Annotated in this window: 50 protein-coding genes, 2 tRNA genes and 2 pseudogenes (1 of these 54 cut by a window edge); 33 read left to right on the top strand and 21 right to left on the bottom strand. The window is 65.0% G+C overall.

Going from position 1 to position 57671, the window contains the following annotated elements; genetic code table 11:
* Positions 1-603 (top strand): hypothetical protein (locus CAP13_RS07480; RefSeq protein ID WP_218775330.1); only part of this gene is annotated, 603 nt, incomplete at its 5' end.
* 25 nt (positions 604-628) lie between these two features.
* Here the strand turns inward: CAP13_RS07480 and CAP13_RS07485 are convergent.
* Both CAP13_RS07485 and CAP13_RS07490 read right to left on the bottom strand, forming a co-directional pair.
* Entirely contained in the window at positions 629-1642 is a 1014-nt protein-coding gene (locus CAP13_RS07485) for a LacI family DNA-binding transcriptional regulator (RefSeq protein WP_085830982.1), read from the bottom strand.
* A gap of 110 nt (positions 1643-1752) precedes the next feature.
* Positions 1753-2394, bottom strand: coding sequence for an RpiB/LacA/LacB family sugar-phosphate isomerase (locus tag CAP13_RS07490; protein ID WP_085830983.1), 642 nt, complete (start codon positions 2392-2394; stop codon positions 1753-1755).
* Between the two features lie 147 nt (positions 2395-2541).
* Here CAP13_RS07490 and CAP13_RS10530 point away from each other — a divergent pair, with 147 nt between their 5' ends.
* From CAP13_RS10530 to CAP13_RS07525, 8 genes are all read left to right on the top strand, one after another.
* On the top strand, positions 2542-2814 hold the full coding sequence (locus CAP13_RS10530) for an HAD family hydrolase (RefSeq protein ID WP_179184998.1): 273 nt from the start codon (positions 2542-2544) through the stop codon (positions 2812-2814).
* Positions 2784-3374 carry an HAD family hydrolase gene (locus CAP13_RS10315; protein ID WP_281249007.1) on the top strand — a complete coding sequence of 197 codons (591 nt, stop codon included), beginning with the start codon at positions 2784-2786 and terminating at the stop codon, positions 3372-3374. The genes CAP13_RS10530 and CAP13_RS10315 overlap by 31 nt, the downstream gene beginning before the upstream one ends.
* Before the next feature lie 222 nt (positions 3375-3596).
* Entirely contained in the window at positions 3597-5372 is a 1776-nt protein-coding gene (locus tag CAP13_RS07500) for a DUF2264 domain-containing protein (protein WP_085830985.1), read from the top strand.
* Positions 5373-5411: 39 nt separating this feature from the next.
* The gene (locus CAP13_RS07505) at positions 5412-6545 is read left to right on the top strand and encodes a glycoside hydrolase family 88 protein (RefSeq protein WP_085830986.1); all 1134 of its coding nucleotides are present in this window, start codon (positions 5412-5414) and stop codon (positions 6543-6545) included.
* A 160-nt stretch (positions 6546-6705) separates the two neighbouring features.
* Positions 6706-7515 carry a PTS mannose/fructose/sorbose/N-acetylgalactosamine transporter subunit IIC gene (locus CAP13_RS07510; protein ID WP_085830987.1) on the top strand — a complete coding sequence of 270 codons (810 nt, stop codon included), beginning with the start codon at positions 6706-6708 and terminating at the stop codon, positions 7513-7515.
* Positions 7505-8341: a PTS system mannose/fructose/sorbose family transporter subunit IID gene (locus CAP13_RS07515; RefSeq protein ID WP_085830988.1), complete on the top strand. Its 837-nt coding sequence runs from the start codon at positions 7505-7507 to the stop codon at positions 8339-8341. Before CAP13_RS07510 ends, CAP13_RS07515 begins: the two co-directional genes overlap by 11 nt.
* Before the next feature lie 55 nt (positions 8342-8396).
* Positions 8397-8888 carry a PTS sugar transporter subunit IIB gene (locus CAP13_RS07520; protein WP_085831164.1) on the top strand — a complete coding sequence of 164 codons (492 nt, stop codon included), beginning with the start codon at positions 8397-8399 and terminating at the stop codon, positions 8886-8888.
* An 86-nt stretch (positions 8889-8974) separates the two neighbouring features.
* Positions 8975-10771: an ulvan lysase-like protein gene (locus tag CAP13_RS07525; RefSeq protein ID WP_085830989.1), complete on the top strand. Its 1797-nt coding sequence runs from the start codon at positions 8975-8977 to the stop codon at positions 10769-10771.
* Between the two features lie 44 nt (positions 10772-10815).
* On the opposite strand, the gene CAP13_RS07530 is transcribed toward CAP13_RS07525, so the two are convergent.
* Together CAP13_RS07530 and CAP13_RS07535 are read right to left on the bottom strand one after the other, a co-directional pair.
* A complete protein-coding gene (locus CAP13_RS07530; RefSeq protein ID WP_085830990.1) occupies positions 10816-11601 on the bottom strand; it encodes a hypothetical protein in 786 nt (261 codons plus the stop codon).
* A 93-nt stretch (positions 11602-11694) separates the two neighbouring features.
* The gene (locus tag CAP13_RS07535; protein WP_179185000.1) at positions 11695-12492 is read right to left on the bottom strand and encodes a gluconate 5-dehydrogenase; all 798 of its coding nucleotides are present in this window, start codon (positions 12490-12492) and stop codon (positions 11695-11697) included.
* Positions 12493-13154: 662 nt separating this feature from the next.
* Between CAP13_RS07535 and CAP13_RS07540 the strand changes: the two genes are divergently transcribed.
* The 7 genes from CAP13_RS07540 to CAP13_RS07570 all read left to right on the top strand — a co-directional run bounded on the left by CAP13_RS07540 (position 13155) and on the right by CAP13_RS07570 (position 19913).
* Positions 13155-14015 carry a MurR/RpiR family transcriptional regulator gene (locus CAP13_RS07540; protein WP_085830992.1) on the top strand — a complete coding sequence of 287 codons (861 nt, stop codon included), beginning with the start codon at positions 13155-13157 and terminating at the stop codon, positions 14013-14015.
* On the top strand, positions 14012-14920 hold the full coding sequence (murQ, locus tag CAP13_RS07545) for an N-acetylmuramic acid 6-phosphate etherase (RefSeq protein ID WP_085830993.1): 909 nt from the start codon (positions 14012-14014) through the stop codon (positions 14918-14920). Before CAP13_RS07540 ends, murQ begins: the two co-directional genes overlap by 4 nt.
* Before the next feature lie 68 nt (positions 14921-14988).
* A complete protein-coding gene (locus CAP13_RS07550; RefSeq protein WP_085830994.1) occupies positions 14989-16422 on the top strand; it encodes a PTS transporter subunit EIIC in 1434 nt (477 codons plus the stop codon).
* 81 nt (positions 16423-16503) lie between these two features.
* Positions 16504-17559, top strand: coding sequence for a MupG family TIM beta-alpha barrel fold protein (locus tag CAP13_RS07555; RefSeq protein ID WP_085830995.1), 1056 nt, complete (start codon positions 16504-16506; stop codon positions 17557-17559).
* A 101-nt stretch (positions 17560-17660) separates the two neighbouring features.
* Positions 17661-18008: a hypothetical protein gene (locus tag CAP13_RS07560; protein WP_085830996.1), complete on the top strand. Its 348-nt coding sequence runs from the start codon at positions 17661-17663 to the stop codon at positions 18006-18008.
* Positions 18009-18089: 81 nt separating this feature from the next.
* Entirely contained in the window at positions 18090-19244 is a 1155-nt protein-coding gene (locus tag CAP13_RS07565; protein WP_085830997.1) for an FAD-dependent monooxygenase, read from the top strand.
* Between the two features lie 306 nt (positions 19245-19550).
* A complete protein-coding gene (locus CAP13_RS07570) occupies positions 19551-19913 on the top strand; it encodes an NINE protein (RefSeq protein WP_085830998.1) in 363 nt (120 codons plus the stop codon).
* Between the two features lie 225 nt (positions 19914-20138).
* On the opposite strand, the gene CAP13_RS07575 is transcribed toward CAP13_RS07570, so the two are convergent.
* Positions 20139-20229: transfer RNA gene (locus tag CAP13_RS07575), tRNA-Ser, on the bottom strand.
* A 77-nt stretch (positions 20230-20306) separates the two neighbouring features.
* Positions 20307-22712, bottom strand: a complete 2406-nt coding sequence (locus tag CAP13_RS07580; RefSeq protein WP_085830999.1) for a hypothetical protein — start codon at positions 22710-22712, stop codon at positions 20307-20309.
* 164 nt (positions 22713-22876) lie between these two features.
* Here CAP13_RS07580 and CAP13_RS07585 point away from each other — a divergent pair.
* The 8 genes from CAP13_RS07585 (at position 22877) to CAP13_RS07625 (ending at position 32618) form a co-directional block, all read left to right on the top strand.
* Positions 22877-22953: transfer RNA gene (locus CAP13_RS07585), tRNA-Arg, on the top strand.
* 737 nt (positions 22954-23690) lie between these two features.
* Complete coding sequence (locus CAP13_RS07595) at positions 23691-24209, top strand: ferritin (protein ID WP_085831001.1); 519 nt, start codon at positions 23691-23693, stop codon at positions 24207-24209.
* Positions 24210-24387: 178 nt separating this feature from the next.
* A complete protein-coding gene (gluQRS, locus tag CAP13_RS07600) occupies positions 24388-25398 on the top strand; it encodes a tRNA glutamyl-Q(34) synthetase GluQRS (RefSeq protein ID WP_085831002.1) in 1011 nt (336 codons plus the stop codon).
* Positions 25399-25570: 172 nt separating this feature from the next.
* Positions 25571-27457: a DUF2207 domain-containing protein gene (locus tag CAP13_RS07605; protein ID WP_085831003.1), complete on the top strand. Its 1887-nt coding sequence runs from the start codon at positions 25571-25573 to the stop codon at positions 27455-27457.
* A gap of 399 nt (positions 27458-27856) precedes the next feature.
* Positions 27857-29575 carry a bifunctional phosphoribosylaminoimidazolecarboxamide formyltransferase/IMP cyclohydrolase gene (gene purH, locus CAP13_RS07610; RefSeq protein ID WP_085831004.1) on the top strand — a complete coding sequence of 573 codons (1719 nt, stop codon included), beginning with the start codon at positions 27857-27859 and terminating at the stop codon, positions 29573-29575.
* A 215-nt stretch (positions 29576-29790) separates the two neighbouring features.
* The gene (locus CAP13_RS07615; RefSeq protein WP_097677694.1) at positions 29791-30555 is read left to right on the top strand and encodes a hypothetical protein; all 765 of its coding nucleotides are present in this window, start codon (positions 29791-29793) and stop codon (positions 30553-30555) included.
* Positions 30556-30858: 303 nt separating this feature from the next.
* On the top strand, positions 30859-31536 hold the full coding sequence (locus CAP13_RS07620) for a response regulator transcription factor (protein ID WP_085831005.1): 678 nt from the start codon (positions 30859-30861) through the stop codon (positions 31534-31536).
* Complete coding sequence (locus CAP13_RS07625) at positions 31533-32618, top strand: sensor histidine kinase (protein ID WP_245798957.1); 1086 nt, start codon at positions 31533-31535, stop codon at positions 32616-32618. Before CAP13_RS07620 ends, CAP13_RS07625 begins: the two co-directional genes overlap by 4 nt.
* 150 nt (positions 32619-32768) lie before the next feature.
* Here the strand turns inward: CAP13_RS07625 and CAP13_RS10320 are convergent, their stop codons facing one another.
* Positions 32769-33362, bottom strand: a complete 594-nt coding sequence (locus tag CAP13_RS10320) for a DeoR/GlpR family DNA-binding transcription regulator (RefSeq protein WP_342743220.1) — start codon at positions 33360-33362, stop codon at positions 32769-32771.
* On the opposite strand from CAP13_RS10320, the gene CAP13_RS10325 reads away from it, so the two are divergent.
* On the top strand, positions 33312-33692 hold the full coding sequence (locus CAP13_RS10325; protein WP_245798958.1) for an ATP-binding protein: 381 nt from the start codon (positions 33312-33314) through the stop codon (positions 33690-33692). The two genes, CAP13_RS10320 and CAP13_RS10325, sit on opposite strands and share 51 nt — an antisense overlap.
* 150 nt (positions 33693-33842) lie before the next feature.
* Here CAP13_RS10325 and CAP13_RS07640 read toward each other — a convergent pair whose 3' ends face one another.
* Positions 33843-34634 carry a DeoR/GlpR family DNA-binding transcription regulator gene (locus CAP13_RS07640; RefSeq protein ID WP_085831009.1) on the bottom strand — a complete coding sequence of 264 codons (792 nt, stop codon included), beginning with the start codon at positions 34632-34634 and terminating at the stop codon, positions 33843-33845.
* A 286-nt stretch (positions 34635-34920) separates the two neighbouring features.
* On the opposite strand from CAP13_RS07640, the gene CAP13_RS07645 reads away from it, so the two are divergent.
* Positions 34921-35625, top strand: a complete 705-nt coding sequence (locus CAP13_RS07645; RefSeq protein ID WP_085831010.1) for a transaldolase — start codon at positions 34921-34923, stop codon at positions 35623-35625.
* A 12-nt stretch (positions 35626-35637) separates the two neighbouring features.
* Positions 35638-35778, top strand: a complete 141-nt coding sequence (locus tag CAP13_RS09740) for a PTS sugar transporter subunit IIA (protein ID WP_143764929.1) — start codon at positions 35638-35640, stop codon at positions 35776-35778.
* Between the two features lie 187 nt (positions 35779-35965).
* On the opposite strand, the gene CAP13_RS07650 is transcribed toward CAP13_RS09740, so the two are convergent.
* Positions 35966-36403, bottom strand: a complete 438-nt coding sequence (locus CAP13_RS07650) for a universal stress protein (protein ID WP_085831011.1) — start codon at positions 36401-36403, stop codon at positions 35966-35968.
* Between the two features lie 201 nt (positions 36404-36604).
* Here CAP13_RS07650 and CAP13_RS07655 point away from each other — a divergent pair, with 201 nt between their 5' ends.
* From CAP13_RS07655 to CAP13_RS07665, 3 genes are all read left to right on the top strand, one after another.
* Positions 36605-37501 carry an undecaprenyl-diphosphate phosphatase gene (locus tag CAP13_RS07655; protein ID WP_085831012.1) on the top strand — a complete coding sequence of 299 codons (897 nt, stop codon included), beginning with the start codon at positions 36605-36607 and terminating at the stop codon, positions 37499-37501.
* A 530-nt stretch (positions 37502-38031) separates the two neighbouring features.
* Entirely contained in the window at positions 38032-39363 is a 1332-nt protein-coding gene (locus tag CAP13_RS07660; RefSeq protein WP_085831013.1) for an NCS2 family permease, read from the top strand.
* A 209-nt stretch (positions 39364-39572) separates the two neighbouring features.
* Positions 39573-40517, top strand: coding sequence for a nucleoside hydrolase (locus tag CAP13_RS07665; protein ID WP_085831014.1), 945 nt, complete (start codon positions 39573-39575; stop codon positions 40515-40517).
* Here the strand turns inward: CAP13_RS07665 and CAP13_RS07670 are convergent.
* From CAP13_RS07670 to deoD, 12 genes and pseudogenes are all read right to left on the bottom strand, one after another.
* Positions 40514-41719, bottom strand: a complete 1206-nt coding sequence (locus CAP13_RS07670; protein WP_085831015.1) for a phosphopentomutase — start codon at positions 41717-41719, stop codon at positions 40514-40516. The two genes, CAP13_RS07665 and CAP13_RS07670, sit on opposite strands and share 4 nt — an antisense overlap.
* 10 nt (positions 41720-41729) lie before the next feature.
* A pseudogene (gene deoC / locus CAP13_RS07675) lies at positions 41730-42035 on the bottom strand (deoxyribose-phosphate aldolase); the annotation flags it as partial.
* 6 nt (positions 42036-42041) lie between these two features.
* Positions 42042-43247, bottom strand: coding sequence for a phosphopentomutase (locus CAP13_RS07680; protein ID WP_085831015.1), 1206 nt, complete (start codon positions 43245-43247; stop codon positions 42042-42044).
* A 10-nt stretch (positions 43248-43257) separates the two neighbouring features.
* Complete coding sequence (gene deoC / locus CAP13_RS07685; RefSeq protein WP_085831016.1) at positions 43258-43932, bottom strand: deoxyribose-phosphate aldolase; 675 nt, start codon at positions 43930-43932, stop codon at positions 43258-43260.
* Positions 43929-45317: a thymidine phosphorylase gene (locus CAP13_RS07690; RefSeq protein ID WP_097677695.1), complete on the bottom strand. Its 1389-nt coding sequence runs from the start codon at positions 45315-45317 to the stop codon at positions 43929-43931. The genes deoC (CAP13_RS07685) and CAP13_RS07690 overlap by 4 nt, the downstream gene beginning before the upstream one ends.
* Positions 45314-45775 carry a cytidine deaminase gene (locus CAP13_RS07695; RefSeq protein WP_085831018.1) on the bottom strand — a complete coding sequence of 154 codons (462 nt, stop codon included), beginning with the start codon at positions 45773-45775 and terminating at the stop codon, positions 45314-45316. Before CAP13_RS07695 ends, CAP13_RS07690 begins: the two co-directional genes overlap by 4 nt.
* Positions 45775-46695, bottom strand: coding sequence for an ABC transporter permease (locus CAP13_RS07700; protein ID WP_085831019.1), 921 nt, complete (start codon positions 46693-46695; stop codon positions 45775-45777). The genes CAP13_RS07695 and CAP13_RS07700 overlap by 1 nt, the downstream gene beginning before the upstream one ends.
* Entirely contained in the window at positions 46688-47818 is a 1131-nt protein-coding gene (locus CAP13_RS07705) for an ABC transporter permease (RefSeq protein ID WP_085831020.1), read from the bottom strand. Before CAP13_RS07705 ends, CAP13_RS07700 begins: the two co-directional genes overlap by 8 nt.
* Before the next feature lie 38 nt (positions 47819-47856).
* A pseudogene (locus tag CAP13_RS07710) lies at positions 47857-49384 on the bottom strand (ABC transporter ATP-binding protein).
* A 144-nt stretch (positions 49385-49528) separates the two neighbouring features.
* Positions 49529-50020 carry a BMP family lipoprotein gene (locus CAP13_RS07715; protein WP_085831021.1) on the bottom strand — a complete coding sequence of 164 codons (492 nt, stop codon included), beginning with the start codon at positions 50018-50020 and terminating at the stop codon, positions 49529-49531.
* Between the two features lie 43 nt (positions 50021-50063).
* A complete protein-coding gene (locus CAP13_RS07720; protein WP_085831166.1) occupies positions 50064-51143 on the bottom strand; it encodes a BMP family lipoprotein in 1080 nt (359 codons plus the stop codon).
* A 173-nt stretch (positions 51144-51316) separates the two neighbouring features.
* On the bottom strand, positions 51317-52036 hold the full coding sequence (gene deoD, locus CAP13_RS07725; RefSeq protein ID WP_085831022.1) for a purine-nucleoside phosphorylase: 720 nt from the start codon (positions 52034-52036) through the stop codon (positions 51317-51319).
* Between the two features lie 493 nt (positions 52037-52529).
* Between deoD and CAP13_RS07730 the strand changes: the two genes are divergently transcribed.
* The 3 genes from CAP13_RS07730 to brnQ form a co-directional block, all read left to right on the top strand.
* Positions 52530-53798, top strand: a complete 1269-nt coding sequence (locus tag CAP13_RS07730; RefSeq protein WP_085831023.1) for a uracil-xanthine permease family protein — start codon at positions 52530-52532, stop codon at positions 53796-53798.
* A gap of 684 nt (positions 53799-54482) precedes the next feature.
* Positions 54483-56996: an ATP-dependent helicase gene (locus CAP13_RS07735; protein WP_085831024.1), complete on the top strand. Its 2514-nt coding sequence runs from the start codon at positions 54483-54485 to the stop codon at positions 56994-56996.
* 452 nt (positions 56997-57448) lie between these two features.
* Positions 57449-57671, top strand: partial view of a branched-chain amino acid transport system II carrier protein gene (brnQ, locus tag CAP13_RS07740; RefSeq protein ID WP_245798959.1) — the 5' portion only. It continues 1106 nt past the right edge of the window; the window shows 223 of its 1329 coding nt (coding positions 1-223); it begins with the start codon at positions 57449-57451; its stop codon lies off the right edge, out of view.

Raw genomic sequence — 57671 nt, forward strand, 5'->3', positions numbered from 1 at the left:
ATCCCGCTCGGCGCCGGCGCCGGCACGCTCGTGCGCCGCGCCCTCCAGTCCCATCTGCGCCAGCCCATGAGCATCATCCATCTCGTGTATCTGGGCGTCGTGCTCATCCCTGCGGGATCCCTGCTGATCGCGGTCCAGCCGCAGCCGCCCGCGCTGATCGCCTGGGGCTTGCTCCTGGTCATGTCGCGCTCGGCGGTGGGCGGGCTCTCGCTCGTCTTTCGCGAGGACGTGCGCGTGCGCCTGGTGCGGGACATGCTGCCGTTCGGCACGCGCACGTTGGCGCTCGTGGACGGCCTGCTGCCGGCGGTGCTCACGTGCGCGCTCTCCCTTGCGGTGATAGCGGGGATCGGGGTGCTGGCCCCGTGGGGCCCCTCGATCCTCGCACCCCTCATCGGTCTCGGGTTCACCGCCTGCCTCGCCCTCGCCTCCGCGCTCGACGGGATCGAGATCCCCCGTGCCCGGCACCGCCCCACGGCGCTCGTCGGCATCTTGGGCACGGTGCTCCCCGCCGGATTGTTCGCGCTCGTCGCCCCGGAGGTCGTTCCCGGGGTGCTTGCGATCGTCGCCGTGATCTACGTGACGGTGCTCGATCGAGCGCGCTGAATGTGGGCTACCGCCGAGAGGGATCCTACAGCGTGGTTTCGCCCCACTGGACCTCGCAGTCAAGTACATGATGCGGGTCGACCTCACCTTTCTCGGAAATGAGGTCAAGCAGGATGTTCGCGGCAGTTTGGCCTTCTCGGAAAGCGGGCTGCTGGACCGCGCTCACAGATGGGCTCGCCACTCCCACCCACTCAGGGTTGTCGAAACCCAGGAGACCCACACGGTCAGGCATGAGCGGGTAGAACTCGCGCATGGCAGGGTAGATGTCGGGCAGGGCCCAGCAGTTGGGAGCAAACACAAGGGTGGGCGTCTCGCCATCGATGTTCTCTCGAAGGAAGTCCTGGAGCTCCTCAGTGTCAACCCGGTCATTCGCGAGCAGGAACTGCGTGGAGCCGATACCGTTGGCCTCGAGGGCATCGACAAAGCCGGAGAAACGCTCGATGCGGCTACTCACTAGACCAGGCTGCGCAAGAACCACCAAAAAACGCTTGTATCCTTTGTCGACGCATTCTTGGATCGCACGGTAGGAGGCCTCGTAGTTATCGGTTTTCACCCAGTTGGAAGCGAAGTCATAGAGTTTCGAGTCAATGAAGACGAGCTGCTTGCCGGCGTCGGTAATGGATTTGGTGATTTCTTTGAACTGCGCGGTGGGCTGCACGATGAACCCATCCACGCCGATGGAGAGCAGACGATCGATGTAGGCGAGCTCGTTCTGCTTGTCGTAGTTGGAGCTGCATACGAGCATGCGGTACCCGTTGGCACCCGTGACCGAGTCGATCCCCTTCACGATCTGGTTGGAGAACGTGTTGGTGACATCGCCGATGACCACGCCTATGAGCGAGCTGTTTTTGGCGTTCATGCCGCGGGCGAGCGGGCTTGGCTCGTAGCCGGTGTCTTGGATCGCCTTGCGGATACGCTCTTGGGTGTCCTCACCCATGCGATCGGTTTTGCCGTTGATGTAAAAGGAGACAGTCGTCTTGGATGTATCCGCCATCTGAGCGATGTCGTTGATGGTGATGCGCTTTTTCGTTTTTGCCATGGCGGGATCTCCTTGTAGGCGGCGTCACGTATCAGTATAGCCTGGTTTAGTAAACAGCAACGGCCTCAAGGCAGAGGCCGTTGCGAGTGCCTGACGGTCGCCGGGGCGGGCTACAGGCCCAGGATCCCCCTAACCTTGGCGATGATGAGCGCGTCAGTGGCGTTGGCGAAGAAATACTCCTGGAAGTGCTCGCCGGCGAGGGCGCCTTTCACCAGGTCCTGGTCGAGCTCACCGAGGATGTTGATGAGCGGACGCATGGTCACGGCGCGGACGCCGTCGAGGATCTTCTTATTGCGCTGTTCGGGCACGACGCGGTCTGCGGGGTAGCCGTTGCCGGAACCGAACCCGAAGAGCTTCTCAAAGGTGTACTCGAGATTGAGCTCCTGCCCCCAACCGTTTTTGAGGGCGAAAGGCATGGCGACTGCGTTACCGTCGTTCACCTGGGCAAACGTATAGGCGTCAAGAGGGTCGGCCACATGTCCGCACAGCACTCCGGGAAAGGAGTTGCAGGCGAGCATGGCTCCCTCGCCGGTGCCGCAGCCGGTGACCACATAGTCGACCGCACCGGAGTTGAGCAGGACGGCGGCAAGAATGCCGTTCTGCACGTAGGTGAGCGGTTTGGAGTCCGCGTCGGCGTACATGCCGTAATTGAACACGGTGTGGCCCATGGGCTCGACGACCTTCTTGAGGGCGGCCTCGATCATGGGGTTCTTCGAGTTCTGGCTGTTCTCATTGATAAGGGCGATCTTCATGAGTGGCTTCCTTTCCTGGAACGATTCGGCACGTCTGCTTGAATAATAAGGTAAACTAGTTTTATAGCGATGTCATCACAAAAAGACAACAGGTGCGGTTGGGCGATACCGTTCCTGCACTCCGTAACAGAATTGAGGGTCGGTCCTATGAGGTATGAATCAAATAAAGCTCTGCTGTTCTTTGATGTAGATGGAACGTTGGTGTGGCGCGATGTCGAGGCGGCGAAGCGAGGTGAACAAGTTCCAGGATACGATGAGGTGAGGCCATCCCCTGCTGTAGAGAATGCCCTCGCGCGCCTTCGCGAGCAAGGGCACAAGGTGTTTATCTGCACAGGACGTGCCTGTGCGAGATCCCGCAGACGCTCCGTGACCTCGACCCGCATGGCTGGATTCTACAAGCCGGGTCGTACGTTTCGATAGGGGACGAGGTTATAAGAGACGCCCGTATAGGCCCGGATCTGCTGTCCTATGTGGTCGCGAAGCTTGAGGAGCTGGGCATAGACGCCGAGTTCGAGAGTAATACAAGCCTGCTTGGCTTCTATCCGACGGCGGCCAAGCCGCGGCATCCCAATTTCCCCGCCGCCCGCGATGCAGAGGGGTTCTTGGCCGCTGCACAGCAGCTGCCGCTTGCGAAGTTCTGCGTGCATGACTTTTCGAAGGTGCGAATCACCGAACTGCTTGAGGCCTTGAACTCGCACTTCGAGAGCTGCGATCTCACCCATGACGTGTTGGAATTCTCTCTGCCGGGATGCACAAAGGGGAGTGCAATCAGGGCGGTCTTGGCGCACCTTGGGTACGACGGTGTTGGAACCTATGCCTTTGGAGATTCGGAGAACGACCTGTCGATGGCAGAGGCGGTCGATTGTTTTATCGCACTTGGGAATGCGCTCGAACAAGTCAAGGAAAGAGCCGATTATGTTGCCTTGCCCGTATGGCAGGATGGAGTACCTGCGGCTCTCAGGTACTTCGGGTTGATTTAGCCTATGCTGATGGATTATAAATCGGTTTATCAACATCCATCTCATAACATGCCGTTCACCGATAAATTACTACCGTTCATAGCGACATTTATATTTTGAAAAGATATCTTATCGCAGATAACAAGCATATTACGGACATGTTAACCGGTTTGTGTCACAGAGGGCGATAGGTTAAGGTGGGCAATCGAAAGCTAAACCGGTTTCTTAGATGGGGGGGCTGCGATGTCCGGCATGAAATCAAAGGACGATCGTGTTCGTGACGTAAAGCGCCGCGCCACCTCCGTCCTTGACCGGTTCGCGAGCGACGCCAGTGGGCTCGATCACATGTCGCGCGAGGAGATGGCGGCTATCGCCGAGGGATACATCAACCCTTTGCGACCGTTCTTCTCAGATGCCTGTGCGCGCGTGAGCCTGCCTGGCGCCGGCGTGTCTTATGAGTTGGACACAGCTTCGTTCGAGGCGTTTGCACGCCCACTTTGGGCCTTTGCCCCCATGTGGGCTGGCGGCGACGAACTTGCTGCCTATGCGGAGGTTTACCGATCCGGGCTGATCGCCGGCACGGACCCCGCCCATGCTGAGTACTGGGGGGAATGCCGCGACTACGACCAGAAGTTCGTCGAGATGGCTGCCATCGCATACGCACTCCTGCTCGCACCCGACATTCTTTGGGAGCCGCTTCCGGCAGATGCGCAAGAGCGTGTCGCGACATGGCTCGGTCAGGTCAATCGCTATGAGGTCTGGGATAACAACTGGCTCTTCTTTCCGACCTTGGTGAATCTCGCTCTCCGCAGCCTAGGTATGCCTTGGAGCCCTGCGGTTCTCAAGCGCTGCCTCGACGGGATCGACGCCTGCTATCGCGGAGACGGCTGGTACACGGACGGCCCGGTCGGCGGTCCCAATGCCAACACGGATTATTACAACCCGTTCGCCTTTCATTTTTACGGGCTTGTCTACGCGGTGTTTGCCCGCGATGTCGATCTCGAACGCTCTGAGGAGTTCGCGCGCCGCGCCTCTGCCTTTGAGCCTGATTTCCGTCGCTGGTTCTCCTCCAGGGGGGAGTCTATCGCGTATGGTCGTTCGCTGACCTACCGTTTCGCGCAGTCTGCGTTCTACTCGATGGCGCTGCTCGCGCGGGCCGAGGGCGTTCCGGTGGATGTCGATCCGGTCATCGCGAAGGGCATCGTCGCCCGCAACATTGTCGCGTGGGCATCTCTTCCTTGTACCGATTCCTCCGGTGCGCTCCAGGTTGGGTACCACTACCCAAACCTCCATATGGCTGAGGGATACAATGCGCCCGGGTCCCCGCTGTGGGCGTGCAAGGCGTTCGCCATGCTCGCGATCCAGTCGTGCGACCCGATCTGGGAGACCCCTGTCTCGCCGCTCGAGTTGGCAGACGGCGTGTTTCCCGTTGTGGGTGGCAGCATGCTTGTCCGCCGCGATCGGGGCGAGGCGACCCTCTACACCGGCGGTCGTACCCGCCGGCGCCGCTTCACCCACTGCGAGGAGAAGTACTGCAAGTTTGCGTACTCAACACGATGGGGCTTCTCAGTATCGGTTTCGTCGTACTCGCTCAAGGAGGCAGCGCCCGATTCGATGCTCGCCTTTGAGGTCGATGGGATGATCCGCGTCCGCTCAGAGAGCGAGTTCGTGCGCTTGCTCGACGGCGAGCTTGAGAGCGTCTGGTCGCCGTGCTCCGGCGTCCACGTCACAACGCGGATCCGTCCGGACGCCGAAGGGCATGTTCGCACTCATGTGGTCGAGAGCTCGCTCGTTTGCCGTGCGTTCGACTGCGGGTTTGCCGTTCCCGCCGAATCCTTGGAAGAGGCTGAGGGCGTCTGCGAGGTGCTCCCGGCCGAGGACGGTATCCAGGGCGAGCCGTTCTCTTTCAAGGCAGAGCCCAACACCAATCTTATGGCTCCTAAGACAGCGATACATGCCGTCGTGTACGACATCCCCGTGGGGATTTCGCGGATAGTGACGAAGGTTCGAGAACGCTGACCTCCCGCAAACCGCAGATCACCTTCGAAGGAGAGAAATATGAACAAGTACGTGGAAGAAGGCAAAGTGTGGGTCGAGTCCCTCTATGGGAGGCTCGATGAGAAGATCTCAGCCGAGGTAGAGCGCAACGGCGACAGCATTCCGTATGTCTCGCGCGATGGCCGCTATGACGACAAGTCCTCCCACGATGATATCCACTGGTGGACCAATGGTTTTTGGCCAGGGATCTGCTGGCAGATGTACCGCCTTACGGGCGGTGAGCGTTATGCGGACACGGCCCGTGGTGTCGAGGCTAAGCTTGATGAGGCCTTCGACGAGTTCGTGCGGATCCATCACGACGTGGGCTTCATGTGGCTGCCCTCCGCAGTTGCCAACTGGCGAACCACAGGTAACCAGAAATCCTACGATCGCGGCATGCACGCCGCCACCATCCTCGCGGGCCGATACAACCCTGCCGGCCGTTTCATTCGCGCGTGGAACAAGGGAAAGACCGGTTGGGTGATTATCGACAGCATGATGAACATCCCGCTGCTGTACTGGGCAAGCGAGCAGATTGACGACCCGCGCTTCGCCTATATCGCGCAGCAGCATGCCGACACGGTCGCGCGCACGCTCGTGCGTGCGGACGGCTCCTGCGGCCACATCGCCATCTTCGATCCCGCGAACGGCGAGCTGCTCGATATGCCCGCCGGTCAGGGTTATGAAGCTGGTTCCTCCTGGTCTCGTGGCGCCGCCTGGGCGATTTACGGTTTCGCTCTCAGCTACCGCTACACCGGGCGCAAGGAGTACCTGGACACCGCCAAGAAGGTCGCCCACTACTTCATGTCTGAGATCGCGCGCACGGGCGATGTCGCCCTACTCGACTTCCGCGCCCCCGCCGATCCTGTGATCTGGGACTCGAGCGCCGGGTGCTGTGCGGCCTGCGGGTTCATCGAAATCGCCCGGCACATCGGGGGGTTCGAGCGCGACCACTATCTTGAGTGGGCGATCCGCATCCTGCGTGCGACCGAGGAGAGGTTTTGCGATTGGAGCCCGGCGGTGGATGGTTTGGTGCGGATGGGGACGGTCGCCTACGACGACCTCACCTGTCAGCACACGCCCCTGATCTTCAGCGACTACTACTTCATTGAGGCGCTCCTTAAGCTCAACGACAGGGAGCTTCATCTTTGGTGATCGATCGGTTGGTGCTTTGGGCACGCCGGTTGCACGTGATATTGGGCCAACAGCGGGGAACCGGAATCGGGAGGTGTGATTGGAAGGGCCGGTTCGTGTTCGTATTGCAATATGCGGCGGGTCGCCGCGATAGGAATCAAATGAGAGAAGGGGATTCGTAATGGAGGCTTGGCAAATTCTGCTGCTGACCCTGTACGCGGCCGTGTCCTGTTGGGACCACCTCTGTCCGATGTGGTACACCTGGCAGCCAGCGATCGCGGGTCTGTTCGCAGGCGTCGTCATGGGTGATATGACCACTGGTCTGTACATCGGTGGCACGCTGCAGCTCATGGTCCTCGGCCTGGGCACGTTTGGCGGCTCTTCACTTCCGGACTACACCTCCGGTGCCCTGATCGGCACCGCCTTTGCCGTCACGAGTGGCAGCAAGGAGATCGGCCTTGCGATCGCCGTCCCGACCGGCGTCTTGCTGGTCCAGCTTGACGTGCTCGCCCGCTTCGCCAACACCTACTTTCAGCATCTGTGCGAGAAGGCATGCGAGAGGCATGACTGGCGTATGGTCCAGGCCGGTGTCGTTATGGGCATCATCCCGTGGTCACTCTCACGCATCATCCCTATGCTGGCCTGCCTGCTGCTCGGCCAGGAGGTTATCGCAACCGCCGCTGCCGTCGCCCCCGAGTGGCTCATCAACGGCTTCAAGTTCGTGGGCAGCCTGCTTCCCTCTGTGGGGCTCGCAATCCTTCTGCGCTATCTGCCCCTCTCTCGCTACTGGATGTTCGCGCTGCTGGGCTTCTTTCTGGCCGCGTACCTCAAGGTCCCGGTGCTCGGCGTCGCCATCGTCGGCCTGATCGCCGCTGGCCTCAAATATGCGGAGCTGATCAAGGCGCCAGCTCAGCCTGTGCTCGCAGCCGCTGCTCCTGTTGCTGTTTCCGCCGATTCCACCATTGAGGGGACGATTGACGATGACGAATAACGAAACCCTGCAGCCCGCCGACGGCCGCGGCAACGTTGAGCTCGATAAGGCCACGCTCCGCAAGGTGTTCTTCCGCTGGTACTTCTTCAGCCAGGCGAACTGGAACTACGAGAAGATGCAGGGTGCCGGCTACTGCTTCTCCATGTTCCCCGTCCTCAAGAAGGTCTACGGCGACGACGATGAGGCAATGCACGCCGCCGTTGCCAACCATCTGCAGTTCTTTAACTCCAGCCCACAGGCCACCCCGGGCATCCTCGGCATCAACAGTGCTGTCGAGTCTCGTCTTGGCAGCAAGGGTACCGAAGCCATCGCCGGCCTTAAGACTGGTCTCATGGGCCCCTTCGCAGGTGTCGGAGACTCGCTGTTCGGCGTGGTGCTCCAGACGGTGTGCGGCTCGCTCGCGGCATACCAGGCACTTGAAGGCTCTCCTGTCGGATGCCTTATCTACTTGGCGGTTGGTTTCGCGATGATGGCTGTCCGCTGGACGCTGTTCAAGATCGGCTACACCCAGGGTGAGCGCGCGGTCGATACCATCACCGAGCACCTCAAGCCCATCACGGAGTGCGCCTCGGTTCTCGGTCTCACGGTTGTCGGTGCGATGATCACCACGGTCATCTCGATCTCCCTGAGCGGCACGTACGTCATGGGGGACCTCGAGAAGCCGATTCAGGGAATGCTCGACGGCATTCTCCCCGGAATGCTGCCCCTGATCGCCGTTGCCCTGGTTTACATGCTGCTTTCTCGTAAGGGCATGACGTCCAACAAGGTCATCGCCATCGTCTGTGCCCTCGGCCTCATACTCGGCTGCACCGGCTTCTTCGCTTAACCTGTACCTGCAACCTGTTTCAACCGCATTTGAAGGGATTATCGCCATGAACCCGATGGACGACATTGTTCACATCCGCATTGACGACCGACTTCTCCACGGCCAGGTTGTGGGCATGTGGACCAACACGCTCCAAGCAACGCGCATAATGATTCCGTGTGACCGCGTGGCGGAGGACGAAGTGTTGAGGAAGGTGCTCCGCATGGCCGCGCCTGCCGGCGTGAAGACATCGTTCATCCCTGCAGAGCGTGCGGCGCGCCAGATCATGGAGGGCCGTTACCAAGGCCAGCGCGTGTTCATGGTCTGTGAGAACCCAGCTGACATCCTCAGGCTGATGGATCTCGGTCTACCGATCACAAAGGTCAACGTTGGCAACATCGGCGGTGCCGAGGGTCGCATCGCGGTGAAGACCTCGCTGTCGATGTCTCCCGAAGAAGCCAAGATGTTCCACGAGATCATGGACCGCGGCGTCGAGGTCACCTCTCAGATGGTGCCTGCGGATCCTGTCACGCACCTTATCGACTTCATGAAAGAGAAGGGCCTGTAAGCATTTCGGCAAGCGGGCCTCGATAGATACGAAGCTCACGGCTCCCTGGCGCATGCAAGGGAGTCGTTTTACGTGCAGGGGAGACCATGGCAGTTTTGGATGAACGCTTTTCGGTTTGGTGCGAGTCTCTAGCCAGGCTGCAGGTGGAGGGGACGGGCGACCCCCATCTCGACGGCGCGCTGCTGTGCCCAGCATGCGGGCGCATACACGGCAGATGCGCAGATGCCATGCACCCCTTTCTCGTTATGGCTGAGCAGACCGGCGATCGAAGTTGGGTCGCTCGCGCCGAGGCTCTCTTCGATTGGACCGAAGTGACGTTGAGCCGGGCTGATGGATCTTTGCTCAACGACATCGATTCGTCTTGGAATGGCATCACGGTGTTTTATGCTGCACAACTTGCCGACTGCCTGCGCTATCACAGTGATCTACTCGAAGGGCAAACATACGATTTGTGGGCGGGACGCCTGGCACGTGCCGCCGAATTCCTGACGGGTTGCGATACTCTCGATCAGAACAACGTGAACTACAGCATCGGGCTCGCCTATGCGCTCGAGCGAGCGGGCTCGCTTTTGGGCGTCAAGAGGTACTGCGCCCGCGGGGAGCGCTCGATGGAGCTTGCCATCACATGCCTTGAGGATAGCGGCTTGCTGTTCGGTGAGGGAGTGCCTCGCCACAGGCTGTCGTCAAGGGGCTGCAGGCCCGTTGACATAGGCTACAACGTCGAGGAGAGCCTTCCCATCATGGCCCGGTACGCGTGCGAGCGCCATGATCTGGGGCTGATGGAACGCGTGCGCGGAGCGTTCCTATGGCATCTGGGTTTTATGCTGCCCGACGGTGGTTGGGACAACAGCTTCGGCACACGGAAGTTCAAATGGACCTACTGGGGGAGCCGCACGACCGACGGGTCGTATCTCGGGTTGGCGCTGGCAGCCCGCGGCGCTCGAGAGCCCGTGCGCGGTGAGCTACTCGCTGCCTCCCGTGCCAACCTCGGTTTGATTTTCCGCTGCTGTGACGGACAGGGCTTACTTGCTGGCGGCCCCCACTATGTCGATGCAGGGCAGCGTTCCTGCATCCATCATACGTTCGACCATGTAAAATCCCTCGCGGGGGCGATCGATCTGGGGCTGATGGATGATATGGAGGGTGATGGCGCGGACTGGACCCCCAGAAGTTCCCAACCGCTTGAGCAGTACCCCGACCTGGGTGTGGCCGTGATTCGCAAAGGCGATATGCGTGCAACGGTCTGTGCGACAGATTGGGAGTACGAGCAAGACGCTTGCACGTCGGGCGGCATGATCTCCTTGCTGCACCACAGGGTGTTCGGGGCCGTATGCACCGCAGGCATGGGATCATACCGCAGGATTGAGCCTGCAAATATGCAGGTGCCTTGCGGTGTGCGCCACGAGTCATTGGCGCCCCGCATCGAGTTGGAGGATGGCCGGGCAGTTTGGAGCAGCATTTTCGACTTGCGGGCTGATATGGTTTGCTCGCGGGCTACCGCACCCCTTGTCCACGCGACGGGCGTGCTCAGAGATGCCCGCCATGTGGAGCTGCCCGAAAGCCGGTACACGGTTCGATACAGGTTCGATGAGGACGGGGTCGCCGTGCGTGCCGAGATCTCAGCCGGGACGTTCGTGCTCCCCTTGATCGGCCGGTCATGCGAGCAGGTTGAGGTAGCGGCTGATCGCCTTTCGATCTGCCGTCTGGATGGGTCCGGCTTCGAGGCCGGGGTTATCACATTGGAGGTTCTTGAGGGGGGACTGCACTTGCCTTACGGAACGGAGCGCGTCTTCAATCTGACCCCTGGGTTCCAGGCAGTTAGGGTGGATATCGTGCCTGAGGGCGGTAGGGTGTCGTTTCGTTTGAGCTGCAAGACAAAATAGGCGAGGGGCCTCCTCGCCCTCCTGCAAACGGCCGCATCAGTCGGTCACAGGCTTCTGCCCCATACTTGGACCTGTGAGAGGGCTGGGAACTTTCCAGGCTCACCCTGATGAAGGTTTTGGATACGTATCCAGCTGAGGGGGCCGCCTCCGAGGCCGAAGGTTTGTGGGGCGCCGGTCTTCTCAAGAGCGAGCGTGCGTGACCTGCCGTCACTCGCGATCGCCTCTGCCTTGTCCCACCAGCTGTCGTGAGGGAAATCGGCTCGGGAGAAAACCCTGAGCTCGTCAGCCTCGACCATGCATCCAAAATCAATCTGGATCCAGGCATCGCGTCTTCCGTTGATCCCCCACGATGCATAAGGCCATTCACCATGCAGGCGGGTCTGGGTGACGCCGTCTATGGCGTTGCGCGCCATGAACCGCTCGTCGGCCGTGCCCGAGTTGGTCGATGCATGCGGGAATACCGAGGTTTGCCCTGGTAGGTCGTATGTGTTGAGGGAGAGGTTGCGGTAGTTGCGGCGCTCTCGAGGGTCGAGTGCGCGGATATACCCCCATAGCCGGTTGCCGCCGAAGGCGGCTGGCGGGTACGCCCTGCGGCGCTTGTCGAAAGGAATGGGGAATTCCAGGTGCCCATCTGTGAGCAGGACACGGCTCACGCCGAGGGACGTATCGAGTAGGATCTCAAGTTCTGTGATCTTGTCGCTCGAGGTGATCACGAAGCGGTCGCCCAACCTGAAAGGCGTGTTCAACATGTCGAATTGGAGGAAGCCCGTTCCCTGAGCGGAGAAGAGCGTCTCGTTGGTGTCCGAGATGATGTCGAGAGATAGCTTCATGCCGCTCCTTAAGGAAAGAAGACGATAAGGGCCGGTGTCGGCTTCCGGCCCGGGCATCCTCGTCTGCACAGTCGGGCTGCGCTTCGCAAGGGCCTACTGCGGTTGCTTGCCGATGTAGGCGAGGATACCGCCGTCGACGTAGATGACCTGGCCGTTCACGAAGCTCGAGGCATCGGAGGCCAGGAAGACCGCAGTGCCCATGAGGTCGACCGGGGTGCCCCAGCGCGCGGCAGGCGTCTTGGCGACGATGAAGCTGTCGAACGGGTGACGTGAGCCGTCGGGTTGGCGCTCGCGGAGCGGAGCAGTCTGCGGTGTGGCGATGTAGCCGGGCCCGATGCCGTTGCACTGGATGTTGTGCTCACCGAACTCGGAGCAGATGTTGCGGGTCAGCATCTTGAGGCCGCCCTTGGCCGCGGCGTAGCCGGCGACCGTCTCGCGGCCGAGCTCGCTCATCATAGAGCAGATGTTGATGATTTTGCCATGGTTCTTTGCGATCATGCCGGGTAGACATGCCTTGGAGACGATGAACGGCCCGTTGAGATCGATGTCGACAACCTGACGGAAGTCCTCGGCGGTCATCTCGAGCATGGGGATGCGCTTGATGATGCCGGCGTTGTTGACTAGGATGTCCGGCGTGGTGCCAAAGTGGCCCTCGATGTCCTTCACGAGCTGTTCGACCTCGTCGACCTTGGTGACATCGGCGACCCAGCCCTTGGCCTTGATGCCCTCCTTGGCGTAGCTTGACTCGCTGGCGGCGATCTTCTCGGGATCGCGATCGTTGAAGGCAATCTTGGCTCCGGCCTTGGCCAGCGCGGTGGCGATGGCGAAACCGATGCCGTAGGAGGCACCGGTCACGAGGGCGACCTGGCCGTCAAGGCGGAAACTGTCCATGCTAAAGGCGCTAGGGTTCGCATACTGCTCAGCCATATCTTCAAACTCCAATCTTATGGGGCTCTCTGGTGGTACAGCAGATGGTCGGATAGTAAACCGGTTTTGTCAAGAACACGTTTCAAAGATTGATAAACAGCAGAACATAATAGAGGTAAGAACATGGAATAAATAAACTGGTTTATTTCCGACCTAGATGGCATGAGGTTAGGGGCGAGGATCTTCGGTGCGCGATCCGAAGGCACGGGCGAGAGCCCGCGGAGGCCTCGTGCAGCGAGATGAAATAGGGCTCTTCGGGGAGTTGTGGGTTTGACGCCAGGTGAAAATGCGTGCTGAACAGCGGCGGCGAGGCCATGTATCGCCTTTGACTGAGGACGGCGGCCGCGCGTCGAGCGCGTTCCCTATGATCATGGTCTCGATGACAGGACGATCCAAACGATGGCGGGCACGGAAGACGGCGACATCTCAGCGCGACCGCGCCAGGCGCGTGTCACGGCTGCGGGGGCGGTACCGCAAACGAGCGCGAACGGTCGATTCAGCCCGGTAAATGGTTACAGCCAGTGGCAATTTTGTTCAACGATGAAACAAAAGAACTACAGTAGCTCTCAAAGCATGACAACTTTGTGCTGAACGCGCTACATTGAGCCTGGACGAGGGGGGACCTGATGCCAACGAGAGGTTTGCTGCTGCGGATCAAGGAGCTTGCACAGGGCACCAGTCCTGCGCTCCGCTGCATTGCCGAGAGCATCACCCGCGACCCGCGTGCGGCGGCGGACCTCACGATCCGTGGCCTCGCCGCGGCGAGCAGCTCCTCGCCGTCCACCGTAGTGCGGTTCTGCCGCAAGCTCGGATGCCGGGGCTACAAGGAGTTCCAGCGCGAGCTGGTGTACGAGCTCGCCGCCATGGAGCACACCTCCGATGTGACGATCGAGGGTGTCGGCGCCGGGGAGACGGCGGAGCAGGTCCTGGACAAGGTGGCCCGCAGCGATGTGCACTCCCTCGAGGCCACGGCGCGCCTGATCGACCCGGAGGTGCTCGGGGCGTGCGCGGATGCGATCGCCGCGAGCCGGGTGGTGGACCTGTTCGGCATCGGCGCGTCCCTGCTTGCCGCTCGCGACCTTGAGCTGAAGCTCAACCGCGTGGACAAGCAGTGCCATGTGTACGAGGACTGGCACAGCCAGCTGCTGTGCGCTCGGAACATGCATCGCGACGACGTCGCGATCGTGTTCAGCTACTCGGGTCTGACCCGCGAGATGGTCGAGGTCGCCCGGCTCGTCCACCTGAGCGGCGCGCGGATCATCGCGATCACGCGGGCCCAGGGCAGCGAGCTCGCAGACGAGGCCGATTGGGTCCTCGGGCTCGCGACGAGCGAGCCCCTGGTGCGCAGCGGGGCCATGGGGTCGCGCCTGTCGCAGCTCATGGTCGTGGACGCCCTGTACACCCTGTACGTCGCACGTGATTACGAGCGGAGCACGAAGACGATGCTCCGCAACTTCGAGGAGAAGAGACCGAGGGATGAAGCGTGATTGATCTGACCGAACTGTCCACAGAGGCTCGGAACCCCGAGACCTCCCGGCTCGATGAGATGAGCCCCTTGGAGATCGCCCAGGCGATGAACCGCGAGGACGCCCGCGCGGTCGCCGCCGTCACCGAGGTGCTTCCCCAGGTCGCGCAGGCGATCGCCTGGACGGCGGCGGCGCTCGGCGCCGGTGGGCGCATCATCTACATGGGCGCGGGGACGAGCGGGCGCCTGGGCGTCCTCGACGCGGCGGAGTGCCCGCCGACCTTCGGGGTCTCGCCGAACCTCGTGGTCGGGCTGATCGCCGGTGGCGAGCAGGCGATCCGCGTGGCGATCGAGGGCGCCGAGGACAGCCCCACGCTCGGCGAGGAGGATCTGAAGGCCCTCGGTCTCACGGCGGATGACGTGGTCATCGGCCTGGCGGCGAGCGGGCGGACCCCGTATGTGGTGCACGGCCTCAGGTACGCCCGCACCCAGGGCTGCAAGACGGTCGCGATCGCATGCAACCGAGGCTCGGCGATCGGCGCCGAAGCCGCACTCGCCATCGAGCCCGTGCCGGGCCCCGAGGTCCTCACCGGATCGACCCGCCTCAAGGCCGGGACCGTCCAGAAGCTCGTCCTGAACATGATCTCGACCGCGACGATGGTGGGGCTCGGCAAGGTGTACGGCAACCTCATGGTCGACGTGCAGCAGACCAACGAGAAGCTCGTGACGCGCGCCCAGAACATCGTGATGGAGGCCACGGGGGCGAGCCGCGACGAGGCCGTCCGCGCCCTCGCCGAGGCAGCGGGGAGCGTCAAGGTCGCCGTGGTCATGGTCCTCGGCCAGATGGGCGCCGATGCGGCCCGCACGGCCCTCGCGTCGGCGGACGGCCAGGTCAGGCGTGCCCTGGACATGACAAATCGGGGGTAAGTCCCGCGGACCCGGGAGGGTGCGCGGTCAGAGCAAGGTTCAGCTCTCAGTCGGAAAGGGAGAACGAGATGAACGACAAAGAGCTCAGCGAGCAGCTGCTCAAGCTGCTGGGAGGCAAGGGGAACGTGACCTCCAACGCGGCCTGCATGACGCGGTTGCGCGTCGGCACGCGCGACCTCTCGCAGGTGGATACGGAGGGCATCAAGGCCCTCGACGACGTGATGGGCGTGGTCGAGGACGACACGATGCAGATCGTGCTCGGGCCCGGCAAGGTCAACAAGGTCCTCAACGAGTTCTCGAAGCTCACGGGCCTCGCCAAGGGGACCGCTGATGACGTCGACGTGACCCAGGCGGCCGCGGAGAACAAGGCGGCCCAGAAGGCGAAGTACAGCCAGAAGCCCGTCCAGGCCTTCCTGAAGAAGATCGCGAACATCTTCGTCGCCCTGCTGCCGGGCATCATCGCAGCGGGCCTCATCAACGGGGTGTGCAACGTCATCAACGTGGCAACCGGCAACGCCTTCGCAGACGTCTGGTGGTACCAGGGCATCCGTTCGATGGGCTGGGCGCTCTTCGCTTACCTGCCGATCCTCGTGGGCTACAACGCCGCCCGCGAGTTCGGCGGCTCGGCCGCGCTCGGCGGCATCGCGGGCGCCATGTGCATCGCAAACGCCAGCATGCCGCTTCTGGCCGCCGGCGCCGCCGATCCGGCTCAGGCGATCCTCCTGCCCATCACCAACGCGGCGTACAACCCGGCCGCCGGCGGCATGATCGCCGCCCTGATAGCCGGCGCGTTCTTCGCGGTCTTCGAACGGCAGATCCGCAAGGTGATGCCGAACGCGCTCGACACCTTCATCAGCCCGCTGCTGGTCCTGATCATCGGCTCGTTCGCGATGATGCTCGTGATCCAGCCGCTCGGCGCCTGGCTGACGACGGGCATCTTCACGGTCCTGAGCTTCGTCTACGACCAGATGGGGGTCCTGGGCGGCTACATCCTCTCCGCCGGCTTCCTGCCGCTCGTGGCGGTCGGCCTGCACCAGGCCCTGACGCCGATCCACGCCCTGCTGAACGATCCCGACGGCGCCACGCAGGGGGTCAACTACCTGCTGCCCATCCTGATGATGGCCGGTGGCGGCCAGGTCGGAGCCGGAATCGCGCTCTACTTCAAGACGCGCAACCGGCGCCTCAAGAAGTTCATCTCCGAGTCCATCCCCGTCGGGATCCTCGGCGTGGGCGAGCCGCTGATGTACGCGGTGACCCTGCCGCTGATGCGCCCCTTCGTGACCGCCTGCCTGGGCGCCGGCCTCGGTGGCGTCGTCGCGGCCCTCTTCCACGTGGGCACGGTGTCGCAAGGCGTGTCCGGCCTCTTCGGCCTCTTGATCGTGGTACCTGGCCAGCAGCTGTTCTACCTGCTCGCCATGCTGGCGGCATATGCCGGAGGCTTCGTCCTCACCTGGTTCTTCGGTGTGGATGAGGACCGCATCAACGAGTTCTACGGCGAGTGACGCATCCTTGCGTTGACGAAGGTCGCGGGCCCTGCGGACGGAACGCCGCGGGGCCCGTGGTCATATGAAAGGGGCATACGCATGAGGACGGGCATATCGGTCTACTTCGGCAGCGGGATCGAGGAGAACGAGCGGACGATCGACCGAGCGCGGCGGTCGGGCGCCACGCTCGCGTTCACCTCGCTGCACATTCCCGAGGAGGACGGGGTCGACTACATCCGCGACGCGCGGCGGATGCTGCGGTCGCTGCGCGATGCGGGAATCGACCTCATAGCGGACGTGGGCCCGGAGACCTGCTACAAGCTCGGATGCGCCGCGATCGAGGATCTCGTCGGACTCGGCATCACCTACGTGCGGCTCGATGACGGGTTCGACGCCCAGCGAACGGTGGAGCTCTCCCGCACCTTCCACATCGCCTTCAACGCGTCGACGGTGACCGCGGGCGAGATCGCGACCTGGCGGGCACTGGGAGCCGATCTCCGACGGTTCGCCGCCTGCCACAACTACTATCCCAAGCGGAACACAGGGCTCGATCTTGAGGATGTGCGCCGCATGAACGACCGGCTGGCGGTGCACGGCTTCGAGATCCTGGCATTCGTGCCGGGTGATGGGGAGCTGCGCGGCCCGCTCCACGAGGGGCTGCCGACGGTCGAGGCCCACAGGGTCCGTTCCGGTGAGCTCGCCCGCAACATGTTGGAACTTGCCTGCGAAGCCGGTTGCGATGGCGTGCTTGTGGGGGATGTTGGCCTCAGCGATGCGTCATGGGGGAGTCTCGCGCGGCTCTCGGCGGGGTATGTCGATGTGCGCTGCGCACTCGAACCGGCGTTCTCCTATCTAGCGGGGCAGATCCACCACGACCGGCCCGATTCGAGTCGGCTCGTCTTTCGCTCGCAAGAGTCGCGCCGCTCACTCAAGCCCGGGTTCCCCATCGAGGCGGACGGGCTTGCCGGTGCTCCGCGGCCGGTGGGGAGCATCGCCGTTTCCAATACGGGCTACCTGCGGTACGAGGGCGAACTAGAGATCGCGCGCGTGGGGCTTGCGGCAGACGAGCGCATGAGCGTGGTGGGTCAGGTGCACGATGACGACCTCGCCCTGCTTCCGCTCATCAAGAACGGGTTCGGGCTCCGGCTGGTCTAGACGGGACGACCCATCACAGAAACTCCCTTCAAAACTACGAACATATGTTCTATAATATGATATACTCGCTTCACCAGATGAGGACGGCGAAGGGAGCCATGATGGAACTGTTCCAAACCGCTGAAACCCTGTTCGAGAGCTTCGATAACGATGAGTCCCTCCGTATCACCTGCTCGCTGACGGACGCCGGCAGCCTGCTTATAGATCAAGTGAGCGAGGGCCCCGTCACGCAGTGGTGTTTCGAGGAGTCTCCGCACCGCGTGCTCGTCGAGGTTGAGCCCGAGGGCGCATCCCGGCTCGCCTCCCACTTCAAGGCCGTTGAGACCGAGCAGCTGCCTCGCCTGCTCGGTGCCTCGTTCACCGGGTATGACACATCGGCGCAGATCCGCGATCTGATGCGCGAGCTCGGCATTCCCTACCAGGTTCACGAGCGCGCCATCGTCCGATAGGCATCTCGCGTCGCGGTGGGCGGATATCCTCCGCCGGGCGCTATACTGGGGCGATCGCAGCGCAGACGGGGAGATGTCGCCATGGGGATGCCGGAAAGCAGGGAATATCGGGCAATCACGTTCGATGCCATCCGCGAATACTATGACGTGGTGGTTGTAGGCGCAGGTCCGGCCGGTATCATGGCGGCTATCGAGGCCGCGGCGGCGTGTGATCGCGTGCTGCTCGTGGAGGCGTCCGCGCTCCCGCGCGAGAAGAGCTGCGGGGGCATGCTCAACGTGTACTCGCTTCGGGCCCTTGAGCGCTTCGGGGGCGTTCCTGAGGATATGATCCTCAGCCCGCGGTGGATCTCCTTCCGGTACTACCACATGGACCGCGAGGTGAAGAAGGCCACCCAGGTCCGCTTCCTCAATGTGGACCGCGCCCGCTTTGACGCCTGGCTGCTGGGCTTGCTTCCGGCAAATGTCGAGGTCGCCGCTGAGGTGCGGCTGGCGGACGTCTCACAGGGCGAGCAGGCCGTCGCCGCATCCCTGGTTGCCCGGGGAGCGGGGGGATCCTCAACCCGCTCGGTCAGCTGCCGGCACCTCATTGCCGCAGACGGCCCGCGCGCGACGGCGCGCGAGCGCCTGAAGCTCCGCCCGTTCGACCGCTATATCTCCGTCCAGGAGTACGTCCGCATAGAGCCTGGCGCCTTGGAGCCCTATTTCGACTGCATCTACTCGCGGCGCTTCTCGCGTGATTACGGCATCGGCTACATCATCCCTAAAGGGGAGGTGGCCATCATCGGATCGATCTTCTACCCCGGCACCAAGGATTGCGGGCGCAAGCACGAGGAGGTGCTCTCCATCTTGAACGACCTCTATCCGTTCGGTGAGCCCGTCAAGCGCGAGACCTGGATCGCCGCCCACCTCACGCGTCCTTCTGATCTCGTGGCGGGGGCTGGCCGCATCCTGCTGGCGGGGGAGGGCGGCGGCTTCCTGTCCTGCACCTCCGGTGAGGGTATATCGTTCGCGCTCAACTCCGGGTCGATGGCGGGTCGTGCCGTGGCCGCGTCGCTCTCAGCGGGTGCACCGGGTCCTACGGATGCCCTGCGCCGCTATGAGCGGGCCCTCTCCCCGCTCAAGCGCAACCTCGCCTTCCGCATGCGCATGTTCCCCTTTATGAACAGCTATGCCGGCAAGAACCTCGCCTGCTTCATTCCTACCCCTATCGTCAGCAAGCTGACCGAGCGGGTCTAGCCGCCCGGTCCTTACGGTGAGGGCCGCCGGGTGGCCAATGCTGCCCGGTCATGCTGTTCAGTCCGGAAAGCAAGGTCATCTCAAGACAGCCCGCTTACCGGGTCTTATTCACGCATTGATACGGTGGATGGTACGGATGCGACGAGTTCCGCCATCCCTGGACCGCATCAACCAGGGCGTGCCAGCTCGGAGCATCTGCCGGATGAGCACTCGCATCGGGGAAGGAGCGGGGCACCGGCGCAGGCCCCGGGGCGTTCACCGCGCGGTGTGGCCCGGATTCAGAAGACGAGGGAAGGAAACGCAACCATGTACGAGGACCTGAAGACCCTGCAGGAGCTGCGGGACAACGGAACCATCACCGAGGATGAATTCGAGACGAAGAAGCGGGAGATCCTGGAGCGGCCGGCATCCTCCAGCTCGGAGAAGAACAAGATGGTGGCCGGCCTGCTCGCCATCTTCCTCGGGGGTCTGGGCATTCACAAGTTCTACCTCGGCTATTCAAAAGCCGGGGTGATCATGATCTGCGTCACCATCCTCGGCTCCTTCCTGCTCTTCCTCGGCCCCATCATCATGGGGGTGATCGGGCTCATCGAGGGCATCATGTACCTCATGAAGTCCGATGCCGAGTTTGAGCAGATCTACGTGGTGGGCCAGAAGGAATGGTTCTAGGGCGCCTGTCCAGCGCAACAGGGCGAAGGGATGCGACCAGGCCTGTGTCACAGGCAGGGTCGCAGTTTTTTCTCTCGCGAGCCAGTAGGTGTTGGTAGCCCTGTGCTGCCCTGCGTAGCTGCGGGGCACTTCCGTTTATTCAACACGGGCGATCCGGCGCCGGGGGTCTCTGCGGGGCCGTCAAACAAAAGAACCCCGGGCCCCGGGGTTCTCAAGAAGACTGTCTGGCGGAGAGCTGGGGATTCGAACCCCAGATTCCCTTGTGGGGAATACTCGCTTAGCAGGCGAGCACCTTCGGCCTCTCGGTCAGCTCTCCGTAACAGCCCAAGCATCATACCCCAGGTGTGCCCTGCGAGACAAGCACAGCCGGCCAACTTACGAAACTTCCCCCAGCTACCAGTTGAGGGAGCGGCACACCAGGCCGAGTTCATCGTCCGATCGGATGCGCCACATCTCGAAGCAGCAGCGGGCCGCCAGAAAGTGGAAGCCGGCGTCGCAGAGCATCACGGTGGCGTCAGAGAGGAATCCGAGGACGCGCTCACTTGGCGGCAGGGAGATTCCCAAGCGCGCGATCTCGGCTCGCGCGGCATCGAGATCGGGCGGCTCCTGCAGCCGTAACTCAGCCATGAGCTGGCGCATCTCCTCCTGCGCTGCGGAGAAGAGGCTGGAGTGCGGCGAGACCATCCGATAGCAGGCGAGCGCCGCACCGGCGTCGCCCTCCCGCCAGTACGCGAAGGCGAGTCGGTAGAAGTAGTACTCCGAGCCCTCGCGGTCGAGGGCGCAGCTGAGCCCGTGGCGCGCGACCTCGATGACCTCATCGAAGCGCTCGAGATGCGCGAGGACGTTGATCAGGGCGAAATGGGCGCCGCCGGCAGTCGGCGCCATGTCGAGGAGCTTCCGCGCCTCGACGACGGCCTCCTCGTAACGACGGTCCCGCGACAGCAACGTCGCGATCTCCATCTGGGCGTAGAAGAGCGCGTCGGGGGCGCGGAGGATGCGGCGACTCCGATCCTCCTCATCGAGCCCGAGGAGCATGCGGTTGAAATACCCCTCGGCATAGCGGCTGACGACGGGACTCTCAGCGAGTGCCTCGGCCGCCGCCGCATGCGCGCTGAGCTCCTCGACGAGGCGCGTGAGCCCCTCGATGGCACCCGCGCGGTCGCGGAGGGCGAGCTCGCGCAGCTGCGCCACACGCTCCATGGCGGGGTCGCCCTCGGCCTCCATGACCTCGAGGTCCGCTGCGGTGTCGGCGAGGAGCATGGCGCGCAGCGGCTCGGGCAGAGCGCGATGGTCGTGCCGCGGCTCCGCGGCCTTGCCAGAGCACGGCGGTAGGAAGATGGCGAGCTCCGGGGAGTCCGCGGGGATTGCGTATGTTGCGAGCGCGTCGGCGGTCCAACCCTCGTCAAGCGGATGGGCCCCAAAATCCCGCGTGCGCTCGAGGGTCTGTGAGAGGAACGCCGCGCGATCGCAAGCGAACGCCTGCCCTGGACGGTCCTCGACGGACACCAGGCGCACCACGCAGCGCTCTATGTTCAGACTGGCCCCGAAGGACGCGGCCATGAGGGTCATGGCCATGCGGCGCGCAAGCTCGTCCGCCTCGGCGCGCAGATCGCGCATATCCGCGGCAACCCAGGTGCGGTCGGCGGCACTATATATATCTGCGGGGAGGAACGCCGGTGTCGGGGCGATGAACTCGACCCCCATCGTCTGGGTGTCGGCCTCGTAGCGGAAGAGGCATTCCAAGCTGGCGACGAGGCTCAGCCCCTCGCAGAGATGCGCCATGCGCGTGCGCACATCCCATTCGCCCCCGGGCCCACAGGCGATACCGCCCGGTTGCCGCCAATCGTTCTCGCGCTGCCCGCGGTCGAAGACAGAGCCGGCGGACGTGCCCAGGGCCTGCAGGGCCGCGCTGTCCATCCGCTGGCAGGCCTCCTCGGACGGGGAGGCGCTGAGTGGGGCGAGTCCCGGCCCGATGAGGTCGAGGAGGTGGGAAATCCGGTTCAGCGCCGTCTCGAGGGAGAGCGTGAAGGCCTTGTCGTCGTTGCTCGAGTTCTTGCGGTCGAACACGATGTAGAACGCGCCGGTGCGCTCGATGCGCGCGATGTGGACCTCTCCGCTCATGGCGATGGCCCGCAGGCGCGTGAGGTCGAAGCGGCCGAGGACACGGCGGGCGTAGCGCTCGATGCCGCTGGGGTCCTCGGTGGCATCGATGCGGAACAGCATGGCCTCGATGGCGTCGGGCAGCGGCAGGCTGCGGAAGCCCTCGAAGATCTCGACGGGGCGACCGAGCTCCTTGAGCCCCATGTCGATCGTGGGCTCACCCGCCACCTCATCCCGCTTGGCGGGAGCGAACAGGCAGTGCATGAGGAACAGCGTGGCCATGAAGGCGCGGTAGGGGAGCGCATGCTGTCCGTGCCAGGTTCCCTCATCGCCTCTGAGGAGCCCGGTGACGGTTCCGCTGAACCCGCCGACGCGGAGCGGCTCCGTGCCGGCGCCATGCAGGTAGATCCCGCCGCCTTCTTCAGACCCCTCATGCATGATGGAGAGATCGGGAGCGGCGTCCGGGATCTCGGTCACCGCGTCATCGACGCGGTAGACCTCTCCGGTTCCGGTGATGAGGGCGAGGATGCGCGCCTGCGACCCCTTAAGGTACTCGACAAGGTAGCCCTGCGTATTCGGAGGTTCAGGGCAGATACGGCTGATCAGGCCGTAGCGTGCGTGGCGGGGCTGGTCGGGTACCGGGGGCAGCCGATGCTTGCGGCTGAGCAACGGTAGCTTTATGGATGAAACCTCTGACATGCGGGCCTCTCGCTCGAAGGTGTGCTGAGTTTCATTGTCCCCCGTATGACGGACCACCCATCTGCGAATATGTGGGGCGGTTGGGGCAGGGGGAGAAAACTTTCCCGCGAGTCGAAAAAGTTCTTGACGCCGCCATGGCCCCATGCCATTATATCTCTTGCGTTGCGGCGTTACCTCAGCTGGATAGAGGGTCTGACTACGAATCAGAACGTCACAGGTTCGAATCCTGTACGCCGCACCAGTTTGAACTTGCAGGTCAGGCAGCATAAAGCGCCTGGCCTTTTTCTTTTGCGCGCATCTCGGATGGCTTGCACGCTTGCAGATATCTATCATATTGCCCACCTGCGCCACGCTCTGCGCGCGAGGACGGCCTGCATGTATGTGGGTGTCTATTTCGACATGCACGGGGCACGCAAGCGGCCGGGAGGTCCGCGCATCCGCGGATCGGCTCAAATACTTTTGCATTTTCTTGAGCTGTGCATAGATTTCGCTCGAAAAGGGGCGAGATATGAACCCCGCTATGCAGAGCTCGCGAAAATGCACCATCGTTGAACAGGCGTTTTACCGAAACAACCGCGGACCGTCCCTCCGAGGCTATGCATAGCTCGCAAAAACACAAAACGGGGACCGGTCCGGCCCCTTGCGAAGCGCCGCTTTGGAGGCCCCTCCCTCAAAAGTCATTCCCTGTCTGAATCAACTGCCGTCGGCCAACCATAACCAACTGCCGAAACCCCATTTGAATCAACTGCCGGCGATCCACCTGAACCACCGCCGACGGCCCGCCCAATCCATTCACCGGAATCCCATCCAGCCCACGCACGGGAAACCCGTTCAAGCCGTTCGCCGCAGACCCTGCCCGGAGCATCTATTTATTTGACATCTCAATGCCATGCGATTCACACCGGGGCTCCGGGGTATAACAGCGGGAGCAGATGACAGCGCACCGAGCGCTCGTCCCGAGAGAAAGAGGGAATCGCCATGGCAATGAACGAGAAGGTCTCCGAGGTCCTTGAGAAGCAGATCAACGAGGAGCTGTTCTCCTCCTATTTCTACCTCACCATCGCTGATTACTTCGAGGACCGCGGCCTCAAGGGCTTCGCCAACTGGTATGTGATCCAGATGAAGGAGGAGCTCGACCACGCCATGGCGCTCCGCCGGTACCTGCTAGACAATGACTACACCCCCACCATGGAGGCCATCGAGAAGCCGACGGCCAACTTCGCGAGCGATCTCGACGCCCTAAAGGCCGGTCTCGCTCATGAGGAGCATGTCACCGACCTCATCCACAACTGCTACTCCGTCGCCCATTCGGTGCATGACATCCGCGCCATGAAGATGCTCGACTGGTTCGTCGAGGAGCAGGGCGAGGAGGAGGCCAACGCCCGTGACATGATCACCAACATGGAGCTCTTCGGCACCGATCCCAAGGGCCTCTACGAGCTCGACCGCGAGTATCAGGCCCGCGTCTACACGCAGCTCACCGCGCTTCCGCTGTAGTCAGTCAGACCCCTTCCTCTCTGGAGAGCCCCGGCGTCCCCATGCGCGCCGGGGCTCTCCGTGTTTATGCGGCAGCGCTATACTGCGATCCATGGATTCACACGACGACAGAGCGCAGGTTGCAGATGGCCCCGCAGGCGACGCGCCCCGCAGGGCAGATAGGAGCGTGACCTCCTGCATGGGCGGAGGTCCTGAAAGCCCGGCTGCTGCAGTTGCCCCCGGGCGCCCCTCATCCACAACGGTTGAACCGGCGGGCGCGGCCCCCGTCGGCCGCTTCGCCCCGTCGCCCACGGGGCGCATGCACCTCGGCAACGTGTACGCCGCCCTCCTGGCATGGCTCTCGGTGCGCTCGCGCGGAGGGCGCGTCCTCATGCGCATCGAGGATCTCGACCCCCGGGCCATGAGCGGCCCATGGGCCCCTTTGATCCTCGACGACCTCAACTGGCTTGGCCTCACCTGGGATGGTGATCCCGTCTACCAGCACGACCGCCTCGGCCTCTACGAGGACGCCGCGAACCGCTTGCGGGATTTCGGTCTCGTCTACCCGTGCTTCTGCTCGCGCGCTGAGCTCCATGCGGCGTCGGCCCCGCATGCGAGCGACGGGTCCCCGATCTACCCGGGGACCTGCCGCGACCTCTCCCCTGAGGAGGTCTCCGCCCGGTCACGGGTCCGTCCTCCGGCATGGCGGCTTCGCGTGCCGGACGCCGCGGACCCAGCCGGCACCTTCGCCTTCACTGACCTGGTCTTCGGTTCGCAGTGCCAGCATCTGGCCACCACCTGCGGGGACTTCCTCATCCGCCGCAGCGACGGGGTCTTCGCGTATCAGCTCGCCGTCGTGGTGGATGACGCCGCGATGGGGGTGACCGAGGTCGTGCGCGGCCATGACCTCATGGGGTCCGTGCCGCGCCAACTCTACCTGCAGCACCTGCTCGGCCTGCCCCATCCCGTGTACGCCCACGTGCCCTTGCTTCTCGCTCCGGACGGCCGCCGCCTCTCAAAGCGCGACCAGGACCTCGACATAGGTGAGCTCAGGGCCCGTTTTGGCGATGCGGCGCACCTCCTTGGCTGGCTCGCCGCCCTGACCGGCCTCTCCGAGGACGCCGCTCCGATAACCGCCGAGCAGCTGGCGACATCGTTCGACTGGGAGCGCGTGCGCCGTCACCGCGCTGATGTCGTCATCAGCCGCTAGGCCTGCCCGAACCCGTGCGAATTGCCGCCGCCCGCCTCGGTAGGAGGCTTGGATCTGAGCGGAGCCTCCGGGCCCGTGTGAATTGCGCACGGCCCCTGGGCTCATCCGGGGCCTGCGGTATGGGTACAGAGATACAATATCGGTAGACCTGCCGCCAAACGAAGGGTTTCCCATGCGTCCACGCTCCATCGCCCTCCTCCTGGTCTCACTCATCGCCCTCATGCTGCTGCCGGCAGTCGCGTGGGCGGACGGGTTCTCGATGCCCCAGGTGGACATCACCGCCGAGGTCCAGACCGACGGCACCCTGCGTGTGACCGAGCGGCGGACCTTCTCCTTCGACAACGACGTGAACGGTGTGTTCTGGACCATCCCGCTCGGTGCGAACCAGCAGGGCGGGGCCACCTCGCTGACCGTCACGGGCATGTCGGAGGAGAGCGGCTCGGAAACGAGCGAGTTTCGCCGCGATGACACGGCGCTTAGCGGGGATCGCGGGGTGTATTCGGTGAGCGACGACTCCGGCTCGATCACCCTGAAGGTCTACTCGCCGCATGAGGACGGCGACACGGCGACCTACACCCTGAGCTATACCTTCATCGGCGCGGTCATGGGCTGGGCCGATACCGCCGAGCTGTACTGGAAGTTCATCGGCGACGAGTGGGACGAGGACTCCCAGAACGTGACGCTCGCCGTGACCTTCGCCGGCGCGGCCTCGTTGGGTGTCGCCGCCACCACCGGGGACGACAGCGCGAACCTGCGCGCCTGGGGGCACGGCCCGCTCAACGGCAACGTCTCGCTCGATACGGCTGCGAACTCCGTCAGCTACACGGTCCCGTGGGTCCAGTCCGGTGAGTTCGCCGAGGCCCGCGTGGCCTTTCCCATGGCGTGGGTCCCAGGACTCACCGCCTCGTCATCTAGCCGGCTCCCGACGATTCTGTCCGAGGAGGAGCAGTGGGCATCTGAGGCCAACGCCCGCCGCGCGCGGGCGCGCACCATAACCGGCATCGCCACTGTTGCCAGCATCGTCGTCCCCGCGATCTTCCTCGCGATCATGGTGCTCATCAAGCGGCGCACGAAGAAGCCGGTGCCCGTGTTCGACGAGACCTATTTTCGCGACCTCCCCTCAGACGACCATCCAGCGGTGATCGCCGCCTTCATGAACGACGGGTCGGTGGGCAACGAGGCCCTCGTCTCGACGCTCATGAAGCTCACCGACGATCGCGTGGTCGCCATCTCGAAGACGAGCGAGACCCGCCGCGGCATCTTCGGCAACAAGACCGAGGAGGATTACCTGCTCGCGGTCGAGAAGGAGAAGCGCGACGCCCTCACCGACGACATCGACCGCAAGGCGCTCCGCGTGTACTTCGGTAAGAAGAACCAGATCTCGTTCAGCGATATGGCGGAGGATGCGAAGGAGCATAAGACGAGCTATGCGGACCGCTGGGACACGTTCGTGGTGACGGTCACAGCCCGCTTCGAGGAGCGGAACCTCGTGGCCGACACCGGCAGGGGCAAGGCCGCGGCGACCATGTTCGTGGCCGGCCTGCTCATCACGGGATGCGTCGTCGCCCTCGTGCTCTCGGAGAACCCCGTCATCTTCGCTGGCATCGCCCTCAGTATCGCCGGCGGCATCATAGGCATGACATTCCACCGCTACACGCAGGAGGGGGCTGAGCTCCGCGCCCGCTGCGTGGCGCTCAAGCGGTGGTTCGAGGACTTCACGCGTCTGGGCGAGGCGGCTCCCGGTGACGTGGTGCTTTGGAACAAGCTGCTGGTGCTGGCTGTCGCCCTGGGCGTCTCCGACCGCGTGCTCGAAGAGCTCGCCGCCGCCACGCCGCGCGAGTTCGAGGACGATTACGTGGGCGGCTACTACTATCCGGCCTGGTGGTGGGTGCGCAGCCACGGTTCGCTCGGGTCCCCTGCGAACACGCTGAACACCGTGAGCCCGCTCTCGCTCGCGCAGATCGCGAGCAGTTCGGACAGCTCGGGCGGCGGTTTCGGCGGCGGGTTCTCCGGCGGTGGCGGTGGAGGTGCCGGCGGTGGCGGGGGCGGCACGTTCTAATCTGTCCGCTCATCTGGCTCGGGGCATGCGACGTGCGGTGTTGATCCGCAGCCGCGTGCTCGAGCGGGCGTAATAGGTAAAAGAAAAGGCCCCCTGCCCGGGGCCTTTCTTATGAGCGGCTGGTGTGCGCTCTATGTGTCGGGTCGGCGGTTCACCTCGCCGGCTCGGCACTTGCGTTGTACCACGCGCGGACCAGGGGTAATCCCGGTTACCCCGGCATCACGGATGCACCGCAAAGTCTTCGCCGATCGATCACGGCTTCGGCGCATTTCCTCCAAATATCAGACGGGGCGCTTGTGCGCTCCCCGCGACCGATCGGGGGTCAAGTGCGCTACATTTAAACCGTCGTGCCGGCGGGGCATTCGGACACCCCGGCAACCTGTTCCCCAAGGAGGGCGTATGTCGCTGGATAGGAAGATCGAGCGGGCGTTGATCTCGGTGACGGACAAGACGGGTGTGGTCGACTTCGCGCGCGCCCTGGTCGAGACCTTCGGGGTTGAGATTATCTCGACGGGCGGCACGGCTGCTGCGATCGAGGCCGCGGGCATCCCCGTGACGCCGATCGAGGAGTTCACCGGCTTCCCTGAGATGATGGACGGCCGCGTGAAGACCCTTCATCCGCTGGTCCACGGCGGCCTGCTCGCCCGCCGCGACCTGCCCGCTCACATGGCCGAGGCTGAGGAACACGGCATCCGCCTCATCGACCTCGTCGTCGTCAACCTCTATGAGTTCGAGAAGACCGTGGCCGCTCCGGACGTCACCTTCGCCGACGCCATCGAGCATATCGACATCGGCGGCCCCTCCATGCTCCGCTCCGCCGCCAAGAACGCCGACGCGGTGACCGTGGTCATGGACCCTGAGGACTACCCCGTCATCCTTGCCGAGATGGCCGACCACGCCGGCGCCACCACGCTGGATACCCGGCGCATCCTGCAGTACAAGGTCTACACGAGGACGGCTGCATACGACGGTGCGATCTCGAACTGGCTCTCCGGCCAGCTGCTGGCCGCCGGCAACCTGCCGCAGGACCGCGGGCTCACGGGCATGGCGCTCTCCGAGGTCGTGCCGGTCGACCCTGAGAGCGAGGAGACCCGGCGCGAGGTGCTCGAGGGCATGGCGGTCAACGCCGAGGAATGGCGCGCCGAGCCGGCCTCGTTCATGACGGTGCCCCTCATGAAGCAGCAGGATCTTCGCTACGGTGAGAACCCGCATCAGACCGCATCCTTCTACCGCACGCCGGGCGCCTCGGAGCACTCCCTGGTGAACGCCCGTCAGCTCCAGGGCAAGGAGCTCTCTTACAACAACCTGCTCGACACCGATGCCGCATGGGGCCTCGTGCGTGAGTTCGCGGAGCCGGCCTGCGTGATCCTGAAGCACCAGAACCCCTGCGGCAGCGCGGTTGCCAAGGACGTCACCGAGGCCTACGACCGCGCCTTCGCCTGCGACCCCAAGAGCGCCTTCGGCGGCATCATCGCCTGCAACCGCGAGGTCCCGCTTGAGCTCGTCGAGCACTTCGCCGATCAGAACAAGCAGTTCGTGGAGGTGCTCATCGCGCCGTCCTACACCCCTGAGGCGCTTGAGCGCCTGGCGCGCCGCACCAACTTGCGCGTGCTCGCCACCGGCGGCATCGACGCCCCGACGGCGCTCGAGTACCGCTCGGTTGACGGCGGCATGCTCGTGCAGACCGTGGACCGCGTCGAGGAGGATCCCGCCTCGTTCATCGTGCCCACGAAGCGCCGGCCCACGGATGCTGAGATGGCCGACCTGCTCTTCGCCTGGCGCGCCTGCAAGGGCGTGAAGAGCAACGCGATCCTGATCGCCAAGGACGGGGCGGGCATCGGCATGGGCCCGGGTCAGCCCAACCGCGTCGACTCGGCCCTCCTTGCCTGCAGTCGTGCCGAGGAGGCCTGCGGGCGCATGGGCGTCGAGGCTGGCGGCTTCGCGTGCGCGAGCGACGCGTTCTTCCCGTTCCGCGACAACGTGGACACGCTCGCTGCCCACGGCGTGACGGCGATCATCCAACCGGGCGGGTCCAAGCGCGACAACGAGTGCATCGCCGCCTGCGACGAACACGGTATCGCGATGGTGTTCACGGGCACGCGCCACTTCCGGCACTAGGAGAAGACCTGTCGGGGCTCATCGCAGCGCCGGGGCTGCAGTAGGGTGCCTCGTCGCTGGGCCCTTCTCGCAGCGGGACCTGCTCTGCGGCGAGATGCGGGTCCCGCGGCGGCCCCCGCTGCGGTTGGCCGTTCCGCGGGGCGCGATGGGACGTGCGGGTCGCAAAGGTAGGCGCGGACGTCGGGAGACGTCCGCGCCGTGGTTGAGGAGGCAGCATGGAGGACGAGCTCAGCTCCCTGTTCGACGATGAGAACGAGTTCCGGGCCTATGAGGCGTTCTGCGCCGCCGAGGAGCGGGGGCCTGAGCCCTTCGACCTGGACCGCCCTGCCCTCGTCTGCCGCTGGCGCATGGCAGGCAAGCGGGTTCCCCTGCTCAACCGCCATATCCGCGCGCTTTCCCGGCGCACCGTTCAGGGCGCGCCGCTTCCGCGGAACCTCATCTCCTGGGTCAAGCAGCATATCGAGTGGTCGCTCGCCGAGGGGGACTATGACGAGCGTGACGGCGTGCTCATGCTTGTTGTCGACGTGAACGGCAATGCCGCGATGTCGGTGGGGCCCTATGCGCCCCTGGCGGACGTTTCTGCGGCGGGGCTTTGCGGCCGCGCCGGGCTCGCCGCCGTCGAGGCAGCGGAGACCGGCGTGGCGCCTGAGGCGCTCTGCCAGGTCGACGGCGATCGGCTCACCGTGTTCCAAGGAGAGGGCGCCGTGCCGTCCGGTGCGCTTACCCTGATCGAGCAGCTGGCCGACACCCGGGGCCTCGCCTGGGACCGCGCTGGGCTGCCGAGGGGGGTGATGGCGACAGGGGATACGGCGCCCGGAGCCGCAGCGCCTGTTTCCAGTCTCGATTCGGTTGTCGTCGGGGGAGGGAGTCTCTTCCTCGTCTCCGATGAGCACGGGATCGTGCCTGCCGAGGGTGCCGATGATCCTTTTATCTCGCTCTGCATTGCCGGTTATAAGAAGATATTCGATAAAACGAGATAATTTAAAATAGCTCTCGTTTCCTTGCATACAGAAGGAAACGGCGGGAGTGCAAATCTCCAGAAGTGCGGCAGTGCATTCGAACAGACGGAGTAGGAGCCGGTTTTCTCATGCGAGAACCTGCGGAAACACCGCGGGATCAGTTGGCCTACTCGGCAATCCCGGATTCACTGCCGCACTTCTGGAGGTTTTCAACATCGAGTACGATCGGCGGCCGCGGATCGCTGTCATCGGGCGACGCTGTCGGACGTTGCCGGCCGATGTCATAATGCAAGAAGTCACAACACGCTGTACGAGGGGAGCGCCATGGCAGAATCCGAAGCGCTGATTTACATCGTCGAAGACGACGCCGCTATTCGCGAGGAGCTTATCGCCGCGCTCGAACGCAACAGCTTCAGGACCGCGGCATCCACCTCCTTCGAGCATGTGACGGAGGAGATCCTCGCCGCCCACCCGGACCTCGTCCTGCTCGATCTGACGCTTCCCGGCACCGATGGGCAGTTCATCTGCCGTGAGGTCCGCGCGGCGAGCGATGTGCCCATCGTGGTCTTGACTTCGCGCGTGACCGAGATCGACGAGGTCATGAGCATGAACCTCGGCGCTGACGACTTCATCGCCAAGCCCTATAGCACCCGCGTGCTCGTTGCGCGCATCCAGGCCCTGCTCAGGCGGGCCGCAGGCAGTGACACTCCGGCGACGCTCAGCCACAACGGCGTGGAGCTCGATCCCGCCCGCTTCATCGCGTACGCGAACGGCAGCCAGGTGGAGCTCACCAAGAACGAGATGCGCATCCTTTCACTGCTCATCTCCCGGGCCGGTGCGATCGTCTCCCGTGAGGCCATCATGCGCGACCTGTGGGATTCCGAGGCCTTCGTGGACGACAACACACTCACCGTGAACATCAACCGCCTCCGCGGCACGCTCGAGAAGATCGGCGTGACGGGCTACCTCACCACCCACCGCGGCCGCGGTTACTCGGTGTGACCGTGAACGTCCTGCGCTACCTGCGAGACACGCTGGCGTCGCTGTCCGTCGTGGCGGTCACGCTGGTCCTCACCTGGGTCATCCTGCGGGTCTCGGGCTCCAACGAGGCGGTGTCGATCTTGATCGTCGCGCTGGGGGCCTGCTGCGTCTTGACGGTCTTTGCCATCGAGTACGGGCGTCGGCGCGAGTTCAACCGGGATCTCAACAGCTACACCGAGAGCCCGGGACGTGCCCTCTGGTCCATGGAGATTGCTGATCGGCCCGAGTACCTGGAGGGCCAGATCGCCTACGACGCCCTGCGGCAGGTCTCCAAGGCCGCCAACGACGGGGTCGCCGAGACCAACCGCCAGATGCAGGAGTATCGCGAGTACATCGAGACCTGGGTCCACGAGGCGAAAAGCCCGCTCGCCGCCGCGCATCTCATGATCGAGAACATGGACGCCGAGCTCTCTCGGGCGCAAGGAGGGGGCCCTGATCCCGCGGTGCTGAACGCCCGACTCGACGGGCTCGCCGACGCGCTCGACCGCATGGAGGGGTATATCGAGCAGGCCCTGTTCTACGCGCGGTCCGAGACGGTGGACCGCGACTACCTGATCAGGCCCCACAGCCTTCGTGATCTGATATCCCAGGCGCTGCGCGACAACGCCCGCGCGATGATCGACGCCCGTATGCAGCCACGGCTCGAGAACCTCGACCTCACGGTGTTCGCCGATGAGAAATGGCTGCGCTTCATCGTGAGCCAGGTGATCCAGAACAGCGTGAAGTACGCCCGCTCCGAGGGCGCGGAGATCAGTTTCGTCGGGCGCCTGGTTGGCGAGGGCACGGCGGACGAGCGGATCGAATTCACCGTGGCGGACAACGGCTGCGGTGTGCCCGCCGCCGATGTGCCCCGCGTCTTTGACAAGGGGTTCACCGGAGATGTTGGCCGCACGGGGAGGCGCTCAACCGGTATTGGACTTTACCTGGTTAAACGCCTCTGCGACAAGATGGGGGTCGGCATCCGCGCCAGCTCCGTCGCAGGCGAGGGGTTCACCGTGCACTTCAGTTTCCCCACGAACAAGTTCCATTACTTCGAAGGCTGAGCGCGGAACCGGATCGCGCGTCCGGTTCCAGGGGATGCCAGCAGACACGCTGCGAGATCCAGGATACGCGCCTCGTGGTCCTTGCCCTCGAAATCGGCCATCGAAGTGCGATGTGCCATCGGTAGGTGAGCAGCCTCCCAACCGAATGCACTACGCCTGAGCCAGCACGAGCTCGGGGCCGTCGTGCGCCTCCGAGATGGCGCGCCCCATCTCGCCCTGCGGGTCCCCGTTCATGACCAGCACGTCGAAATCGGAGAGCGAGGCGAACTGGAAGAAGCTCGTCGTGCCCAGTTTGCTCGCGTCGAGGAGCATGAAGCGCTGGCGCGCGTTCGCCAGGTAGCGTTGCTTGATGCTCACACTAAAATCGTGCTTCACGGTGAAGCCGCGATCGGGATGAAATCCATCGGCGCCCACGAAGGCCTTGTCGGCGTAGAGCTTCGACATGCTGTCCAGGGTGAGCGAGCCCGCGGTGTAGAGGTGCCCCTTGCGCAGGATGCCTCCGAGCAGCAGGACGTCGGCACTGGGCAGGTTGTAGCTCACGTAGTTCGCGATCGCCAGATCGCCGGTGATGATCGTGATGTCGCGCTTGTCGGTGAGCTGCTGCACGAAGGAGAAGCTCGTGGTCCCGATGTCCGCGATGACGACGTCCCCGTCCGAGACGAAGCCCGCGGCGGCCCGACCGATGGCNTCACGGTGTTCGCCGATGAGAAATGGCTGCGCTTCATCGTGAGCCAGGTGATCCAGAACAGCGTGAAGTACGCCCGCTCCGAGGGCGCGGAGATCAGTTTCGTCGGGCGCCTGGTTGGCGAGGGCACGGCGGACGAGCGGATCGAATTCACCGTGGCGGACAACGGCTGCGGTGTGCCCGCCGCCGATGTGCCCCGCGTCTTTGACAAGGGGTTCACCGGAGATGTTGGCCGCACGGGGAGGCGCTCAACCGGTATTGGACTTTACCTGGTTAAACGCCTCTGCGACAAGATGGGGGTCGGCATCCGCGCCAGCTCCGTCGCAGGCGAGGGGTTCACCGTGCACTTCAGTTTCCCCACGAACAAGTTCCATTACTTCGAAGGCTGAGCGCGGAACCGGATCGCGCGTCCGGTTCCAGGGGATGCCAGCAGACACGCTGCGAGATCCAGGATACGCGCCTCGTGGTCCTTGCCCTCGAAATCGGCCATCGAAGTGCGATGTGCCATCGGTAGGTGAGCAGCCTCCCAACCGAATGCACTACGCCTGAGCCAGCACGAGCTCGGGGCCGTCGTGCGCCTCCGAGATGGCGCGCCCCATCTCGCCCTGCGGGTCCCCGTTCATGACCAGCACGTCGAAATCGGAGAGCGAGGCGAACTGGAAGAAGCTCGTCGTGCCCAGTTTGCTCGCGTCGAGGAGCATGAAGCGCTGGCGCGCGTTCGCCAGGTAGCGTTGCTTGATGCTCACACTAAAATCGTGCTTCACGGTGAAGCCGCGATCGGGATGAAATCCATCGGCGCCCACGAAGGCCTTGTCGGCGTAGAGCTTCGACATGCTGTCCAGGGTGAGCGAGCCCGCGGTGTAGAGGTGCCCCTTGCGCAGGATGCCTCCGAGCAGCAGGACGTCGGCACTGGGCAGGTTGTAGCTCACGTAGTTCGCGATCGCCAGATCGCCGGTGATGATCGTGATGTCGCGCTTGTCGGTGAGCTGCTGCACGAAGGAGAAGCTCGTGGTCCCGATGTCCGCGATGACGACGTCCCCGTCCGAGACGAAGCCCGCGGCGGCCCGACCGATGGCCTCCTTCGCGTCGGCGTTGATGCGGGCGCGCTCCTCAGGGTAGGAGAGCGCGATGGCGCGACCTCGCGAGACGGCGCCGCCCCGCACCCGGCGCACCCGCCCGCTCGATTCAAGGGTGTCGAGGTCGTGGCGGGCGGTGACATCGGATACCCCGAAGCGCTCCGCGATGTCTCCCACGGCGATGCTCGGCCGGTCGGTGAGCCAGTTCATGATGAAGCGCTGTCGCTCGGCGGCGGACGTGTTGTCACGGGGCATGGACGTCTCCCCCTCGGTTCGATAGCCTTGCAATCACTATAAATAACTTTCGAAAATAAGTATATAACGGAGATCGAGAACCGTGGCGCCGAGATGCCGTTGGGGCAGTTCAAGACGAAACCACCTGGTAACACTACGTATATACTGTATAGGAAGGCAGCAGATTCGTGACCGTTCACGCCTTCAAATCCACCGCTCACCCTCTCGAAGAATTCTGTCTATACAAGACTTACGAAATAACTTATAAACATAATCACCATGGGGATCACGACCAAAGGAGGCTTCCATGGCTTTGAAGGTGTTCGCTGACGGCGCCAACCTGGATGGCATGCTGGAGATGTACTGGGAGGGCAACGTCCAGGGCTTCACCACCAACCCGTCGCTCATGAAGGCGGGTGGTGTGACGGATTACCGCGCCTTCGCCCGTGAGGTCCTCGATCAGATCGCCGACCTGCCCGTCTCGTTCGAGGTTTTCGCCGACGACCTCGACGGCATGGAGGCCGAGGCCCGCGAGATCGCCACGTGGGCTGAGAACGTCTACGTCAAGATTCCGGCCATGACCACCGACGGCACGTCCACGTCCGATCTCGTGCGCCGCCTATCCGCCGACGGCGTCAAGGTGAACGTCACCACGCTATTCACGTCCGAGCAGAACCACGAGTTTATCGATGCCGTGAGCGCTGAGACCCCGTCCATCATCTCGATCTTCGCCGGCCGCATCGCCGACACCGGTGTGGATCCGCTGCCCATCATGAAGGACGCCATCGCCTACGCCGCGCCCAAGGAGTCCTGCGAGATCCTCTGGGCGTCCACGCGCGAGCTGCTGAACATCTTCCAGGCCGAGGAGATCGGCTGCCAGATCATCACCGTCCCGAACTCCATCCTGGCCAAGCGCAAGAACGTCGGCAAGGACCTGCTCGAGTACTCGCGGGACACGGTGCGCGGCTTCGCCCGCGACATCCAGGCCCTCGGCTTCCACATCCTGCCGTAAGGAGGGGGCCGCATGCTGATGGATGAGCTCACACCCGATCTTGTGCTCTGCCGTGCGGAGGCCAAGGATTGGCGCGCCGCGATCCGGATCGCCGGCGGCCTGCTCGAGCGCGCCGGTGCCTGCGAGCCGGCGGGCCGCGACCATGTGGGCTAACGGATCGAGGCGGTGGCACCTTGTGAGGCACCGCGGCGGCGGGCACTGCCTCATGGGCTGCCGGCACCAAGGGCCGGCGCACGATCCGCTCTTCGACAGGCCAGTTCCCGGAAGCTGTGCCCGGCATGAAAAACGGGTGGGCGCCGATGCGACACCCACCCGTCCACATGCGGTGGCGTTGGCTCGCTTACTTCACGACGAGGATGTCGCAGTCGGTGTTCCGCAGCAAGAAGGATGAGATCGATCCGAGCAGCGCGTACTTGATGCCGGAGAGGCCTCGGGCGCCGCAGATCACGAGGTCGGGGTTGACGGTGTCGAGCATGTCGTCCTTCAGGGTCTCGCGGATGCGCCCGGCGCGGACGATGACCTGGATATCCTCGATGCCCTCCTGCTCCTTCGCCTTGGAGACATTCGCCGCGATGGACTCGTTGAAAGCCTGCTCGATGCCGTCGAGGAGGTCGGCCGGGTAGGCTCCGGCGGCTTCGAGCGCCGTGGAGTCGATGACGTGCCCGATTACGAGCTTGGCGCGGTTGCGCGCGGCGACTTCGATCGCCCGTGTGAACACGAAGTCCTGCTGCTCGGTGCCGTCGAGCGCGACGAAGATCGTCTTGTAGCCCTCAGCCATGGTTGCCTCCTTGCATCGTGGGCGGACACCCTGCCCGTCCTGCATGAACCATATTTAAGGTATACCCCTCCCCTGTGCGGGCGAAGGCGTCAATTCTGCGAGCGTGTCTGCTTTTTCGCGGTGCGGGTGGCGGTCGGTGGGGCTGCAGACGATAATGGGAGCCGTTTGGTGTGCGATGCCATCGCGTGATAGGAGACCTGCGTGGACATCATTGAGCTGCTCAAATCGGCGTTCATGGGCCTGGTCGAAGGTCTGACCGAATGGCTCCCCATCTCATCGACCGGCCATATGATCCTCGTGGACGAGTTCGTGAAGCTGAACGTCACCGAGGCGTTCTGGAACATGTATCTGGTCGTGATCCAGCTCGGCGCCATCCTCGCCGTCTGTGTCATGTTCTTCCACGAGCTCAACCCCTTCAGCCCCTCGAAGGGCAGCGACGGCCGCCGTTGCACGTGGGGCCTCTGGGGGAAGATCCTCCTCGGCTGCATCCCCGCCGCCGCCATCGGTGTGCCGCTGAACGATTGGATGGAGGAGCACTTCTACAACCCGGTCGTCGTGGCGCTCGCCCTGATCGTCTACGGTATCGCCTTCATCGTGATTGAGGCATGGCGCGCTAGGAGCACCGTCGCCGATGCTCGGCCCGCGGGTGCCCACTTCGCCACTTCGGCATCCGATGACGACGAGGGCCCCGGCTCCATCACAACCCTTGACGACCTCTCATGGAAGACGGCCCTCGGTATCGGCTGCTTCCAGGTGCTCTCGCTCATCCCCGGCACCTCCCGCTCAGGCTCCACGATCATCGGCGGCCTGTTGCTCGGCTGCACCCGCACCGTGGCCTCCAAGTTCACCTTCTTCCTCGCCATCCCCGTCATGTTCGGCGCCAGCCTCCTCAAGCTCGTGCGCTTCTTCATGAAAGGCGGCGCTTTCGGTCTGGAGGAGACGGTAATCCTCCTCGCCGGCTGCCTCGTCGCGTTCGTGGTGTCGCTCCTCGCCATTCGCTGGCTCATGAACTTCGTCCGCCGTCACGACTTCAAAGCGTTCGGCGTCTACCGCATCATCCTCGGCATCCTGGTGCTTGCCTACTTCTTTGTGCTGTAGGGACGCAAACAAACTGGCAAGCAGCATTTAACAGGCAGTCAGCCCTGATTATGGCAGCGGCAAGCGCAGCGAGCCGTGGCGGGACACGTGTCTGCGGCAACCAAGATCGTGCAAACAACCCCGACCGAAAGCGGCGCGAAGCCAGCCGCGACGGGAACCGTGCAGGCAACGACCCGGATAAGCACTCCACCCCGTTGCTGCAGCGGCAAGCGCAGTGAGCCGCGGTCATTTCCTCAGCGGCTCGGACAAGAGGCGAAGCAAGGGCTGCCCAGGGCTCGATGCCCTGGGCAGCCCTCATCTCTTCCCCCCGGCATGGGCGATGTCACCGTCCTGGCGCGGCGGGGCGTGCGGTTCCGCGCGCAGTTCGGCGCAGCCGCTGTCTGAGCACGGGGCCGCATGCCCCGCCGCGCCCGAGCAGACCAGAATAACCCCCAATCCCCATCGCACAAAGCCCCCACATTTGCTATCGTGTTCCACGTCTCTGCGCGCCACCAGGGCGCGTGTTCTCATTACATAGAGAAGGGGAATGCATGGATCAGTTCTTCAAGCTCTCAGAGCGTGGCTCGAGCGTCGGCACGGAGGCGCGCGCCGGCCTCACCACCTTCCTGGCGATGGCCTACATCATCGCGGTCAACCCGTCGCTCCTCGTCGAGGCGGGTGTTCCCATGGTGGCGGCTGTCACGGCCACCTGCCTGGGTGCCGGCATCATGACCATCCTGATGGGCCTTTTCGCGAACCGCCCGCTCGCCTGCGCGTCCGGCATGGGCGTGAACGCCGTCGTGGCCTTCACCCTCACCGCCCTCGCCGGCGGCGACTGGCACGCGGCCAACGCGGTGATCTTCCTTGAGGGCGCGGCGATCCTCCTGCTCGTCCTCTGCGGCCTGCGCGAGGCCATCATGGATGCCATCCCGGTGTCGCTCCGCCACGCCATCTCCGTGGGCCTCGGCCTCTTCATCGCCATGATCGGCCTCAAGAACGGCGACATCATCGTCGCGAACGAGGCGACGATGGTCGCCCTCGGCGATGTGACGAGCCCGGTGTTCATCATGGGCCTGATCTCGATCATCGCCACGGTGGTCCTCTACTCCATGAAGGTGCCCGGCGCCCTCCTTGTGGGCATCATCCTCTCGGTTCTCGCCGGCATTCCGCTCGGCCTGACCCAGCTGCCCCAGGGCCTCGTGTCCGGCCTGGACTTCTCCTCCTTCGGCGCCCCCTTCCTCGCGGACGAGTCCGGCGTGATGGGCATCACGAAGGTGCTCACGAACCCCATGCTGCTGATCTTCGCCTTCTCGCTCATGATGTCCGACTTCTTCGACACAATGGGCACGGCCATGGCTGTGGCGAAGCAGGGCGAGTTCCTGAACGAGGACGGCAGCGTCGAGGACATCAAGCCCATCCTGATCGTCGACTCCGCTGCGGCTGCCGTGGGCGGTCTGCTCGGTGCCTCCTCGATCACGACCTTCATCGAGTCCTCCTCGGGTGCCGCCGACGGCGCGCGCTCCGGCCTCTCCTCGGTGGTTGTGGGTATCCTGTTCATCCTCGCCGCCTTCTTCTCGCCGGTCATCGCCATCGTGCACTCGGCGGCCACCTGCGGCGCCCTGGTGTTCGTCGGCTTCCTGATGATGGGCGAGGTCAGGGAGATCGACTGGTCCGACCTGCTCGACGGCTTCCCTGCCTTCCTGATCGTGGCCGGCGTGCCCTTCACCTACTCCATCTCCGACGGCATCGGCTTCGGTTTCATCGGCTTCGCGATCGTTGCCGCGGTGACCGGTCAGATCAAGAAGGTCAAGCCCCTCATGTGGGTGGCCGTGCTTGCCTTCCTGATCTACTTTCTGGCGCCTGTGATCTCCAACCTGATCTAACCCCCTGATATAAACCGCATACTGGTATGCGAGGGCCCCGGCGATGCCGGGGCCTTTTTCTTTGCGGGGAGGAATGGGGCCGCATCTCGCCAGGTCGCGGGGCAAGTCTGCGTTTTCACCGGGAGATGAGCCTGCGCTGCCGTTGATGCCGTGGTCTGGGCCCATAATGGGGGAGTGCTTGCAAGCGCACCGTCAACACGAGGAGGATCATGCGAAACGTCTACTTCAATCACGATGGCAACGTCGACGACCTGGTGAGCCTGCTCCTGCTGCTGCAGGTTCCCGATATCAACCTCACGGGTGTGTCGGTGATCGACGGCGATGGCGTGATGGAGCCCGCCGCCGAGGCATCGCGCAAGATCATCGACCGCTTCAACCAGCACGGCCACACGCTTGAGGTGGCGCTCTCGACATCGCGCGCCCGCCATCAGTTCCCCGCAGCGTGGCGCACAAGTGCCTACGCCTTCAACTCCTTCCCGATCCTGAACGAGCACGGTGAGCCGAAGACGCCCTACGCCGCCCGTCCGGCCCATCTCGATATGGTCGAGAAGATCAAGGCCGCAGACGGTCCCACGACCCTCGTCATAACGGGCCCGCTCACCGACCTCGCCCGCGCCCTCGATGCCGATCCTGCCATCGCCGAGCGCATCGAGCGGCTCTATTGGATGGGCGGCTCGCTCGACGGCCACGGCAACGTGCGCGATCCGGGCTACGACGGCACGGCCGAGTGGAACGCCTTCTGGGACCCTGAGGCGGTGAAGCGCCTCTGGGACTCCCCGGTGCCCATCACGATGGTGGGGCTCGAGAGCACCGAGGAGATCCCCTTGAACATCGAGCTCCGTGATCACTTCGCGTCCCTGCGACGCTATCCGGCGCTCGACCTCATCGGCCAGGGCTACGCCCTCGTGCTCACCGCCGAGGCGGACTCCGTCTACTACCTCTGGGACGTGCTCACCACGGTCTGCAGCATGTACCCCGAGGTGGTGGCCGCAGAGCCGGTCCGCTGCGATGTGCTGACGGAGGGAACCGGTGCCGGCCGGACCTTCCGCACGGATGCGGGCCGCGAGGTGGAGCTCGTCACCAAGGCGGACCGCGCCCGCTTCTTCGAGCTCGTGGACCGGCTCGCGCAGTCGGCCGCGCCCGCCCTGTACTAGCGCAGGTCGGTCAAGAAGCTCCGACCCTCGCCGTTGCCGGCCACCTTGAAGTTGTCGAGGACCGTCGCGCCGAGGTCGGAGGCCGTCGTGCGCAGTCCGAGACCGCGGCCGGGCGTCGTCATGGCCGGTGACCAGGCGAGCAGCGGCACGAGCTCGCGGGTGTGGTCGGTGCCCCGGTAGGTGGGGTCGTTGCCGTGGTCGGCGGTGATGAGGAGCAGGTCGCGCTCACCCATGAGCCTCATGACCTCGCCGAGCTGCGCATCGAAGTCTTCGAGCGCCAGGCCGTCGCCTTTGGGGTCACGCCGGTGCCCGTAGACGGCGTCGAAGTCGACGAGGTTCGTGAAGCAGAGCCCGCGCCAATCCCGCCGGCCCATGACCGCGATGACATGCTCCATGCCGTTGTGGTTGCTTTCGTTGTGGAACGACTCGCTGAACCCGTTGCCGCGGAACAGGTCGAAGGTCTTGCCGACGGCGATGGTGTTGTAGCCGGCGTCGTGCAGGAAGTCGATGGCAGTGGAGCCGTAGGGCTCGAGACCATAATCGCGCCGGTTCGCCGTGCGGGTGAAGTCGCCTGCATTCGTCCCCACGTAGGGACGGGCGATCACGCGCCCGACGGTGAACGCGGGGCCGTTGATGAGCGTGCGCGCGTACTCGCAGATGCGGTAGAGCTCCTCGAGGGGGATGACCTCCTCGTGCGCCGCGATCTGCAGCACGGAGTCCCCGGAGGTGTAGACGATGAGGTCGCCGGTGCGCAACTGCTCCTCACCGAAATTGCGGATCACGTCGGTGCCCGAGTAGGGTTTGTTGCAGAGGATGCCGCGCCCGGAGAACTCCCGGATGGGGTCGAGCAGCTCATCGGGGAAGCCGTCGGGGAAGTAGTCGACGTTGAAGCGCGCTGGGAGGCACATCATCTCCCAGTGCCCGTCGAGCGAGTCGTTGCCGAAGCTCGTGATCTGCATGCGCCCGTGGGCGGCCTTGGGCGCCTCAGGGGAGGAGACGCCCTCGAGCCCGCCGGGATGGGTGAGCGCGATGCCGAGCTCCTCGAGGTGGGGGAGGGCGAGCGGCCGCCCGAGCTCACGCGGGAACCAGGATGCCACATGACCGAGGGTGTCGGCGCCATCGCTGTGATAGCGCTCAGCGTCCGGTGCCCCGCCGACGCCGATGGAGTCGATGACGATGGCGAGCACGCGATCGAAGTCCATGACTGCCCCCTTAGGCGTCCAGCTCGGCGAGGATGGCCGGCGCGGCCGAGACGCCGAGCCGGTTCGCACCGGCCTCGATCATGGCGAGGGCGTCCGCCAGGGTGCGGATCCCGCCCGCGGCCTTGACGCCGCAGGCGTCGCCCACGGTTTGGCGCATGAGTGCCACATCGGCGACGGTCGCACCGCCGGTGGAAAAGCCCGTGGAGGTCTTCACGAAATCGGCCCCCGCCTCGACGGAGAGCGTGCAGGCCTGAACCTTCTCCTCCTCGGTGAGCAGGCAGCATTCGATGATGACCTTGAGGANGGCCGCGCCCGCCCTGTACTAGCGCAGGTCGGTCAAGAAGCTCCGACCCTCGCCGTTGCCGGCCACCTTGAAGTTGTCGAGGACCGTCGCGCCGAGGTCGGAGGCCGTCGTGCGCAGTCCGAGACCGCGGCCGGGCGTCGTCATGGCCGGTGACCAGGCGAGCAGCGGCACGAGCTCGCGGGTGTGGTCGGTGCCCCGGTAGGTGGGGTCGTTGCCGTGGTCGGCGGTGATGAGGAGCAGGTCGCGCTCACCCATGAGCCTCATGACCTCGCCGAGCTGCGCATCGAAGTCTTCGAGCGCCAGGCCGTCGCCTTTGGGGTCACGCCGGTGCCCGTAGACGGCGTCGAAGTCGACGAGGTTCGTGAAGCAGAGCCCGCGCCAATCCCGCCGGCCCATGACCGCGATGACATGCTCCATGCCGTTGTGGTTGCTTTCGTTGTGGAACGACTCGCTGAACCCGTTGCCGCGGAACAGGTCGAAGGTCTTGCCGACGGCGATGGTGTTGTAGCCGGCGTCGTGCAGGAAGTCGATGGCAGTGGAGCCGTAGGGCTCGAGACCATAATCGCGCCGGTTCGCCGTGCGGGTGAAGTCGCCTGCATTCGTCCCCACGTAGGGACGGGCGATCACGCGCCCGACGGTGAACGCGGGGCCGTTGATGAGCGTGCGCGCGTACTCGCAGATGCGGTAGAGCTCCTCGAGGGGGATGACCTCCTCGTGCGCCGCGATCTGCAGCACGGAGTCCCCGGAGGTGTAGACGATGAGGTCGCCGGTGCGCAACTGCTCCTCACCGAAATTGCGGATCACGTCGGTGCCCGAGTAGGGTTTGTTGCAGAGGATGCCGCGCCCGGAGAACTCCCGGATGGGGTCGAGCAGCTCATCGGGGAAGCCGTCGGGGAAGTAGTCGACGTTGAAGCGCGCTGGGAGGCACATCATCTCCCAGTGCCCGTCGAGCGAGTCGTTGCCGAAGCTCGTGATCTGCATGCGCCCGTGGGCGGCCTTGGGCGCCTCAGGGGAGGAGACGCCCTCGAGCCCGCCGGGATGGGTGAGCGCGATGCCGAGCTCCTCGAGGTGGGGGAGGGCGAGCGGCCGCCCGAGCTCACGCGGGAACCAGGATGCCACATGACCGAGGGTGTCGGCGCCATCGCTGTGATAGCGCTCAGCGTCCGGTGCCCCGCCGACGCCGATGGAGTCGATGACGATGGCGAGCACGCGATCGAAGTCCATGACTGCCCCCTTAGGCGTCCAGCTCGGCGAGGATGGCCGGCGCGGCCGAGACGCCGAGCCGGTTCGCACCGGCCTCGATCATGGCGAGGGCGTCCGCCAGGGTGCGGATCCCGCCCGCGGCCTTGACGCCGCAGGCGTCGCCCACGGTTTGGCGCATGAGTGCCACATCGGCGACGGTCGCACCGCCGGTGGAAAAGCCCGTGGAGGTCTTCACGAAATCGGCCCCCGCCTCGACGGAGAGCGTGCAGGCCTGAACCTTCTCCTCCTCGGTGAGCAGGCAGCATTCGATGATGACCTTGAGGATGGCGCCGCCTGCGTGGCAGGCCTCGGCCACCGCCGCGATGTCGGAGCGCGCGGCGCCGTCGTTTCCGGCCTTGAGCTCACCGATGTTGATGACCATGTCGATCTCCTGCGCCCCGGCGCGCACGGCGTCGGCCGCCTCGGCGACCTTGGCGGCGGTGCTGCCCGCACCCAGCGGGAAGCCGATCACGGCGCAGGTCTTGACCGTGGAGCCGGCGAGTCCTGCGGCAACGTGCTCTACCCAGTATCCGTTCACGCACACGCTCGCGCAGCCGAGGTCGTGGGCCTCGGCGATGACGGCGTCGATGCGCTCCGGCGTGGCATCGGCCTTGAGCAGGGTGTGGTCCATGTAGGCGGCGAGTTCGTGCTTGGTGAGGTTCTTCATATGCGTCCTTTCGACTTGATTGATGCGCTCGGGTCGCGGGCGCCGGCAGCCTCGTTCGCGTAGGCGACCCCGTCGCGGGTGACCGTGGCGAAGAGGAGCGGTTCGGATGCGTGGGCGTCGGTGCCGAAGGTGAGGGCCGCGCGCAGGGTGGCGAGGCCTGCGGCCAGTCGGTCCTCGGTCGCGGTGTGGAGCACCGCCACCGTCTCGCCGGCGCGCACGGCGTCGCCCTGGTTCTTCAGCAGGACGATGCCGGCCGTGTGGTCGATCGCATCGTCGAGGGTGAGCCGTCCGGCTCCGAGTTCGGCGCTGGCGACGCCCACGCGCTCGGTGTCGATCGCGGTGAGGAAGCCGTCGGCAGGGGCGAGGAGCTCATGCCGGATGCGGGCCGAACCCAGCAACGCGGGATCGCGGAGGGTCCGTGCGTCGCCGCCTTGTGCGGTGGTGATCTCGCAGAGCTTCTCGAAGGCGGAGCCGTCTGCGATGACATGCTCGGCCAAGGCCCTTCCCTCGGCCACCGTGCCGAGGCCGCCGAGGTGGAAGAGCTCGGCCGTGAGCATGACGACCTCGTGGGTGAGGTCGGCGGGCCCTCTCCCGCGCAGCGTGTCGACCACCTCGGCGACCTCGAGGGCGTTGCCCACGGCGTGGCCTAGGGGACGGTCCATGTTGGTGACCATCGCCTCCACGCGCCGGCCCGCGCCCTCGCCGATCGCGACCATGGCGGAGGCGAGCTGCACGGCCTCGTCAACCGTCTTCATGAACGCGCCCGAACCCACCTTCACATCCAGCAGGATGCACTGGGCGCCGGCCGCGAGTTTCTTGCTCATGATCGACGAGGCGATGAGCGGAATGGAGTCGACGGTGGCGGTCACGTCACGCAGGGCGTAGATGAGCTTGTCGGCCGGGACGAGGTTGCCTGTCTGGCCGATGATGGCCCCGCCGTGCGCACGGACCGCGGCGAGGAAGTCCTCTTCGTCAAGTGAGATGGTGAAGCCGGGGATGCTCTCGAGCTTGTCGAGGGTACCGCCGGTGTGCCTGAGCCCCCGGCCGCTCATCTTGGCGACGAAGGCGCGTCCAGGGGCCATGGCCGCGAGCATGGGCATCACGGCGAGGGACGTCTTGTCGCCCACGCCGCCGGTGGAGTGCTTGTCGAGGGTGACGCCCGGGAGGTTGGAGAGATCGACCACGTCGCCGGAAGCCATCATGTGCAGGGTCAGGGAGCGGGTCTCCGCGTCGGTCATGCCACGCAGGAAGACGGCCATGAGCCAGGCGGACATCTGGTAATCGGGTATCTCCCCCGAGACGTAGCCGTCCACGACGAAGCCGATCTCCTCGTCGGTGAGCTCCGCGCCCTCGCGCTTGCGCTCGATGACGTCATACATCCTCATGGGCGGCACCCCCTCTCCCCGGGCGCCTCGTGGCCGAGGTCGTGCGGGCCGAAGCCGAGCGGGAGCAGCTCCTCAAGGGTGTGCACCTCGAGCTTGTCCCCGCCGAGCCCCAGCACGATGCGGAAGCGCACGGGGTCACAGAACTCCATCATCACCTGCCGGCAGACGCCGCAGGGCGCGCAACGGCCCGAGACGGACTCGCCTTCGGGACCGCCCACGATCGCGATGGCGGAAAAATCGCGCTTCCCCTCGCGGACGGCTTGGAAGAAGGCGGTGCGCTCAGCGCAGTTCGAGGGGGTGTAGGCCGCGTTCTCGATGTTGCAGCCCGGGTAGACGGACCCGTCGGTGCAGAGCAGGGCCGCGCCGACGGCGAAGTGCGAGTAGGGGGTGTAGGCGTCCGCGCGGGCCTCCTCGGCGAGGTGGACGAGCTCGAGATCGGAGGGGAGCTCACCTGCCATCAGCGCACGCCCTTCTCGTAGGGGACGCCGTCGGCCTTGGGTGCGACGGAGCGGCCCACGAAGAGCACGAGGACCACGAGGGTCAACACGTAGGGCAGGCAGGCGAGGAGCTCGCTCGGCACGGGTACCACGCCACCGCCTAGGATGATGACGAGGGCCTGGGCGGCGCCGAACAGCAGGCAGGCGCCGTAGGCCCCGTGCGGGGTCCACTTGCCGAAGATCACCGCGGCCAGCGCGATGAAGCCCTGGCCGGCCACGGCGGTCTGCGTGAACTGGGAGATGATGGCGAGCGTGATGGAGGCGCCGCCGAAGCCGGCGAACATCCCGGAGAGGACCACGCAGGTGAAGCGGATGCGGCCTACGTTGATACCGAGGGTGTCGGCCGCCGCGGGGTGCTCGCCCACGGCCCGCACGCGCAGGCCCCACTTCGTGCGGTAGAGGACGAACCAGACCGCGATCGCCGCGACGATGCCGATGATCACGGTGACGTCGACGTTCAGGTTCGCCCAGGGTGTTCCCGCGAGGGCACCCTTGCCCAGGATCTTCGGCAGGGTCTCGATGCTCGGCGACTGGGTGCCGCCGCCCCAGAAGAGCCGGGCCGCGAACAGGGCGATACCGGGTCCGAGCAGGTTCAAGGCGATGCCGGAGACGTTCTGATCGGCCTTGAAGGTCACGGCCGCCACGGCGTGGAGCACCGCGAAGGCCGCCCCGGCGAGGCCTGCGGCGATGAAGCCGAGCCAGGCGTTGCCGGTGAAGAAGGACACGGCCGCGCCCGCGAGCGCGCCGACGGTCATCATGCCCTCGATGCCGATGTTCACCACGCCCGCGCGCTCGGAGATGACGCCGCCGAGCGCCCCGAAGACGAGCGGTGTCGAGTACATGAGGGTGATGCCGATGAGGAGCAGGAGGTTGTTAAGCATGGCGGGCACCTCGCTTCTGCGCACGCCGCTCCAGGAGGTCGGCCACGAGTGGGACCACCCGCGCCAGCGCCACGAAGAAGACGATCGTGCCGATCATGATGTTGATGATGTCCGTCGGCGCGCCCACGGCCATCTGGACGGATTGCCCGCCGTAGATCATGCCGCCGAACAGGAGGCCGGCGAAGATGCAGCCGATGGGGGAGGAGCCGGCGATGAGGGCGACCGAGAACCCGTTGAAGCCGTAGTTCTCGAAGCCCGCGAGCGTCGAGATCGAATGCGGCTCGACGCCCGTGACCATGAGGGCGCCCGCGAGGCCGGGGATGGCCCCGGCGATGGCCATCGCGATCAGGGTGTTCCGGCCCACGGGCATGCCGGCGAACTCCGCGGCGTCGCGGCTGAAGCCGACCGCGCGGAGCTCGTAGCCGAGCTTGGAGCGGAAGAGCACGAACCAAGCGCCCACGGCGACGAGGACGGCCACCAGGAAGGCGATGTTGACGTCGGTCTTGACGAGGAAGTCGTAGAGCCAGGGGACTTGGCGCAGCGTCTCCAGCCCGGCGTCGGAGGTCTTCCACGCGGGCAGGATCGTCGTGAAGCTCGAGGCGTTCACCGGAATGCTCGAGGTCGAGGTCGGCCGGTGGTAGGCGGCGCTCTGGACCACGAAGTTGTTCAGGTAGAGCATGGTCCAGTTGAGCATGATCGAGGTGATGACCTCGTGTATCCCGAAACGGGCCTTGAGGGCGCCCGTGATCGCGCCGATGAGGGCCCCGCCCGCCACGCCCGCGATGACGACGAGGGGGATCTGGAGCGGCATGGGCAGGTCGAGTTTCGCGCCGACGAGCACGGCGCAGACGGCGCCGGCGATGTACTGGCCCTCGGCCCCGATGTTGAAGAGGCCGGTTTTGAACGCGAAGGCAACCGAGATGCCCGTCAGGATGATGGGCGCGGCCTTGATGATCGTGTTCGACACGTACTTCGGCTTGGAGAAGACGCCCTCGAAGAGGGCGGCGAACGAGGCGCCGGGGTCGTAGCCCGCAGCGGCGAGCAGGGCCGCGGCCACGCCGAAGCCGAGCGCGATGGCGATGAGGGTGGCGGTGATGGGCCGATGGAGGATGCGCTGGACCATTCCCGCCTGCGCAGCGGCCGCGCCTTGAGTTTGCCGCGTCACTCCGCCTCACCTCCCGCCATGAGGAGGCCAAGGCGGTTCTCGTCGACCTCTCCCTGCTTGAACGTGCCGGTGATCCTGCCGTTGTAGATGACGCCGATGGTGTCGGATACGCTCATGACCTCGTCGAGCTCGAGTGGATATCAGGAGGATGGCCGTGCCGCGGTCGCGCTCGGCCACAAGGGCCCGGTGGACGTACTCGATGGCGCCGACGTCGAGGCCCCGGGTGGGCTGGACGGCGATGAGGACATCGGGCTCGCCGGAGACCTCGCGCGCGATGATGACCTTCTGCTGGTTGCCGCCGGAGAGCGCACGTGCCGGCTTGTCGGCGTTGTCGGCAGGGCGGATGTCGTAGGCCTCGATGAGCCCCTCGGCGAAGGAGGACATCGCCGCACGGTCGAGGATCCCGCGGCGCCCGAACGCCGGATCGCGGTACCGCTCGAGGATGGCGTTCTCGGCCACGGTGAAGAGGAGGACGAGCCTGCGGCGCTGCCGATCCTCGTGGATGGTGGCCACCTTGTGCGCATGCACGTTCCGCACGCTCGTGTTCTGGATCTCCTCGCCGTGCACGGCGATCGTGCCGGCCTTCGCGCGGGAGAGGCAGGTGATGGCCTCGACGAGCTCGCACTGCCCGTTGCCGTCGATGCCGGCGAGCCCCACGATCTCCCCGGCGCGGACGGAGAGGGAGAGGCCGCGGACGGCCTCGACCCCGCGCTCGTCCTCGACCACGAGATCGCGGATCGAGAGGACGGTCTCGCCCGGTGCGGCGGGGGCCTTCTCGACCACGAGGTTCACGTGGTGGCCCACCATCAGCTCGGCGAGCTCCTCCTCGCTCGCGCGGGAGACGTCCACGGTGCCCACCTGGACGCCGCGCCTGATGATCGTGCAGGCATCCGAGGAGGCTTTGATCTCCTTCAGCTTGTGCGTGATGATGACCGTCTTGCCGGCGGAGGCGAGCTCGCGCATGATGCGGACGAGCCGCTCGATCTCCTGGGGCGTGAGCACGGCGGTGGGCTCGTCGAGGATCAAGATGTCGGCCCCGCGGTAGAGGGCCTTCAGGATCTCGACGCGCTGCTGCTGGCCGACGGAGATCTCCTCGATCTTGGCGTCGGGGTCGACCTCGAGCCCGTAGGTCTCGATGATGCGTGCCACGGCCTCGCGGGCGCGCTTCATGTCGAGCACGCCGGCCGCGCCGCAGACCTCGTCGCCGAGCACGATGTTCTCGGTGACGGTGAAGTTGTCCACGAGCATGAAGTGCTGGTGGACCATGCCGATGCCGTGCGCGATGGCATCAGTGGGGCAGGTGATCTCGACCCGCTCGCCGTTGAGGAGGATCTCCCCCGCCTCAGCGCGGTACAGGCCGTAGAGCACGTTCATGAGCGTGCTCTTGCCGGCGCCGTTCTCGCCGAGGACCGCGTGTATGCTACCGCGCTTGACGGCGAGATCCACGTGGTCGAGGGCGCGGAACGTGCCGAACTCCTTGACGATGCCGCGCATCTGCACCGCGAGGCTCGCGTCCGGCTCCATAGCTCTCCTCTCCAGGTACGGGTTGCTCTCGTCCCGTGCGGGCCGCGTCGCGTGGGCGCGCCTCGCACGGGACGGCTCGGACAAGGGTCGAGCCGCCCGATTTGGCGCGGGGCCGCGTTCGCGCGCCCCGCGCCGGTGGAATGCTTACAGCCCTGCGACGAAGGTGTTGTAGGCGTCCTCGGTGCTCGGAGGCGTGAGCGTGCCGTCCTTGATCTGCTCGATCAGATCCTGCGCGGCCTGGTAGACCTCATCGGACATGTGCTCGTGGTGCTCTGAGATGCCCGCGGCGTCGTCGCTCATGCCGAGCTCGACGTTCTTCCCGCCGATGTCCTCGCCCTCGCTCGCCTGCTTGGAGATCTCGATGACCGCCTTGTCGACGCGCTTCAGGGCGGAGCTGAGTATGTTGTCGGGTGCCTGGCTGTACTGGTCCTTGTCGACGCCGATGACGTACTTGCCGGCGTCCTGGGCGGTCTCGATCACGCCGTTGCCGGCGTTGCCCGCGGCTTGGAAGACGACGTCGCAGCCGTCGGAGTAGAGCTTCTGGCCCGCGGCCTTGCCCTTGGCGGCGTCCGTGAAGGTCTCGAGGTACTGGGTCGTGACCTCNGTGGATAAGAGACAGGGGTCGAGCCGCCCGATTTGGCGCGGGGCCGCGTTCGCGCGCCCCGCGCCGGTGGAATGCTTACAGCCCTGCGACGAAGGTGTTGTAGGCGTCCTCGGTGCTCGGAGGCGTGAGCGTGCCGTCCTTGATCTGCTCGATCAGATCCTGCGCGGCCTGGTAGACCTCATCGGACATGTGCTCGTGGTGCTCTGAGATGCCCGCGGCGTCGTCGCTCATGCCGAGCTCGACGTTCTTCCCGCCGATGTCCTCGCCCTCGCTCGCCTGCTTGGAGATCTCGATGACCGCCTTGTCGACGCGCTTCAGGGCGGAGCTGAGTATGTTGTCGGGTGCCTGGCTGTACTGGTCCTTGTCGACGCCGATGACGTACTTGCCGGCGTCCTGGGCGGTCTCGATCACGCCGTTGCCGGCGTTGCCCGCGGCTTGGAAGACGACGTCGCAGCCGTCGGAGTAGAGCTTCTGGCCCGCGGCCTTGCCCTTGGCGGCGTCCGTGAAGGTCTCGAGGTACTGGGTCGTGACCTCGACGTTCTTGCCCGCCTTCTTGTTGGCGTAGGCGACACCGGCGCGGTATCCCCACTCGAAGGTGCCGATGATGTCGTTCTGCATGCCGCCCACGAAGCCGACCTTGCCGGTCTCGCTCGTCATGGCGGCGATGTAGCCGACCACGAACGAGGGCTCCTGGGTGCGGAAGGTCACGCCGGTGAGGTTGTCCGTGAGATCGGACTCGTCATAGGCGTTGTCGATGATGGCGAAGTTGACGTCGGGGTTCTGCTTCGCGGCCGTCTGGATGGCGGAGTCCATGGCGAAGCCGATGCCCCAGACGAGGTTGCTCCCCTGGTCGACGGCCTTGTCGACGTTGGTGGCGTAGTCCGATTCCTGCTTGGACTCGGTGTAGCCCACCTTGATGCCGGTCTCCTTCTCGAGCTCCTGCAGACCCTCCCAGGTGAGCTGGTTGAACGACTGGTCGTTCACGCCGCCCATGTCGGTGACCATGGAGACCTGGTAGCTGCTGCTCCCGTTTGCAGAGGCGGAGCCATCCGAGGTGGTCGTCGAGCTTCCCCCGCTTCCGCAGCCCGCGAGTGCGAGCGCCAGGGCGCCTGCGGCGGCGACCGAGGCGAGCGATGCGAAACGCGTCTTCTTTATGCTGATCCTTTCTTTCGCATGACCGTGAACCAGCCCCTGACCACGGGGCGGCTCCACTATATCCCCCGGCGTGCGGGCGCGACCCCGCAACGCAGAAAGAACGGGTGGGAGGGGCTATGGGGAGGCAGGTGCACCGGAGCGGTCGCCCGTGCCCTGCGGACCTCCCCGGCCCGTCAGGATGCAGGAGTCGCGAGGGAGAGCGCGATCTCCATCATCTGGGTGAAGCTCGTCTGCCGCTCCTCGGCGGGCAGGGACTCGCCGGTGAGGGGGAGATCGGAGACGGTGAGCAGGCAGAGCGCCTGCTTGCCCGCGCGGGCGGCGTTCATGTAGAGGGCGGCGGCCTCCATCTCGACGGCGAGCACGCCCATCTTCTGCCAGAGACGGGTGGAATCGGGGTCGTCAAGGTAGAAGTGGTCACTCGAGAGGATGTTACCGACCTTCACGGGCACACCCTGGGCGCGTCCAGCCGCCACCGCGCGCTCGAGGAGCTCATAGCTGGCGATGGGGGCGAAGGTGCCGGGGAGCCCGTACTGGGCGGCGTAGTTGGAGTCGGTGCAGGCGCCCATGCCCGCCACGACGTCGCGGAGTTGGGCGGTCTTTGCGACGCCGCCAGCGGATCCCACGCGGATGATGGCCTCGACACCGTAGAACGCATAGAGCTCGTAGGAGTAGATGCCGATGCTCGGCATCCCCATGCCGCCACCCATGACGGTGACGGGGGAGCCCTGGTAGGTTCCCGTGAGGGCAAGCATGTTGCGGACCTCGTTGACGCAGCGGACATCGTCGAGGTAGGTGTCGGCGATGAACTTCGCGCGGAGCGGATCGCCGGGCATCAGGACGGTTCTCGCGATGTCTCCCTCGCGGGCGGCGTTGTGCGGGGTGGGAGTACTCATGACGGTTCCTCTATGGTCGCGCGGGCCCCGGGCGGGCTCAGTATATCCACCACCATAGCGCGTGAACTGCCCGGTTTCGAGGGTTTGATCCGCTGCTGGGCGTGGGAAATCAATTTCGAAACAGACCGTGAGGTGCGTGCCTCGAACGTCCCGCTTTTGACCGCTCAGCGGCGCGCGATTCGCCGACAGGTCATTATTCGCGCTTATATTGCTGTGGAGGTCTGAATATTGACCTGTCAGCATGGACGGAGGCCGCCGACAGGTCGGCATTCGGCCGCCTCATCGGCGCAAAGCCGTATGCCGATCCGCCGGCGCGGGGGGTGCGGCTGCGCCCTGCGTGTCCGTCCGCCTCTCTGCCGGGGACGCGGGTGCAGGCCGTTCATCCATCGCGACGATGTCCGCGCCCAGGGCATTCGGTATAGTTATGCGGATCCGTGCCGCCATCGAGCGGACCTTGCGGGCGATCTTGGTACCACATGGAGAAGGAGATGCAATGGCAACACATGAGCGCGCGGTCATAGGCGTCGATGACCGGGTCTCGGTCGGTCGGGCCATCCCCTTGGGCATCCAGCACATGATGAGCATGTTCGGCTCGACGGTCCTCGTGCCCATCCTGACCGGGCTCGACCCCAACGTGGCCATCATGTGCTCGGGTATCGGCACGATCTGCTACCTCCTGGTCACCGGCAACAAGATCCCGAGCTACCTCGGCAGCTCGTTCGCCTTCATCAGCCCGATCATCGCGGTCGGCGCCACACGCGGGCTCGATGCGGCGATGAGCGGCGTTATCGTGGCCGGCGCGGTCTTCCTCGCCGTGGCCGCCATCATCAGGCTCGTCGGCACCGGCTGGCTCGATCGCCTGCTGCCGCCCGTGCTCGTGGCCAGCGTCATGGTCGTCATCGGCGTGGGCCTCTCCGCCACCGCGGCGCGTATGGCCCTCGAGCAGACCGCGGCCGACGGCACCTCCTCCTTCTACGCCATCGGTGCCCTGGTGGCAGCTGCCACGCTCGTCTCAGCCGTCGTGTTCTCCAGCATGGGCGGCCTGTTCGGCACGATTCCCGTGCTCCTCTCCATCATCGTGGGGTACCTCGTGTCCGTGCCGCTCGGGCTCGTGGACTTCGCGCCCGTGGCCGAGGCCGCGTGGATCGGCCTGCCCCAGCTCTCGGCCCCGCGCTTCGACGCCGGTGCCATCGCCCTCATCGCGCCCGTCGCCATCGTGACCGTGATCGAGCATATTGGTCATCTGCTCGCCGTCGGCGAGATCGTGGGGAAGGATTACCGCGACCTCCTGCCGCGCTCGCTCGCCGGCGACGGCCTCTCGACGGTGATCTCCGGTTTCCTCGGCGGCCCTCCCACGACGACGTACGCCGAGAACATCGGCGTCATGAGCGTGACGCGCGTCTACGCCACGCAGATCTTCTGGTATGCGGCGGGCTTCGCGTTGATCGTCGGTGGGTTCTGCCCCAAGCTGGCGGCGCTCGTGCAGTCTATTCCCACGCCGGTGATGGGCGGCGTCTGCCTGCTGCTCTTCGGCCTCATCGCGAGCAACGGCCTGCGGATGCTCGTGGCGAACGGGGTCGATTTCGACGAGAACCGCAACCTCATGATCGCCTCGGTGGTCATCATCCTCGGCGTCGGGATGGAGACGGCCGGCATCGCGATCCCGCTGGGTGACTACACCCTTCCCGGTATGGCGACGTCCACGCTCGTGGGCATCGTGCTGAATTTGATCCTTCCGGCGCCGAGGGTGTCGGCTGAGTAAGGGGAGACGCGACGTTCCACCTCAAAAACATCATCTGGCGTGGGGTCGCGACGTTCCGCTTCGAAAACGTCATCTCGACGCGCTTTCCAAGGAGATCTGCCTGAGGACACCGTCGAAAGTACGTTTCCGAACGGATCCGTGCGCCCTCGAACGAGCCTCCCACCCCGAGGGCGACTCGCACCTCCCTGGCGGAGGTCGCCCACCCATGCTCGAGAACGTCATCTGGAAGCACGTTCTGAGGCGATCTGCATGGGAACGGGGTCGGAAGTACGTTCTCGACGAGTCTCGTGCCTCCCGGCGTATGTGCGACACGTTTCCGCCCCAAAACGTCATCGGGCGCTCTCTCGTAGGCAATCTGCATGAAAGAGCCGTTGGAAGTACGTTTCCCGGCGGGATTCGCGCACCCCGAGCAATCTCTGCCACCTCGATTGGGCTTGCGTGCCCTTGTGCGGGGCCCCGCTGCTCCGAATGGGAATTGCGTCCTCCGACGAGCTCTGTGCATCCCCAAGCGGGCCTCACCGTCCCGCACGAGCCCGCGCCGCCATATCCGCTGCGCATCTCTGTCCGCGCGCGTGGTTATACTTGTTACCCGCGCGATCGGGTCCCTCAGGCGGCCCCGCGCCCGTCCGGCTGCGCTCGCGAGCAGCACCGGATCCCATGCACGCAGCAACCGCCGCAGGAGAGATGCCCATGTCCGCAACGTTCGATATCGACTCGCTGAACCCCGCGCAACGGGAGGCCGTCCTCACCACCGAGGGACCGCTCCTCGTGCTCGCCGGCGCTGGGTCGGGCAAGACGCGGGTGCTCACGCATCGCATCGCGCACATTGTTGCCGACAAAAACGTCTTTCCCTGGCGCATCCTCGCCATCACCTTCACCAACAAGGCCGCAGCCGAGATGCGCGAGCGTCTGGCGGCGCTTCTCCCCGAGTCTACGCGCGGCATGTGGGTCTGCACCTTCCACGCCATGTGCGTGCGCATGCTCCGCGAGGACGCCGACCTTTTGGGCTACACCGGTCAGTTCACCATCTATGATGACGACGATTCGCGCCGCATGGTGCGCGACATCATGCAGGCCCTTGATCTCGATCAGAAGACCTTTCCGCTCAACATGATCCGCTCCAAGATCTCCACGGCGAAGAACGCCATGGTGGGACCTGAGGAGATGTCTCAGCAGGCCGAGGGGGACAAAGACCGCGCCGCCGCCAGGGTCTACCTCGAGCTCGAGCGCCGGCTGCGCGCCGCCAACGCGATGGACTTCGACGATCTGCTCGTTCGCACCTTGGAGCTCCTGCGTGCCCGCCCCGAGGTGCTCGAGAAGTACCAGGAGCGCTTCCGTTACATCTCGGTCGACGAGTACCAGGACACCAACCACGTGCAGTACATGATCGCCAACCTGCTCGCGGCCAAGTACCAGAACCTGATGGTCGTGGGCGACGACGACCAGTCCATCTACAGCTGGCGCGGTGCGGACATCTCGAACATCCTCGACTTCGAGAAAGACTTCCCCGCGGCCAAGGTCATCAAGCTCGAGCAGAACTACCGCAGCACCGGGCATATTCTTTCGGCTGCCAACGCGGTGGTGCGCCACAACTCGCAGCGCAAGGACAAGCGCCTGTTCACGGCAGCCGGCGACGGCGAGAAGATCCGCGCCTACCAGGCTTCGGATGAGCGCGACGAGGGCCGCTGGATCGCCGGGGAGATCGACAAGCTCCACGCCGCCGGCATGAGCTACGAGGACATCGCCGTCTTCTATCGCACCAACGCGCAGTCGCGCATCCTCGAGGACATGTTCCTGCGTGCCGGCGTGCCCTACCGCATCGTCGGCGGCACGCGCTTCTTCGACCGCGCGGAGATCCGCGATGTGATGGCCTACCTCAAGATGGTGGTGAACCCTGCCGACGAGATGAGCGTCAAGCGCGTGATCAACACGCCCCGTCGTGGTATCGGCAGCACCTCGGTCGCTAAGATCGAGGATCTCGCACGCGAGATGAGCTGCAGCTTCTTCCAGGCGTGCGAGATCGCCACGGCGGAGACGGGTCGCTTCACCGCGAAGGTGCGCAACGCCCTCGCCGACTTCGTGAAGATCGTCCGCGACGGCCGCCGCATGGACGGTGAGCTCAAGGACGTGGTCGACGCCATCGTGCAGGCGTCCGGGCTCATCCAGGCCTACCGCGCCGAGGGGACGATGGAGTCAGAGGGCCGCATGGAGAACATCCAGGAGTTCCTGGGTGTGGCCGCCGAGTTCGAGGAGACGCACGAGGACATCGAGGGGACGCTTGAGAGCTTGGAGGAGCTCCGTGCTGCCGGTGTCGCCGATGTGCCGGCATCCGAGCCTGCTGCGCCTGCTGGCCCGTCGCCGACCGTCCCGGCCACCATCGCCGCTGCCGAGATCGAGCGCACCTACGGCCCCCTCGCCTGCGCGGCTCTGCCGGCCCTCATGGAGTGGCTGGCCCTGCGCTCCGATCTGGATGCGCTCGCCGGCGGGAGCTCGGCGATCACGATGATGACGGTCCACTCGTCGAAGGGCCTTGAGTTCCCCGCCGTCTTCGTCGCCGGACTCGAGGAGGGGATCTTCCCCCACGTGGCCGGCTTCGCCTCCGCGGATGATCCGGGCAAGCTCGAGGAGGAGCGCCGCCTCGCCTACGTTGCCATCACCCGCGCCCGCAAGCGGCTCTTCCTCACCTACGCGGCCACGCGCCGCACCTACGGGTCCACGCAGGCGAACCCGCGGTCGCGGTTCATGAACGAGATCCCCGATGAGGACGTGGAGTTCACCGGTGTTGGGTCCTCGGGCTTTTCGGGTGTCGGTTGGGAGAAGCGTGGGGACCGGCGGGGGACCTTTGGCTCGGGTACGGGCGCGGAATACGGAGGCAGCGTCTTCGGGTCGTACACGCGCTCAGCCGGCGGGGCCCAGCGCCATCGCGACATCTCGGCCGACGCGGGCCTCGGTCCGGCGACGTTCGGCGGCGGACAGGGGAGAGGCGGTCGGCGGTCTGCGGAGCCCGCGGTCGAGCAGCGCCGCCCCGATGTTGCAAAGGCTGCCGAGAAGTTCAGCGCGGGCGACACGGTGAGCCATAAGACCTTCGGGCAGGGCAAGGTGCTCTCCGCTGAGGGCGACATCATCGAGGTGCAGTTCGAGAAGTCCGGGCAGATCAAGAAGCTGATGAAGGGGTTCGCGCCGATCGTGAAGCTGTAGCGCACGGGGGTTCTGCTCCCATCGGGCTCCCCGGTGCGGTCCCTTCGCGCGTGGCTTCGCAAACGCGCTGTGGAACCGCACCGGGGAGCCCCGCGCCTCGACCCCGCATCGGCGCTGGAGTAGAGAAGGTTGGTGCGCCCTTCGGGCGTGTTTGGACGGCGCGTGGCTTTGCAAACGCGCTGCGGGACCGTGCCGGGGAGCCCTGCGCCTCGACCCCGCATCGGCGCCGGGGGAGAGGGAAAGAGCGCGTCCTTCGGGCGTGGTTTTCTTGCCTCCCCCTGCCTCCCGCGCACCCCTCCGGCTCCCGTCCTCCGTCCCTCCCGCATCCGTCCCCCACGACCTCCATCGCCTCAAGGTCTCTTGTGCGCGACCCCCAACGTTTCGGCTCGGTTTCGCGGGACGTCGTTCATGTACACTGGGGCCTTGTGTCAATGACGTGGGGGAGGTCTGCCTTGAGCACCAAGAAACTGACTGTCGCGCAGGCTGCAACGGTAGGGGTGACGCTGTTCTCGATGTTCTTCGGAGCGGGGAACCTCATCCTCCCACCGCTGCTCGGCCTGCAAGCCGGTTCCGACATCGTCCCGGCCGTCGCGGGCTTCCTGGTGACCGGTATTGGTCTCCCGATCCTCGGCGTCATCTCCGTCGCCCTGGCCGGCACCGTGCGCGCCCTCGCCG

Origin of the sequence: Collinsella vaginalis (genome assembly GCF_900176655.1) — a bacterium.
GTDB classification, from domain to species: Bacteria; Actinomycetota; Coriobacteriia; order Coriobacteriales; family Coriobacteriaceae; genus Collinsella; species Collinsella vaginalis.

Coding starts and splice junctions, on each gene's coding strand:
- CAP13_RS07730 (WP_085831023.1), top strand. CDS start 52,530: ATGGCAACACATGAGCGCGCGGTCATAGGCGTCGATGACCGGGTCTCG.
- CAP13_RS07540 (WP_085830992.1), top strand. CDS start 13,155: ATGCCAACGAGAGGTTTGCTGCTGCGGATCAAGGAGCTTGCACAGGGC.
- CAP13_RS07680 (WP_085831015.1), bottom strand. CDS start 43,247: ATGGACTTCGATCGCGTGCTCGCCATCGTCATCGACTCCATCGGCGTC.
- CAP13_RS07535 (WP_179185000.1), bottom strand. CDS start 12,492: ATGGACAGTTTCCGCCTTGACGGCCAGGTCGCCCTCGTGACCGGTGCC.
- CAP13_RS07500 (WP_085830985.1), top strand. CDS start 3,597: ATGTCCGGCATGAAATCAAAGGACGATCGTGTTCGTGACGTAAAGCGC.
- CAP13_RS07690 (WP_097677695.1), bottom strand. CDS start 45,317: ATGAGGATGTATGACGTCATCGAGCGCAAGCGCGAGGGCGCGGAGCTC.
- CAP13_RS07555 (WP_085830995.1), top strand. CDS start 16,504: ATGAGGACGGGCATATCGGTCTACTTCGGCAGCGGGATCGAGGAGAAC.
- CAP13_RS07670 (WP_085831015.1), bottom strand. CDS start 41,719: ATGGACTTCGATCGCGTGCTCGCCATCGTCATCGACTCCATCGGCGTC.
- CAP13_RS07650 (WP_085831011.1), bottom strand. CDS start 36,403: ATGGCTGAGGGCTACAAGACGATCTTCGTCGCGCTCGACGGCACCGAG.
- CAP13_RS07515 (WP_085830988.1), top strand. CDS start 7,505: ATGACGAATAACGAAACCCTGCAGCCCGCCGACGGCCGCGGCAACGTT.
- CAP13_RS07640 (WP_085831009.1), bottom strand. CDS start 34,634: ATGCCCCGTGACAACACGTCCGCCGCCGAGCGACAGCGCTTCATCATG.
- CAP13_RS07580 (WP_085830999.1), bottom strand. CDS start 22,712: ATGTCAGAGGTTTCATCCATAAAGCTACCGTTGCTCAGCCGCAAGCAT.
- CAP13_RS07705 (WP_085831020.1), bottom strand. CDS start 47,818: ATGGTCCAGCGCATCCTCCATCGGCCCATCACCGCCACCCTCATCGCC.
- CAP13_RS07485 (WP_085830982.1), bottom strand. CDS start 1,642: ATGGCAAAAACGAAAAAGCGCATCACCATCAACGACATCGCTCAGATG.
- CAP13_RS07645 (WP_085831010.1), top strand. CDS start 34,921: ATGGCTTTGAAGGTGTTCGCTGACGGCGCCAACCTGGATGGCATGCTG.
- CAP13_RS10530 (WP_179184998.1), top strand. CDS start 2,542: ATGAGGTATGAATCAAATAAAGCTCTGCTGTTCTTTGATGTAGATGGA.
- CAP13_RS07605 (WP_085831003.1), top strand. CDS start 25,571: ATGCGTCCACGCTCCATCGCCCTCCTCCTGGTCTCACTCATCGCCCTC.
- CAP13_RS07520 (WP_085831164.1), top strand. CDS start 8,397: ATGGACGACATTGTTCACATCCGCATTGACGACCGACTTCTCCACGGC.
- CAP13_RS07510 (WP_085830987.1), top strand. CDS start 6,706: ATGGAGGCTTGGCAAATTCTGCTGCTGACCCTGTACGCGGCCGTGTCC.
- CAP13_RS07735 (WP_085831024.1), top strand. CDS start 54,483: ATGCCCATGTCCGCAACGTTCGATATCGACTCGCTGAACCCCGCGCAA.
- purH (WP_085831004.1), top strand. CDS start 27,857: ATGTCGCTGGATAGGAAGATCGAGCGGGCGTTGATCTCGGTGACGGAC.
- CAP13_RS07560 (WP_085830996.1), top strand. CDS start 17,661: ATGGAACTGTTCCAAACCGCTGAAACCCTGTTCGAGAGCTTCGATAAC.
- CAP13_RS07660 (WP_085831013.1), top strand. CDS start 38,032: ATGGATCAGTTCTTCAAGCTCTCAGAGCGTGGCTCGAGCGTCGGCACG.
- CAP13_RS07505 (WP_085830986.1), top strand. CDS start 5,412: ATGAACAAGTACGTGGAAGAAGGCAAAGTGTGGGTCGAGTCCCTCTAT.
- deoD (WP_085831022.1), bottom strand. CDS start 52,036: ATGAGTACTCCCACCCCGCACAACGCCGCCCGCGAGGGAGACATCGCG.
- CAP13_RS07490 (WP_085830983.1), bottom strand. CDS start 2,394: ATGAAGATCGCCCTTATCAATGAGAACAGCCAGAACTCGAAGAACCCC.
- CAP13_RS07570 (WP_085830998.1), top strand. CDS start 19,551: ATGTACGAGGACCTGAAGACCCTGCAGGAGCTGCGGGACAACGGAACC.
- CAP13_RS07700 (WP_085831019.1), bottom strand. CDS start 46,695: ATGCTTAACAACCTCCTGCTCCTCATCGGCATCACCCTCATGTACTCG.
- CAP13_RS07695 (WP_085831018.1), bottom strand. CDS start 45,775: ATGGCAGGTGAGCTCCCCTCCGATCTCGAGCTCGTCCACCTCGCCGAG.
- CAP13_RS09740 (WP_143764929.1), top strand. CDS start 35,638: ATGCTGATGGATGAGCTCACACCCGATCTTGTGCTCTGCCGTGCGGAG.
- CAP13_RS07525 (WP_085830989.1), top strand. CDS start 8,975: ATGGCAGTTTTGGATGAACGCTTTTCGGTTTGGTGCGAGTCTCTAGCC.
- CAP13_RS07550 (WP_085830994.1), top strand. CDS start 14,989: ATGAACGACAAAGAGCTCAGCGAGCAGCTGCTCAAGCTGCTGGGAGGC.
- CAP13_RS07665 (WP_085831014.1), top strand. CDS start 39,573: ATGCGAAACGTCTACTTCAATCACGATGGCAACGTCGACGACCTGGTG.
- CAP13_RS07565 (WP_085830997.1), top strand. CDS start 18,090: ATGGGGATGCCGGAAAGCAGGGAATATCGGGCAATCACGTTCGATGCC.
- CAP13_RS07595 (WP_085831001.1), top strand. CDS start 23,691: ATGGCAATGAACGAGAAGGTCTCCGAGGTCCTTGAGAAGCAGATCAAC.
- CAP13_RS07615 (WP_097677694.1), top strand. CDS start 29,791: ATGGAGGACGAGCTCAGCTCCCTGTTCGACGATGAGAACGAGTTCCGG.
- gluQRS (WP_085831002.1), top strand. CDS start 24,388: ATGGGCGGAGGTCCTGAAAGCCCGGCTGCTGCAGTTGCCCCCGGGCGC.
- CAP13_RS07620 (WP_085831005.1), top strand. CDS start 30,859: ATGGCAGAATCCGAAGCGCTGATTTACATCGTCGAAGACGACGCCGCT.
- deoC (WP_085831016.1), bottom strand. CDS start 43,932: ATGAAGAACCTCACCAAGCACGAACTCGCCGCCTACATGGACCACACC.
- CAP13_RS07530 (WP_085830990.1), bottom strand. CDS start 11,601: ATGAAGCTATCTCTCGACATCATCTCGGACACCAACGAGACGCTCTTC.